Origin of the sequence: Streptomyces sp. NPDC056738 (assembly GCF_042790435.1) — a bacterium.
GTDB lineage: Bacteria > Actinomycetota > Actinomycetes > Streptomycetales > Streptomycetaceae > Streptomyces.
Genome location: NZ_JBHTZF010000003.1, coordinates 1 through 46,429 on the forward strand (window position 1 = coordinate 1; position 46,429 = coordinate 46,429).

43 protein-coding genes and 1 riboswitch are annotated in these 46,429 nt (G+C 71.8%); of the genes, 16 read left to right on the top strand and 27 right to left on the bottom strand.

The window, feature by feature from the left end; all coding sequences use genetic code 11:
* Nucleotides 1–227 precede the first annotated feature (227 nt).
* The 16 genes from ACFRIC_RS07410 to rsmH all read right to left on the bottom strand — a co-directional run bounded on the left by ACFRIC_RS07410 (nt 228) and on the right by rsmH (nt 18,274).
* On the bottom strand, nt 228–1,514 hold the full coding sequence (locus ACFRIC_RS07410; RefSeq protein ID WP_382780887.1) for a DivIVA domain-containing protein: 1,287 nt from the start codon (nt 1,512–1,514) through the stop codon (nt 228–230).
* Nucleotides 1,515–1,569: 55 nt separating this feature from the next.
* Nucleotides 1,570–1,857, bottom strand: a complete 288-nt coding sequence (locus ACFRIC_RS07415) for a YggT family protein (protein WP_339128866.1) — start codon at nt 1,855–1,857, stop codon at nt 1,570–1,572.
* Between the two features lie 52 nt (nt 1,858–1,909).
* Entirely contained in the window at nt 1,910–2,551 is a 642-nt protein-coding gene (locus tag ACFRIC_RS07420) for a cell division protein SepF (protein WP_382780890.1), read from the bottom strand.
* 129 nt (nt 2,552–2,680) lie between these two features.
* Nucleotides 2,681–3,400, bottom strand: a complete 720-nt coding sequence (locus ACFRIC_RS07425) for a YggS family pyridoxal phosphate-dependent enzyme (protein ID WP_382780894.1) — start codon at nt 3,398–3,400, stop codon at nt 2,681–2,683.
* Nucleotides 3,401–3,406: 6 nt separating this feature from the next.
* A complete protein-coding gene (gene pgeF / locus ACFRIC_RS07430) occupies nt 3,407–4,144 on the bottom strand; it encodes a peptidoglycan editing factor PgeF (protein WP_382780897.1) in 738 nt (245 codons plus the stop codon).
* A complete protein-coding gene (gene ftsZ / locus ACFRIC_RS07435; RefSeq protein WP_382780899.1) occupies nt 4,141–5,334 on the bottom strand; it encodes a cell division protein FtsZ in 1,194 nt (397 codons plus the stop codon). Before ftsZ ends, pgeF begins: the two co-directional genes overlap by 4 nt.
* A 275-nt stretch (nt 5,335–5,609) precedes the next feature.
* Nucleotides 5,610–6,395 carry a cell division protein FtsQ/DivIB gene (locus ACFRIC_RS07440; protein WP_382780902.1) on the bottom strand — a complete coding sequence of 262 codons (786 nt, stop codon included), beginning with the start codon at nt 6,393–6,395 and terminating at the stop codon, nt 5,610–5,612.
* A 25-nt stretch (nt 6,396–6,420) separates the two neighbouring features.
* Nucleotides 6,421–7,512 (bottom strand): undecaprenyldiphospho-muramoylpentapeptide beta-N-acetylglucosaminyltransferase, encoded by a 1,092-nt coding sequence (gene murG, locus ACFRIC_RS07445; protein ID WP_382780904.1) that lies wholly within the window; start codon nt 7,510–7,512, stop codon nt 6,421–6,423.
* Nucleotides 7,513–7,518: 6 nt separating this feature from the next.
* Entirely contained in the window at nt 7,519–8,880 is a 1,362-nt protein-coding gene (gene ftsW, locus ACFRIC_RS07450; protein WP_382780907.1) for a putative lipid II flippase FtsW, read from the bottom strand.
* Between the two features lie 68 nt (nt 8,881–8,948).
* Nucleotides 8,949–10,376 (bottom strand): UDP-N-acetylmuramoyl-L-alanine--D-glutamate ligase, encoded by a 1,428-nt coding sequence (murD, locus tag ACFRIC_RS07455; protein WP_382780910.1) that lies wholly within the window; start codon nt 10,374–10,376, stop codon nt 8,949–8,951.
* A complete protein-coding gene (gene mraY / locus ACFRIC_RS07460; protein ID WP_361686155.1) occupies nt 10,358–11,431 on the bottom strand; it encodes a phospho-N-acetylmuramoyl-pentapeptide-transferase in 1,074 nt (357 codons plus the stop codon). Before mraY ends, murD begins: the two co-directional genes overlap by 19 nt.
* The gene (gene murF / locus ACFRIC_RS07465; protein WP_382780914.1) at nt 11,428–12,834 is read right to left on the bottom strand and encodes a UDP-N-acetylmuramoyl-tripeptide--D-alanyl-D-alanine ligase; all 1,407 of its coding nucleotides are present in this window, start codon (nt 12,832–12,834) and stop codon (nt 11,428–11,430) included. Before murF ends, mraY begins: the two co-directional genes overlap by 4 nt.
* 4 nt (nt 12,835–12,838) lie before the next feature.
* Nucleotides 12,839–14,506: a UDP-N-acetylmuramoyl-L-alanyl-D-glutamate--2,6-diaminopimelate ligase gene (locus ACFRIC_RS07470; protein ID WP_382780917.1), complete on the bottom strand. Its 1,668-nt coding sequence runs from the start codon at nt 14,504–14,506 to the stop codon at nt 12,839–12,841.
* 57 nt (nt 14,507–14,563) lie between these two features.
* Nucleotides 14,564–16,528, bottom strand: coding sequence for a peptidoglycan D,D-transpeptidase FtsI family protein (locus ACFRIC_RS07475; protein ID WP_382780920.1), 1,965 nt, complete (start codon nt 16,526–16,528; stop codon nt 14,564–14,566).
* A gap of 5 nt (nt 16,529–16,533) precedes the next feature.
* Entirely contained in the window at nt 16,534–17,052 is a 519-nt protein-coding gene (locus tag ACFRIC_RS07480; protein WP_382780923.1) for a septum formation initiator family protein, read from the bottom strand.
* Nucleotides 17,053–17,266: 214 nt separating this feature from the next.
* Nucleotides 17,267–18,274, bottom strand: coding sequence for a 16S rRNA (cytosine(1402)-N(4))-methyltransferase RsmH (gene rsmH / locus ACFRIC_RS07485; protein WP_382780926.1), 1,008 nt, complete (start codon nt 18,272–18,274; stop codon nt 17,267–17,269).
* 425 nt (nt 18,275–18,699) lie between these two features.
* Between rsmH and ACFRIC_RS07490 the strand changes: the two genes are divergently transcribed.
* The 4 genes from ACFRIC_RS07490 (at nt 18,700) to ACFRIC_RS07505 (ending at nt 24,266) form a co-directional block, all read left to right on the top strand.
* Nucleotides 18,700–19,248 (top strand): beta-class carbonic anhydrase, encoded by a 549-nt coding sequence (locus tag ACFRIC_RS07490; RefSeq protein WP_382780929.1) that lies wholly within the window; start codon nt 18,700–18,702, stop codon nt 19,246–19,248.
* 262 nt (nt 19,249–19,510) lie between these two features.
* Nucleotides 19,511–20,545 carry an AAA family ATPase gene (locus ACFRIC_RS07495; protein ID WP_382780931.1) on the top strand — a complete coding sequence of 345 codons (1,035 nt, stop codon included), beginning with the start codon at nt 19,511–19,513 and terminating at the stop codon, nt 20,543–20,545.
* The gene (locus ACFRIC_RS07500; RefSeq protein WP_382780934.1) at nt 20,545–21,906 is read left to right on the top strand and encodes a DUF58 domain-containing protein; all 1,362 of its coding nucleotides are present in this window, start codon (nt 20,545–20,547) and stop codon (nt 21,904–21,906) included. Before ACFRIC_RS07495 ends, ACFRIC_RS07500 begins: the two co-directional genes overlap by 1 nt.
* Entirely contained in the window at nt 21,903–24,266 is a 2,364-nt protein-coding gene (locus tag ACFRIC_RS07505; RefSeq protein ID WP_382780937.1) for a DUF3488 and DUF4129 domain-containing transglutaminase family protein, read from the top strand. The genes ACFRIC_RS07500 and ACFRIC_RS07505 overlap by 4 nt, the downstream gene beginning before the upstream one ends.
* 278 nt (nt 24,267–24,544) lie before the next feature.
* Here the strand turns inward: ACFRIC_RS07505 and ACFRIC_RS07510 are convergent, their stop codons facing one another.
* The 3 genes from ACFRIC_RS07510 to ACFRIC_RS07520 all read right to left on the bottom strand — a co-directional run bounded on the left by ACFRIC_RS07510 (nt 24,545) and on the right by ACFRIC_RS07520 (nt 26,829).
* A complete protein-coding gene (locus ACFRIC_RS07510; protein WP_355775083.1) occupies nt 24,545–24,943 on the bottom strand; it encodes a DUF3040 domain-containing protein in 399 nt (132 codons plus the stop codon).
* 273 nt (nt 24,944–25,216) lie between these two features.
* Nucleotides 25,217–25,987 carry a methyltransferase gene (locus tag ACFRIC_RS07515; RefSeq protein ID WP_382780941.1) on the bottom strand — a complete coding sequence of 257 codons (771 nt, stop codon included), beginning with the start codon at nt 25,985–25,987 and terminating at the stop codon, nt 25,217–25,219.
* A gap of 230 nt (nt 25,988–26,217) precedes the next feature.
* The gene (locus ACFRIC_RS07520) at nt 26,218–26,829 is read right to left on the bottom strand and encodes an SAV_6107 family HEPN domain-containing protein (protein ID WP_382780944.1); all 612 of its coding nucleotides are present in this window, start codon (nt 26,827–26,829) and stop codon (nt 26,218–26,220) included.
* A gap of 176 nt (nt 26,830–27,005) precedes the next feature.
* On the opposite strand from ACFRIC_RS07520, the gene ACFRIC_RS07525 reads away from it, so the two are divergent.
* The 5 genes from ACFRIC_RS07525 (at nt 27,006) to ACFRIC_RS07545 (ending at nt 33,351) form a co-directional block, all read left to right on the top strand.
* Entirely contained in the window at nt 27,006–27,914 is a 909-nt protein-coding gene (locus ACFRIC_RS07525; protein WP_382780947.1) for an ATP-binding cassette domain-containing protein, read from the top strand.
* Complete coding sequence (locus ACFRIC_RS07530) at nt 27,901–29,985, top strand: YhgE/Pip family protein (RefSeq protein ID WP_382780949.1); 2,085 nt, start codon at nt 27,901–27,903, stop codon at nt 29,983–29,985. Before ACFRIC_RS07525 ends, ACFRIC_RS07530 begins: the two co-directional genes overlap by 14 nt.
* A 35-nt stretch (nt 29,986–30,020) precedes the next feature.
* Complete coding sequence (locus ACFRIC_RS07535; RefSeq protein WP_382780952.1) at nt 30,021–30,650, top strand: TetR/AcrR family transcriptional regulator; 630 nt, start codon at nt 30,021–30,023, stop codon at nt 30,648–30,650.
* A gap of 425 nt (nt 30,651–31,075) precedes the next feature.
* Entirely contained in the window at nt 31,076–31,714 is a 639-nt protein-coding gene (locus ACFRIC_RS07540; RefSeq protein WP_382780955.1) for a DUF4126 domain-containing protein, read from the top strand.
* A gap of 35 nt (nt 31,715–31,749) precedes the next feature.
* The gene (locus ACFRIC_RS07545; RefSeq protein WP_382780958.1) at nt 31,750–33,351 is read left to right on the top strand and encodes a phytoene desaturase family protein; all 1,602 of its coding nucleotides are present in this window, start codon (nt 31,750–31,752) and stop codon (nt 33,349–33,351) included.
* Nucleotides 33,352–33,403: 52 nt separating this feature from the next.
* Here the strand turns inward: ACFRIC_RS07545 and ACFRIC_RS07550 are convergent, their stop codons facing one another.
* The 6 genes from ACFRIC_RS07550 to ACFRIC_RS07575 form a co-directional block, all read right to left on the bottom strand.
* Nucleotides 33,404–34,414 (bottom strand): hypothetical protein, encoded by a 1,011-nt coding sequence (locus tag ACFRIC_RS07550; protein ID WP_382780960.1) that lies wholly within the window; start codon nt 34,412–34,414, stop codon nt 33,404–33,406.
* A gap of 56 nt (nt 34,415–34,470) precedes the next feature.
* Nucleotides 34,471–35,394: a methylenetetrahydrofolate reductase [NAD(P)H] gene (gene metF / locus ACFRIC_RS07555; protein ID WP_382780963.1), complete on the bottom strand. Its 924-nt coding sequence runs from the start codon at nt 35,392–35,394 to the stop codon at nt 34,471–34,473.
* A gap of 214 nt (nt 35,395–35,608) precedes the next feature.
* A complete protein-coding gene (gene thiE, locus ACFRIC_RS07560; protein ID WP_382780966.1) occupies nt 35,609–36,268 on the bottom strand; it encodes a thiamine phosphate synthase in 660 nt (219 codons plus the stop codon).
* Nucleotides 36,269–36,357: 89 nt separating this feature from the next.
* Complete coding sequence (locus ACFRIC_RS07565; protein ID WP_361686113.1) at nt 36,358–36,729, bottom strand: Rv2175c family DNA-binding protein; 372 nt, start codon at nt 36,727–36,729, stop codon at nt 36,358–36,360.
* Nucleotides 36,730–36,806: 77 nt separating this feature from the next.
* Nucleotides 36,807–38,051 carry an NAD(P)/FAD-dependent oxidoreductase gene (locus ACFRIC_RS07570; protein ID WP_382780970.1) on the bottom strand — a complete coding sequence of 415 codons (1,245 nt, stop codon included), beginning with the start codon at nt 38,049–38,051 and terminating at the stop codon, nt 36,807–36,809.
* Between the two features lie 32 nt (nt 38,052–38,083).
* Nucleotides 38,084–38,461 (bottom strand): hypothetical protein, encoded by a 378-nt coding sequence (locus ACFRIC_RS07575; RefSeq protein ID WP_382780972.1) that lies wholly within the window; start codon nt 38,459–38,461, stop codon nt 38,084–38,086.
* Between the two features lie 52 nt (nt 38,462–38,513).
* Nucleotides 38,514–38,626, top strand: a riboswitch (TPP riboswitch).
* Between ACFRIC_RS07575 and thiO the strand changes: the two genes are divergently transcribed.
* The 6 genes from thiO (at nt 38,624) to ACFRIC_RS07605 (ending at nt 44,638) form a co-directional block, all read left to right on the top strand.
* On the top strand, nt 38,624–39,790 hold the full coding sequence (gene thiO / locus ACFRIC_RS07580) for a glycine oxidase ThiO (protein ID WP_382780975.1): 1,167 nt from the start codon (nt 38,624–38,626) through the stop codon (nt 39,788–39,790). Its footprint overlaps the riboswitch before it by 3 nt.
* Nucleotides 39,787–39,987 carry a sulfur carrier protein ThiS gene (thiS, locus tag ACFRIC_RS07585; RefSeq protein ID WP_382780978.1) on the top strand — a complete coding sequence of 67 codons (201 nt, stop codon included), beginning with the start codon at nt 39,787–39,789 and terminating at the stop codon, nt 39,985–39,987. The genes thiO and thiS overlap by 4 nt, the downstream gene beginning before the upstream one ends.
* Nucleotides 39,988–39,990: 3 nt before the next feature.
* Nucleotides 39,991–40,785: a thiazole synthase gene (locus ACFRIC_RS07590; RefSeq protein WP_382780981.1), complete on the top strand. Its 795-nt coding sequence runs from the start codon at nt 39,991–39,993 to the stop codon at nt 40,783–40,785.
* 294 nt (nt 40,786–41,079) lie between these two features.
* Nucleotides 41,080–43,038, top strand: coding sequence for a Stk1 family PASTA domain-containing Ser/Thr kinase (pknB, locus tag ACFRIC_RS07595; RefSeq protein ID WP_382780984.1), 1,959 nt, complete (start codon nt 41,080–41,082; stop codon nt 43,036–43,038).
* A gap of 82 nt (nt 43,039–43,120) precedes the next feature.
* Nucleotides 43,121–43,990, top strand: a complete 870-nt coding sequence (locus tag ACFRIC_RS07600; RefSeq protein ID WP_382780986.1) for a deoxyribonuclease IV — start codon at nt 43,121–43,123, stop codon at nt 43,988–43,990.
* A gap of 102 nt (nt 43,991–44,092) precedes the next feature.
* Nucleotides 44,093–44,638, top strand: a complete 546-nt coding sequence (locus ACFRIC_RS07605) for a DUF4396 domain-containing protein (RefSeq protein ID WP_382780989.1) — start codon at nt 44,093–44,095, stop codon at nt 44,636–44,638.
* 52 nt (nt 44,639–44,690) lie between these two features.
* On the opposite strand, the gene ACFRIC_RS07610 is transcribed toward ACFRIC_RS07605, so the two are convergent.
* The gene (locus ACFRIC_RS07610; RefSeq protein WP_382780992.1) at nt 44,691–45,323 is read right to left on the bottom strand and encodes a sulfite oxidase-like oxidoreductase; all 633 of its coding nucleotides are present in this window, start codon (nt 45,321–45,323) and stop codon (nt 44,691–44,693) included.
* Between the two features lie 155 nt (nt 45,324–45,478).
* Here ACFRIC_RS07610 and bfr point away from each other — a divergent pair, with 155 nt between their 5' ends.
* Nucleotides 45,479–45,958, top strand: a complete 480-nt coding sequence (gene bfr, locus ACFRIC_RS07615) for a bacterioferritin (protein WP_382780994.1) — start codon at nt 45,479–45,481, stop codon at nt 45,956–45,958.
* A gap of 63 nt (nt 45,959–46,021) precedes the next feature.
* Here the strand turns inward: bfr and ACFRIC_RS07620 are convergent, their stop codons facing one another.
* Entirely contained in the window at nt 46,022–46,309 is a 288-nt protein-coding gene (locus ACFRIC_RS07620) for a bacterioferritin-associated ferredoxin (protein ID WP_382780998.1), read from the bottom strand.
* Between the last annotated feature and the right edge of the window lie 120 nt (nt 46,310–46,429).

The window sequence follows — 46,429 nt, forward strand, 5'->3', positions numbered from 1 at the left end:
GTTCCCGTCCCTGGGGCCGAGGGGGGGGAGGATTCCGCTGGTGGCGTCACCGGGGGTTCGTACGGGGCGTTCGGGGACCGCGGGGCACGAGAAGGTCCACTCGGCCCCGCCGGTGGCTCCTGGGCCCCGTACAGCCCGTTCGCGGGTACGCAAAAGGGCGGGGCCCCCGGATCTCTCCGGGGGCCCCGCCCTGAATGCTGCCGACGCCTATGGCGTGCGAGCCGCCGTCAGTTGTCGTCCTCGTCGATGAGGAACCCGCGCATCGGCGAGGGCGCCTGCTGCATCGGCGACGGGCCCTGGGGCCGCACCGGAGCCATCGGCTGGGTCATCGCGGGCGACATCTGCTGCTGCCCGCCGTAGGACGGTCCGCCCTGCGACGGTCCACCCATGCCCTGGTTGCCGCCGTAGGACGGCGCACCGGCACCCGCGGGAGCCATCGACGGCGCGGAGGACGCCGGCAGGGACGCGGCGGCCGGCGTGCGCGGCGGGGCGAGCGAGTCGTCCGCCTGCGTCTCGAGCTGGCGGAGCTGCGACTCCAGGTAGGACTTCAGACGCGTGCGGTACTCGCGCTCGAAGCCACGCAGGTCCTCGACCTTGCGCTCCAGCGTGGCGCGGGCGGACTCCAGGGAGCCCATCGCGACGCGGTGCTTCTCCTGCGCGTCCCGCTCCAGGGCGTCGGCCTTGGCACGGGCGTCCCGCTCCAGACCCTCGGCGCGGCTGCGGGCCTCACCGACGATCTTGTTGGCCTCGGAGCGCGCCTCGGCGATCGCCTGGTCGGCGGTCTGCTGAGCGAGCGAGAGGACACGCGCGGCGCTGTCGCCACCGGGGCCCTGCTGCTGCATCTGCTGACCGGGGCCGCCCATGGGGCCACCCATCGGACCGCCCATGGGACCGCCCATCGGGCCACCCATGGGACCGCCCATGGGGCCACCCATCTGCTGCATCTGACCGGGACCCTGACCCATGGGGCCCTGGCCCATCGGACCCTGACCCATGGGGCCCTGGCCCATGGGGCCGCCCATCTGCTGCATCTGACCGGGACCCTGGCCCATCGGGCCCTGGCCCATCGGACCCTGACCCATGGGGCCCTGGCCCATCGGACCCTGACCCATGGGGCCCTGGCTCTGCGGGCCGCCCTGGCCGCTGGGGCCGGCGGGCAGCGCGGGAGCACCGCTCGGGAGCTGAGGCGGACCGCCCATGGGGCCGCCCATTCCCTGCGGCGGACCCGATATCCCGGCGGGCACAGGAGCGCCGGGCCCACGCATACCCTGCGGCGGGCCCTGCTGGTCCTGCTGCTCCGGCGGTTTGCGCATACCCTGCTGCTGCTGGTTCTGCGCGGCCGCGCGCGTGGCGGCGGCCAGCTTGGCGCGCAGGTCCTCGTTCTCGCGGAGCAGGCGAGTCAGTTCGGCTTCGACCTCGTCGAGGAAGGCATCGACCTCGTCCTCGTCATAGCCTTCTCGGAGGCGGACGGTCGTGAACTGCTTGTTCCGCACGTCCTCGGGGGTCAACGGCATCTCTTCACCTCAACGTAGTCGTCGGCATTCGGCAAGACCGTATCGTTCACATCGCTCACATCAAGTTCTGCGTAAGTCTGATCAAGATGAAGACGATGATCATCAGCACGAAGAAGGACAGGTCAAGCGCCACGCCCCCGAGACGCAGCGGCGGAATGAACCGCCGCAGAAGCTTGAGCGGTGGATCGGTGACAGTGTAGGTGGCCTCCAGAACGACCACCATCGCCTTGCCGGGTTGCCATGAGCGGGCGAACTGGAAGACGTAGTCCATGACCAACCGGAAAATCAGCACGATGAGGAAGCACATCAGCGCGATGTAGAAGACCTGCCCGACCACGCTCATGATCCGTGCTTCCCTCTCCCCTGTTTTCCCTACGGTGTTCCGGTCCTGCGTCTCAGCTCTGGTTGAAGAACCCGCCCTCTGCGATGCGGGCCTTGTCCTCCGCCGTGACATCGACGTTAGCAGGCGACAACAGGAACACCTTCTGCGTCACCCGCTCGATGCTGCCGTGGAGACCGAACACCAAACCGGCCGCGAAGTCGACAAGTCGCTTCGCGTCGGTGTCGTCCATCTCGGTCAGGTTCATGATCACCGGGGTGCCCTCACGGAAGTGTTCCCCGATGGTACGGGCCTCGTTGTACGTCCGGGGGTGCAGCGTGGTGATCCGGTACGGCTCTCGTTCCGACACGACCTTGGGCATGATCACCGGGGCGTTCTTCTCCAAGCTCTGACGTTCTTGTGTGATGGACGCCACGGGGGCGATGCGCGCCGGACGCCCGGACTCCGCGGCGAGCGACGCGGAATGCGGCACCGGGTCGCGGGGCGCCGAGGGCTGTACCACTCGTACCGATTCGTCCCTTTGGGACGCGTGCACCTGGTGTGACTGGTGCGGCGGTTCGTGCCGCCGCCGGTCACGCTCGGGCTCAGGGTCGAGCTCGGGCTCGAAGTCGTCGTCGGGGTCGAATCCTCTGCCGTCGTACCCATCGTCCTCCACGAGGCCGAGGTAGACCGCCATCTTGCGCATCGCGCCGGCCATGCTCTGAGTCCTCCGCTCTGTGGTGGATCGGCTGACGAACTGCCAAGTGCCCGCGATCCACGAGGTCGTTATGCCCGCATTTGGCGGTAATGACCATATTTTCTGCTGTGGTCCGACTTCTTGGCGACGTTACCGGAGGCCGGGTCGGACTCCGAGTACCGCAGTACCGACGCGTACATGTGTCGCTCCGGCCGCCACAGCCTGTTCGAGATCCGAGCTCATCCCTGCCGAGACCATGTTCGCAGCCGGATGGTCCCGGCGCACGGCAGTCGACAAATCCATCAGCCGCTCGAACGCCTGTTGTTGGCGCCCCGCGTACGCGCCGGTGAGCGGAGCCACTGTCATCAGTCCGTCGAGCCGCAGTCCCGGGGAGTCCGCGACGAGTCCGGCCAACTCCTCGACCCCGCCGACCCCCACGCCGCCGCGCTCGCCCCGTCCGCTCTCCTGCGCGTCCAGGGCGACCTGGATGAGGCACCCCAGTTCGCGTTCCGCCCGTACCGCTTCCTTCGAGAGAGCGGTGACGAGCCGGGACCGGTCGACGGACTGCACGAAATCCGCGTAACCGACCACAGAACGCACCTTGTTGGTCTGCAATTGACCGACAAAATGCCACGACAGCGGCAGATCCGAGCACTCCGCGCTTTTGGGCGCGGCGTCCTGGTCCCGGTTCTCGGCCACGTGACGCACACCGAGTTCGGACAGGATCCGCACATCGCTCGCGGGATAGGTCTTGGTGACCACGATCAGGGTCACCTCTTCACGCTTGCGCCCGGCGGCCGTGCACGCCTCCGTGATGCGCTCTTCCACTTTCGCCAGATTCGCGGCGAGTTGAGCCTTACGGTCCGTCATGCCCCATCAGTCCAACCAGACGTAACCGGCGAGCCGCCCGGTCGTTCGGTCCCGTCGGTACGAGAAGTGGTCCCCCGATTCGATCGTGCACACCGGCGACTGCTCCCGGTCGCGCACTCCGAGCCGTTCGAGCTGCGCGTGCACCCCGGCGGTCACGTCGACCGCGGGCGTTCCCCAGCTCGTCTCGGCGTACGCCGCGGGTTCCACGGCGGCGACCTCGGCGCGCATCGCCTCCGGCACCTCGTAGCACCGCCCGCAGACGGCGGGTCCGGTGCGGGCGACGATCCTGGCCGGGTCGGCGCCCAGTTCCACCATGGCCCGTACGGCCGCGGGAACCACGCCGGCGACCATGCCGGGCCGTCCCGCGTGCGCCGCGGCGGCCACCCCGGCGACGGGGTCGGCCAGCAGGACGGGCGTGCAGTCGGCGGTGAGGACGGCGAGCGCCAGCCCCCGCCGCGCCGTGACGAGCGCGTCGACGGCGGGGATCTCCGAGGCGCCCCAGGGCTCCTCGACGACCGCCACGTCGGGCCCGTGCACCTGGTTCATCCAGACGACCCGGGCCGGGTCGAGCCCGAGCGCCTTCGCGGCCAGTTCCCGGTTGGCGCGTACGGCGCCGGGGTCGTCGCCGACCGCCCCGCCGAGGTTGAGCTCCTCGTACGGAACGGCGCTCACCCCGCCCCACCTGTCGGTGAAGGCGAAGTGGGCGCCGCTCACGGTGCTCGCGGCGGAGCGCTGTCCTATCACTTCAGGAAGTCCGGCACGTCCAGTTCCTCGGCCGCGCTGTCCGAGTAGGAGCGGGACGGCGGGACCGGCGGGGACACCGGCAGCTCGCTGACCGGCTCCGGGGCGGGCTCGGGAGCCGGCTCCTTGGGCGTGACGCTGCCGAGCGTCCCGAAGGACGGGCGGCTCTCGGCCGGACGCGACGGGGCGGGGTCCTCGCGCCGGGCCGAAGCCGAGCCGAGGACGTTCTCGCGCTTGGCCGGGGGCTGACCGCCGTCGAAGCCGGCGGCGATGACGGTGACCCGCACCTCGTCGCCGAGGGCGTCGTCGATCACCGCGCCGAAGATGATGTTGGCCTCGGGGTGCGCCGCCTCGCTGACGAGCCGGGCCGCCTCGTTGATCTCGAACAGGCCGAGGTCGGAGCCGCCGGAGATGGACAGCAGGACGCCGCGGGCGCCGTCGATGGAGGCTTCCAGCAGGGGCGAGGAGATGGCCATCTCGGCCGCCGCCACCGCACGGTCGTCGCCGCGGGCGGAGCCGATGCCCATGAGCGCCGAACCGGCCTCGGACATGACGGACTTGACGTCGGCGAAGTCGAGGTTGATCAGACCGGGCGTGGTGATGAGGTCGGTGATGCCCTGGACGCCGGAGAGCAGGACCTGGTCCGCCGACTTGAAGGCGTCGAGGACCGAGACCTGGCGGTCCGAGATGGACAGCAGCCGGTCGTTCGGGATGACGATGAGGGTGTCGACCTCTTCGCGGAGTTCCGCGATGCCGTCCTCGGCCTGGTTGGCGCGGCGCCGGCCCTCGAAGGTGAACGGGCGGGTGACCACGCCGATGGTGAGGGCGCCCAGCGAGCGGGCGATGTTGGCCACGACGGGCGCGCCGCCGGTGCCGGTGCCGCCGCCCTCGCCGGCCGTCACGAAGACCATGTCGGCCCCCTTGAGGACCTCCTCGATCTCCTCGCGGTGATCCTCGGCGGCCTTGCGGCCGACTGCCGGGTTGGCTCCGGCCCCGAGGCCGCGGGTGAGTTCCCGGCCGACGTCGAGCTTGACGTCGGCGTCGCTCATCAACAGCGCCTGCGCGTCGGTGTTGATGGCGATGAACTCGACGCCCTTGAGACCGACCTCGATCATCCGGTTGATGGCATTGACACCACCGCCGCCGACACCGATGACTTTGATGACTGCGAGGTAGTTCTGCGGTGCTGCCACGTCGAAGGCCTCTCGCCTCGAGTTACGTGTCGTCGCCTCGCGTGCTCGCGATCCGACGACTGATGCCGAATGGGACGGTCCGAACGCCGACCCGAACCCTAACGCTGAAGTTTAGGGTTACCAGTGTGTCTGTTCCTTGGACTCTTCCGAACAGGACACTAAGTCGACAAGTGGCGCGCGTTCAACGAACACGCCGAACCTCCCGTTTTTCTTTTCACCCTATGTGATCAGGCCTGGCACTGCCCAACCAGGGTGCTGGCCTGCACCGATGCGGGTCAACTGCTCGACGATGCGGGGGCGGTGGGGGCACTTACGTCGAAGTGCCGGGCCCCGGAATCGGCTTTCATGAGAGCAAGGAGCGTCCTGGCCTTCGCCCGGCCCTTCTCCGCGCTGCCCCACGCGACGGTCCTGCCGCCCGTCAACTCCAGCGAGACGGCGTCGTAGGAACGGACCTTGACGGTACGGGTGTCACGGGCGACCCGGTCCGGGATGTCCCCGGCGATCCGCACCGCCTCGCGCACGAGCCGGCCGGCGGGGAAGCGCCGCGCCGCGGCGCCGTTCGAGACCGCCAGCTCCAGGACGGGCACGCCCTTCGGGGCCTGTGAAACGGTGGCGAACCGGACACCCTTGGCGTCCACTTCGACGAACTTCGCGCCTTTTCGGACGATGAGGACGGGAGTTCGTTCGGTCACCGTCAGACCGATTCCGTGCGGCCAGGACCGGTCGACCTCGACCGAGTCGATCCGGGGCAGTTCCCTGAGCAGCCGCGCCTCGATGGCGTCCGTGTCGACGGAGACCAGCGGCGATCCGACCGGCACGCCGGCCGCTTCGCGCACCTGGGCGGGGGTCAGCACCCGCGTCCCGGAGACGGTCACGCGTTCCGTGCGCAGCCAGGAGGAGCCGTAGAGGATCCACACCGCGGCGGCTCCGGCCAACACCACGGCGAGCAAAAGGATGATGAGCCTACGAAGGCGGCGGAGCCGCCCGACGAGGGGCGGCCGGGGCGGGCCGGACTCCAGCTTCTGCCGTTCACCGCGCTCGGCGGTACTCGGTCCGGCCACGCTCCCTGCCTTCCCTCATGCGGTCCTAGCGGTGACGCGAGGCGATCGCCTCGTACACCATGCCGACGAGCAGGTCGTCGGCGTCACGGCGGCCGAACTCACTGGCGGCGACCGACATCTCGTACAGCCGGTGCGGGTCGGCGAGCACGGGCAGCACGTTCTGCTGCACCCACTGCGGGGTCAGCTCCGCGTCGTCGACCAGCAGTCCGCCACCGGCCTTGACCACCGGCTGGGCGTTCAGCCGCTGTTCGCCGTTGCCGATGGGCAGCGGGACGTAGGCGGCGGGCAGTCCGACGGCGGAGAGTTCGGCGACGGTCATCGCGCCCGCGCGGCAGAGCATCATGTCGGCCGCGGCGTACGCGAGATCCATCCGGTCCACGTACGGTACCGGGATGTACGGGGGCATCCCCGGCATCTGGTGCACCTGCGGCAGTTCGTTCTTCGGGCCGACCGCGTGCAGGATCTGGATTCCGGCCTGCTGGAGGTACGGAGCCGCCTGCTGGACCACCTCGTTGAGGCGGCGGGCGCCCTGCGAGCCGCCCGACACGAGCAGCGTCGGCAGGTTCGGGTCGAGCCCGAACGCGGCGCGCGCCTCGGGCCGCACGGCGGCGCGGTCGAGGGTGGCGATGGTGCGGCGCAGCGGGATGCCGATGTAGCGGGATCCGCGGAGCTTGCTGTCGGGCGTGGAGACGGCGACCTGGGCCGCGTACCGCGATCCGATCTTGTTGGCGAGTCCGGGCCTGGCGTTGGCCTCGTGGATGACGATCGGCACGCCGAGGCGCTTGGCCGCCAGGTAGCCGGGCAGGGCCACGTAGCCGCCGAAGCCGACGACCGCGTCCGCCTTGGTCCGCTCCAGGATCTGCTCGACGGCCTTGATCGTGCCGCGCAGCCGCCCGGGGACGGTGATCAGCTCGGGGGTGGGCTTGCGCGGCAGCGGTACGGCCGGGATCAGCGCCAGTTCGTAGCCGCGCTCGGGTACGAGCCGGGTCTCCAGGCCCCGTTCCGTGCCCAGGGCCGTGATTCCCACGGTGGGGTCCTGCCTGCGCAGGGCGTCCGCGAGGGCGAGCGCGGGCTCGATGTGGCCGGCGGTCCCCCCGCCGGCGAGTACGACATGCACCGAAATTCACCGCTCTCCGGACGAACGCGCCGCAGAGGCACGCCGTCGCATCGTGTTCCATCTCCGGGGCCCCGCGGCCCTTGCGGACTCTCTCACCGCACCCCGCTTTCTGCCAAAGCGGGGTTGCCGCATGGCGAGAGCCGCCCGCGCAGCGGGGTCGTCACGCGCGAACGCGATCAAGAGCCCGATGGCGAACATGGTCGGCAGCAGGGCGGAACCCCCGTAGGAGAACAGCGGGAGCGGGACACCGGCGATCGGCAGCAGACCGAGCACCGCACCGATGTTGATCACGGCCTGGGCCGTGATCCAGGTGGTCACGCCTCCCGCGGCATACCTCACGAAGGGGTCCTCCGTGCGTCCGGCCACGCGGATACCCGCATAGCCTAGAGCCGCGAAGAGGGCGAGCACCGACAGCGTCCCCGCGAGGCCCAGTTCCTCCCCAGTGATGGCGAAGATGAAGTCGGTGTGCGCTTCGGGCAGTTGGCCCCATTTCTCCACGCTGGCACCGAGGCCGGAACCGAAGAGCCCGCCGGAGGCGAGGGCGTAGATGCCGTGCACGGCCTGCCAGCAGGTGTCGTGCGGCCCCGGCTCGGTCGCGCCGATGCACGCCAGCCTGGACATGCGGTTGGGGCTCGTCTTGATGAGCAGGAAGCCGATCGCCAGGGCGACGGAGAGCACGCCCACGAACAGCCGGGTGGGCGCTCCGGCCAGCCACAGCAGCCCGAACAGGATGGCCGTGAGGATGATCGCGGTTCCCATGTCCCCGCCGAGCATGATCAGGCCGAGCAGCATGAAGGCGGCGGGCACGAGCGGCACCAGCATGTGCTTCCACTGGGTCAGCAGCCGCTTGTCCTGCTTGCGGGCGAGCAGATCGGCTCCCCAGAGCACGAGCGCGAGCTTGCCGAACTCGCTGGGCTGGATCTGGAACGAGCCGCCCAGCGAGATCCAGTTCTGGTTGCCGTTGACCGAGAGCCCTATCCCGGGCACTTGCACGAGGACCATCATGAAGACGGCGCCCGCCAGGATCGGGTAGGCCAGCGCCCGGTGCAGCTTCACCGGCATCCGGGAGGCGGCGAACAGGAGCACACCGCCGATCAGGGCGGCCAGGAACTGCTTGCGGAAGAAGAACGACCCGGGCAGCGAGAGCTGAAGCGCCGTGATCTGCGAGGCCGAGTAGACCATCACGAGTCCCAGCACGGTGATCAGCAGGCTGCCGCCGAGGATCAGGTAGTACGCGGTCAGCGGCCGGTCCCAGGCCTTGCGGGCCCGCAGGTACAGACGGCGCACGGGATTGTCGCGGGACGCCCCGGCGGCGGCGGGCCGGCCGGCCCGCCGCACGGGAGGGCGGCCGGTGCGGCTAACCGGCATCGGAGTCTTCGGTCCACAGCGATGTCACGCGTCCGTCCCTCCCAGCTTCGCCCGGCCAGGCAGCCGGGTCAGGCGCCGAGTTCGCGGACCGCCTCCGCGAACGCGTCACCGCGCTTGTTGTAGTTGGCGAACATGTCCATGGACGCGCAGGCCGGGGCCAGCAGGACCGTGTCCCCGGGCTCGGCGAGCCTCCTGGCCTCCTGGACAGCCGCGAGCATCGCCCCAGTGTCGGTCCGGTCGAGGTCGACGACCGGTACCTCGGGGGCGTGTCGCGCCAGGGCTTCGCGGATCAGCGCGCGGTCCGCGCCGATCAGGACGACGCCCCTCAGCCGCTTCGCCGACCGGGCGACCAGTTCGTCGAAGGTCGCGCCCTTGGCGAGCCCTCCGGCGATCCACACGATCGACTCGTAGGCCGCCAAGGAGGCTTCCGCGGCATGCGTGTTGGTGGCCTTGGAGTCGTCGACGTAGGCGACCTCGTCCACGTCGGCCACGTGCGCGATGCGGTGGGCGTCCGGGGTGAAGGCCCGCAGTCCGTCCCGTACGGCCTTGGGAGGCACCCCGAAGGCACGCGCGAGGGCCGCCGCGGCAAGGGCGTTGGCGACGTTGTGCGGGGCGGGCGGAGTGACGTCGGAGACCTCCGCCAGCTCCTGGGCGTTGCGCTGCCGGTCCTCGACGAACGCGCGGTCGACCAGGATGCCGTCCACGACGCCGAGTTGGGAGGGTCCCGGGGCGCCGAGGGTGAAGCCGACGGCGCGGCAGCCCTCCTCGACGTCCGCGGCGCGCACCAGGTCCTCGGTGGCCTTGTCGGCCACGTTGTAGACGCAGGCGATGCGATTGCCCTCGTAGATACGGCCCTTGTCGGCGGCGTACGCCTCCATGGAGCCGTGCCAGTCGAGATGGTCGGGCGCGAGGTTCAGCACGGCCCCGGAGTGGGCGCGCAGCGAGGGCGCCCAGTGGAGCTGGTAGCTGGAGAGTTCGACCGCGAGGACGTCGTACTCCTCCTCGCCGAGGACGGCGTCGAGGAGCGAGACGCCGATGTTGCCGACGGCCGCGGTGCGCAGTCCGGCCGCCTTCAGGATGGAGGCGAGCATCTGGACGGTCGTGGTCTTGCCGTTGGTGCCGGTGACCGCGAGCCAGGGAGCCGGCTTCCTGCCGTCCAGTTCCCGCAGCCGCCAGGCGAGTTCGACGTCGCCCCAGACCGGGACGCCCGCCGCGGCGGCCGCGGTGAACAGCGGCTTGTCCGGCTGCCAGCCGGGCGCGGTCACGATGAGCTCGGTGCCCTCGGGCAGGGTCGCGCCGTCACCGAGGCGCACGGTGACGCCGAGTGCCTCGAGGTCCGCGGCCTGTGCACGGGCCCGTTCGTCGTCGCCGTCGTTGACGACGGTGACGAGGGCGCCGAGGCCGTGCAGGACCTTGGCCGCCGGGATGCCCGAGACGCCGAGGCCGGCGACGGTGACGTGCTTTCCCTGCCAGTTGGTCACTTCTTGGCTGCCCATCCTGCGTAGAAGAGGCCGAGTCCGACGATCACGCAGATGCCCTGGATGATCCAGAATCGGACCACCACAAGGACTTCGGACCAGCCCTTGAGTTCGAAGTGGTGCTGGAGCGGAGCCATCCGGAAGACACGCTTCCCGGTCAGCTTGAAGGAGCCGACCTGGATGACCACCGACATGGTGATGAGGACGAACAGGCCGCCCATGATGGCCACCAGCAGCTCGGTGCGGGAGAGGATGGCCAGGCCGGTGAGGACACCACCGAGGGCGAGCGAACCCGTGTCACCCATGAAGATCTTGGCGGGCGACGTGTTCCACCACAGGAAGCCCAGGCAGGCACCCATCAGGGCGGAGGCCACCACGGCCAGGTCGAGTGGATCGCGCACCTCGTAGCAGGCGCCCGGGTTGGTCAGGGTCGTCGCGTTGGCGCACGACTCCTGGAACTGCCAGACGCCGATGAACGTGTAGGCGCCGAAGACGAGGACGGAGGCGCCGGTGGCCAGACCGTCCAGACCGTCGGTCAGGTTCACGCCGTTCGACATCGCGAGGATCATGAACAGCGCCCAGATCACGAACAGCACCGGGCCGATCTTCCAGCCGAAGTCGGTGATGAACGACAGCTTGGTGGAAGCCGGGGTGTTGCCTCGGTTGTCGGGGAACATCAGGGCCAGCACCGCGAAGGAGATGCCGACGATCAGCTGTCCCGCCATCTTCGCCTTGGCCCGCAGACCGAGCGAACGACGCTTGACGATCTTGATGTAGTCGTCCAGGAAGCCGACCATGCCCATGCCGAACATCAGGCCGAGGACCAGCAGACCCGAATAGGTGGGCGGGTAACCGGTGATGAGCTTGCTCAGGAAGTACGCGGCGATCGTCGCCAGGATGAAGGCGATACCACCCATCGTCGGCGTACCGCGCTTGCTGGCGTGCTCGCGCGGGCCGTCGTCGCGGATGTACTGGCCGTAGCCCTTGCGGGCCAGCAGCTTGATCAGCAGCGGAGTGCCGGCCAGGGTCAGGAACAGACCGAGGACTCCCGCGAACAGGATCTGCTTCATCATCGGGCGGAAACCTCACCCTCGGTACCGTCGGCGAGCAGCGCGAGCGCCACCCGTTCCAGCCCGACGGACCTGGACGCCTTCACGAGCACGACGTCCCCTGGGCGCAGCTCGCTGCGCAACAGGTCGACAGCCGCCTGTGCGTCGGACACGTGCACCGACTCCTCACCCCACGAACCCTCGTTATATGCGCCCAGTTGCAGCCAGGACGCTTCCCTGCCCCCGACCGCGACGAGCTTGCCGACATTGAGCCGGACGGCAAGCCGTCCGACCGCGTCGTGCTCGGCGAGCGCCTCGTCCCCGAGCTCGGCCATCTGACCGAGCACCGCCCACGTACGACGCCCCTTGCCCATCGCCGCGAGCGCGCGCAGGGCGGCCCGCATGGACTCGGGGTTCGCGTTGTAGGCGTCGTTGACGACCGTCACGCCGTCCGGACGCTCGGTGACCTCCATCCGCCAGCGGGAGAGGGAGCCCGCCTCGGAGAGCGCGCGGGCGATCTCGTCTGCGGACATGCCCAGCTCATGGGCGACGGCGGCCGCGGCGAGCGCGTTCGACACGTGGTGCTCACCGTACAGGCGCATGGTCACATCACTGCACCCGGAGGGTGTGCGAAGGCTGAAGGAAGGCTGTCCGCTCTCCGTGAGCCGGACGTTCTCGGCCCGTACGTCCGCTTCGCCGGACTCTCCGAAGAGGAGCACGCGCGCCTTCGTGCGCGATGCCATGGCGCGTACGAGGGGATCGTCGGCGTTGAGGATCGCGGCGCCGTCCTCGGGGAGGCTCTCGACGAGCTCGCCCTTTGCTTGCGCGATCTGTTCGCGGCCGCCGAACTCGCCGATGTGGGCGGTGCCGACGTTGAGGACGAGGCCGACCTTCGGCGGGGTGAGCTCCGTCAGGTAGCGGATGTGGCCGATGCCGCGGGCGCCCATCTCCAGCACGAGGAACTTCGTCTCCTCGGTGGCGCTGAGCGCGGTGAGCGGCAGTCCGATCTCGTTGTTGAGGGAGCCGGGGGTGAAGACGGTCGGCGCCTTGCTCCGCAGCACCTGGGCGATCAGGTCCTTGGTGCTGGTCTTGCCCGCGGAGCCGGTGAGGGCCACGAGGGTCGCGCCGAGCCGTTCGACGACGTGCCGGGCGAGGGCGCCGAGGGCCCTCTGCACGTCGTCGACGACGATGGCGGGCACGCCGACGGGGCGGGACGCCAGGACGGCGGCCGCTCCGGCCTCGATCACCGCCCGGGCGTAGTCGTGGCCGTCCACGCGTTCGCCGACGAAGGCGACGAAGAGGCTGCCGGACTCCACTTCACGGGAGTCTCTGACGACCGGTCCGGTGACCTGTAGCTCCGGATCCGGTATGTCGTACGTCTGCCCGCCGACGACTGCTGCGATCTCGGCGAGAGAGAGGGCGATCACAAGTTCATCCCTGGGTCTGCTGGATAGCTTCGCGAAGCACCTGGCGGTCGTCGAAGGGACGCACCACCCCGGCGATGTCCTGGCCCTGCTCGTGGCCCTTGCCCGCGACCAGCACGGTGTCGCCCGGCTTTGCGCGCGCGACGGCCGCGGCGATGGCGGCGGCCCGGTCCTCGAAGACCTGGACCTCGCCCCGCTCGTGGGCCGGCACCTCGGCGGCGCCCGCGAGCATCGTGGCGAGGATCGCGAGCGGGTCCTCGGAGCGGGGGTTGTCGGAGGTGAGGACGGCGGTGTCGGCGAGCCGGGCCGCGGCCGCGCCCATCGGCATCCGCTTGGTCTTGTCACGGTCGCCGCCGCAGCCGAGCACCACGTGCAGCCGGCCCTCGGTGACCTTGCGCAGGGCGCGCAGGACGGATTCGACGGCGTCCGTCTTGTGGGCGTAGTCGACGACGGCGAGGTACGGCTGGCCCTCGTCGACCCGCTCCAGCCGGCCCGGGACCCCGGGGACGGCGGCGATTCCGTCGGCCGCGGTCTGCGGGTCGATCCCGGCGGCCGCGAGGGCGACGATCGCGGCGAGCGTGTTCGCCACGTTGAAGGGGCCGGCGAGCGGCGAGCGGGCGGTGATCCGCTCGCCCTTGGGGCCGACCGCGGTGAACGTCGAGTCCATCGGGCCGACTTCGACCTCCTCGGCGCGCCAGTCGGCGTCCGGGTGGCCCTCGGCGGAGAAGGTGACGACGGGGACGGTGGCCTCCCCCGCGAGCCTGCGGCCGTACTCGTCGTCGAGGTTCACGACGCCGAGCCGGCTGCGCCTGGCCGTGAAGAGCTGGGCCTTGGCCTGGAAGTAGTCCTCCATGCCCGTGTGGAACTCCATGTGTTCCGGGCTGAGGTTGTTGAAGACGGCGACGTCGAAGACGCAGCCGTCGACGCGGCCGAGGACCAGCGCGTGGCTGGAGACCTCCATCGCGACCGAGTCGACCCCGCGCTCGCGCATGACCGCGAACAGGGCCTGGAGGTCGGTGGCCTCGGGTGTGGTGCGCTCGGACTTGATGCGCTCGTCGCCGATGCGCATCTCGACCGTGCCGATCAGGCCGGTGGAGCGCACGGTCCGCAGGCCGCCCTCGACGAGGTAGGCCGTCGTGGTCTTGCCCGAGGTGCCCGTGATGCCGATCTGGAGGAGATCGCGTCCCGGGTGGCCGTAGATGGTGGCCGCGAGTTCGCCCATCGATCCGCGGGGGTCCTCGACGACGAGGACCGGCAGGCCGGTGGCCGCGGCGCGGTCGGCGCCGGTCGGGTCGGTGAGCACGGCGACCGCGCCGAGGCCGGCGGCCTGGGTCACGAAGTCGGCGCCGTGCAGACGGGCGCCCGGCAGCGCCGCGTACACGTCGCCGGGTCGCACCGCCCGGGAGTCATGGGTGATGCCCGTGACCCCGGCGCCGCTCTCCGGCTTCTCGGCACCCAGCTGATCGGCGAGCTCCGCGACGGGGGTGGCGGAGACGTGAACCGGACGCGGCGGCCCCGGATATGTCACAGGGACGCCCTTCTGGGTGGTTTGGGACTGATCAGCTTGTGGCACGGCGGTGAGCGTACCGGGCTCACCCCCGCCGGGGCGAAGCGAGGGCGCGGACGGGGTGTGCGGGGAGCGCTGGTTCCCGGGGTCCGGGGTGATCGTTGTCACGAGTGGTTCCTGGTCCGTTGTGCGGGGTCGCCGGTCACGGCGTGCGGTCGGGGGCGGTCACGGTGTGTATTCGACGGGCAGCCGGGCCGCGTGGGTGCCGGTGGGCGGGACCTGAAGGGTCTTCAGGGCGAACTCCATCACCTGCTTGAAGACGGGTCCGCAGATCTGGCCTCCGTAGTAGAGGCCCTTCGTGGCGTTCTGGATGGCGCAGTAGACGGTGATCCGGGGCTTGTCTGCGGGGGCGAATCCGGCGAAGGAGGAGGTGTAGCCGTGGTACTTGCCGGTGGCCGGATCCACGCGGTTGGCCGTACCCGTCTTGCCCGCGACCCGGTACCCGGGGATGCGTGCCTTGATGCCGGTGCCCTGCTCGTCGTCCACGACCGACTCCAGCATCTGGGCGAGGGTCTTCGCCGTCTTCTCGCTCACGACCCGGGTCTTCTTCGGCTCGGCGGCGGGGGTGAAGCGGCCGTCGGGCCCCTTCGTGCCGCGCACCAGGGTCGGCTCGACGCGGACGCCGCCGTTGGCGATCGTCGAGTAGACGGAGGCCGCCTGCATCGCGTTGATCGACACGCCCTGGCCGAAAGGGATCGTGTACTGCTGCGAGGTGGACCACTTGTCGGCGGGCGCGAGGATGCCCGCCGTCTCGCCGGGGAAGCCGAGCCCGGTGTGGCTGCCGATGCCGAACTTGCGCAGGTACGAGTAGAGGACCTGGTTGGCCTGTTTCTGGGTCTTGCCGAGCTGACCGGTCGCCAGGATGGTGCCGATGTTGCTGGACTTGGCGAGCACGCCGTTGAGCGTGAGGTGCCAGGTCTTGTGGTCGACGTCGTCCTGGAAGAGCCGGTCGCCGCGGTGCAGCCGGTTGGGTACGACGACATGGGTCGCGGGGGTCGCCGCGTTCTCCTGGAGGACGGCGGCCATCGACATCAGCTTGGCGGTGGAGCCGGGCTCGTACGCGTCCTGGAGGGCCGCGTTGCCCATGGCCGCCGCGTTGGCCTGGGTGAGGTCGTTCGGGTCGAAGCCGGGCGCGTTGGCCATGGCGAGGATCTGGCCGGTCCTCGTGTCCTGCACTATCACGTAGCCGCGGTCCGCCTTGGACTTCTTCACCTGCTCGGTGATGGCGTCCTGCGCGGCCCACTGGATGTCCCGGTCGATGGTGAGCTCGACGTCGGAGCCGGCCACGGCGGGGGTCTCGGTGGAGCCCACGGTCGGCACCTGACGGCCCCCGGACTGGGCGTAGCGGATCTTGCCGTCCTTGCCGGTGAGCTCCTTGTTCAACTGCTGCTCGACACCGCCGCCGCCCTTGCCGTCGGCGTTGACCCAGCCCAGTATCCCGGCGGCCAGGTCGCCGTTCGGGTACACGCGCTTGCTGGCCGGTACCGCGAGGACGCCCGCGAGGACGTTGACCGTGTTGCGGTCCGTCTCGGCCTTGGTCCCGAGCGTGCTCTTGAGGTCCTTGATCTGCTGCCAGACCTGGGGGGTGCGGCGGTGCGCGAGGAGGACGTAGCGGGTGTTCTTCGTCCGCAGCTTCCTGGCGACGGTGTCGACGTCCTGGCCGATGATCGGACCGAGGAGGGCCGCGGCCTGTTCGGGGGCGTCCCCCGTCTTGGTGGCCTCGCGCGTGAACATCGTCGGGTCCGCGGTGATGTCGTACGCGTCCACGCTCGTCGCCAGTTCGACGCCGTCGCGGTCGGTGATCCCGCCGCGCTCGGCGGCCAGGGTGCGCCCGACGTAGCGGTTCTGCTCGGCCTTGGCGGCGTAGGTGCCCGCGTCCACGGCCTGCACCTGCAGCAGCCGCACCACGAACGCGATCATCACCAGCGTCAGCGCGAGGCTGACCATGCGCAGACGGGGGCGCGGGCTGCCGAGCCGGATGAGGCGGGGGCCGTCGGCGCGGCCGTCGGAGCGGTTGGCGGCCGGGCGGCGCCCCGGGCGGGCACCCGGCCCCGGGCGGTTCCGGCCCGCCGGACGTGCGGGCCTGGCGGGGCCGGGCACGCGGCGGCGCGGCGGTTCCCTGTCGGACACTTCCGTCACCTGCCAGGGGTCGTGGAGGGCTGTGGGGAGGCTGCCGCGGAGGGCTGCCGCGCGCCGGGGGACGGTGTCGCGCTCCGCGCCGGGGCCCGGCTCGGGGTGCGGGCCGGGGCGAGGACCTCGGGCGGGGGGACCATCGGGGCCCGCGCGGCGGAACCGGCGGCCCCGGGAACGCCCTTGACGGTGCCGTCGGGGCCGAGGAAGGCCGGGTCGCCGCCGGGGACCATGCCGAGTTCGCGGGCGCGGCGCTGGAGGGCGTCGGGGGCCGAGTAGGCGTCCACGTCCCGCTGGAGGGCCTGTTCCTCGTCGGTGAGGCTCTTCGTCTCCTTCTGGAGGTCGTCGAGGCGGAACGCGCCTTCGCTGAGCGCCGAGTTCAGCACCAGGAGCCCGATGAGGCCGCCGCCGAGGAGCAGGACCACCAGGAGGACGAAGGGGGTGCGGGCGGCCTGTCCGGCCCCGGTCGGCAGGAGCCGCGCGAGCCGGGCGGCCCGCCCCCTGAGTTCGGGTCTGCCGCTCACGCGCCCTCCCTGTGGCTCTGGTCTGCCGCCTTCACGGCCGCTCCATGGGTCCGGTTCCCCTACTCACGAATCCACCGCCGGTTCGGTTCCCGGCCCCGGCCGGCCGCCGCGGGTCCAGCCGCCCGGTGCCCGCCCTCCGGCGGGTCCGGGAAACGGGCCCGGGGCGTCGCGCGAGTCCGGGTGTCCGCCTCACGGCCTCTCCTTCTCCCCGCGCCTACTCGGCGGATTCCTCGCGGATGCGCTCTGCTCCCCGCAGCCGGGCGGGAGCGGCCCGCCGGTTCTCGGCCACCTCCTCCTCGGTGGGAAGTTCGGCACCGCGGGTGAGGAGCTTGAGCCGGGGCTGGTAGCGCTCGGGGACGACGGGCAGTCCGGGCGGCGCGGTGTTGGCGGCTCCGGCCGCGAACACCTGCTTGACCAGCCGGTCCTCCAGCGAGTGGTACGACAGGACGGCGATCCGGCCGCCGACGGCGAGCGCCTTCACGGCCGCGGGAATCGCCCGCTCCAGGACGCTCAGTTCGCCGTTGACCTCGATGCGCAGCGCCTGGAAGGTGCGCTTGGCGGGGTTGCCGCCGGTGCGCTTGGCGGCCTGGGGCAGCGCGTCCCGGATCAGCTCGACGAGCCGCGCGCTGTTGGTGAAGGGCTCCTTCTCGCGCTCGCGCACGATCGCGGAGACGATCCTCTTGGCCTGCTTCTCCTCGCCGTACGCCCGCAGGATCCGCACCAGTTCGCCCGGCGGGTAGGTGTTGAGGACCTCGGCGGCGCTCATGCCGGTCGTCTGGTCCATGCGCATGTCGAGCGGGGCGTCCTGGGCGTAGGCGAACCCGCGGTCGGCCTCGTCGAGCTGCATGGAGGAGACGCCGAGGTCGAACAGGATGCCCTGGACGCGCGGGGTGCCGAGGCGGTCGAGCACGTCGGGGAGTTCGTCGTAGACGGCGTGCACCAGGTCGGCGCGGGTGCCGTAGGGGGCGAGGCGCTCTCCGGAGAGGCGCAGCGCCTCCTTGTCACGGTCCAGGGCGACGAGCCGCACTCCGGGGAACCGGGTCAGCAGCGCCTCGCTGTGACCGCCGAGTCCGAGGGTGCAGTCGACGACCACGGCTCCCGGCTCGGTGAGGGCCGGGGCCAGCATGTCCAGGCACCGGTCGAGCATGACCGGGACGTGTCGGCCGCGCCCCTCCGGTCGCCCGCTGTCACCCTCGTCGGGAAGCGCTTCGCGCCCTTTCATTCCGGGCCCTCTCAGGTCCGGCGCGGCCCTACGCACCGCCGGGTCCCCACCCGCTCGGGAAGGGGAGGCCGCCGGCGCCGGATGAAGGGCGTCGGCCGACCGGGAGCGGGAGGAGGCCGAGCCGTACGTACGCGCCGCGCACGCGGGGAGACTCCGGAAGGTCGCCGGGTCTCCTGGGGAAAACAGTGCAGCGGGGAGAGCCTCGCCTCCCGCTTCGCGTCACTTTAGTCCACGGTGTCTCGCGGTCAACCAACCGGCATGCGCGTCGCGGACGGCGCTCGGACCGAAGCCGCGGATCAGGAAGAATCACCCGAACGGGCAGGCCGTCACCGCCCGTGTGGATTACCTCACAACAAGCCGCGATGACATTCTTTGTCCCCTCTCACAACAGGCCTCGCCCGGGCGTGACCAGTAACGTCGCAGTCATGACGACTTCCGCATCCGTTCCCACCGAACCCGAAGACGCCATAGACGCGGAGCGCTCGGTGACCGACCGCCTCGTGGACGCGAACGGGAAATACGCCGCGGCCTTCACCGACCCGGGCATGGACGCCCGCCCCGTGCAGCGGGTCGCCGTGGTCGCGTGCATGGACGCCCGCCTCGACCTGCACGCCGCGCTCGGCCTGAAGCTGGGCGACTGCCACACCATCCGCAACGCGGGCGGCGTGGTCACCGACGACGTGATCCGCTCGCTCACGATCAGCCAGCGCGCCCTCGGAACCCGCAGCGTGGCCCTCATCCACCACACCGGCTGCGGCCTGGAGTCCCTCACGGAGGAGTTCCGGCACGACCTGGAGATGGAGGTCGGCCAGCGCCCCGCGTGGGCGGTCGAGGCCTTCCGGGACGTCGACCAGGACGTACGGCAGTCGATGCAGCGGGTGCGTACCTCCCCTTTCCTGGTGCACACCGACGACGTGCGCGGCTTCGTCTTCGACGTCACGACCGGTCTGCTGCGGGAGATCGACCCCGCCTGATCCGCCCCGGCGGGAGCCCCGGTCGCCGGCCCTCCGCAGCTCGTGGGACCCTCTCCCCACAAAAACCCCGGCCGTCCGGTGCCCAAAGAGCCGTAAGAACTGACATATCGCGGCCACTTGTCCACAGGCGGATGACACGAACCGGTAACGGCAACAAGAATGCGGGTGTGGCGTCACGCGGAACCTTTCGCGCGTGGTGCCCGTGTTTCGGGGTGGGCCGGTCCGCACAGGGCGTCGGCCCGAACGGGCCTAGGAGGGCCGGGTGACGACCTATGACGATCGTGCGAGCCTGACGGATCTGACCGCCACTGCGGAGCGTGTCCGCGGTTCGGTGGAAGGAGTGATCGAAGGCAAGCCTGAGGTCGTACGGCTTTCGCTGACCGTGCTGCTGGCCGAGGGCCATCTTCTGATCGAGGATGTCCCCGGCGTCGGCAAGACCATGCTCGCCAAGGCGCTGGCGCGTTCCATCGACTGTTCGGTGCGGCGCATCCAGTTCACGCCCGACCTGCTGCCCTCGGACATCACGGGTGTGTCCATCTGGGACCAGCAGCGCCGGGACTTCGAGTTCAAACCGGGGGCGATCTTCGCGCAGATCGTGATCGGCGACGAGATCAACCGCGCCTCGCCCAAGACGCAGTCCGCGCTCCTGGAGTCGATGGAGGAGCGCCAGGTCACCATCGACGGGCAGACCTACGAACTGCCCAGCCCGTTCATGGTGGTGGCCACCCAGAACCCGGTCGAGATGGAGGGCACCTACCCGCTGCCGGAGGCCCAGCGCGACCGCTTCATGGCCCGTGTCTCCATCGGCTACCCGAGCGCGGAGGCCGAACTGCAGATGCTGGACGTCCACGGCGGCGTGAGCCCGCTGGACGACCTCCAGCCGGTCGCCCACGCGCACGACATCGTGAAGCTGATCGACGCGGTCCGCACGGTCCACGTCGCCGACCCGGTGCGCCGCTACGCGGTGGACCTGGTGGCGGCCACGCGCACCCACCCCGACCTCAGACTCGGCGCCTCACCACGCGCCACGCTGCACCTGCTGCGCGCGGCGAAGGCGTCCGCGGCTCTCAGCGGGCGGGAGTACGCGCTGCCGGACGACGTGCAGGCCCTGGCCGTCGCGGTTCTGGCCCACCGCCTGCTGCCCACGGCACAGGCGCAGTTGAACCGCCGCACGTCCGAGCAGGTCGTCCAGGAGATCCTCCAGCGCACCCCGGTGCCCGCGGCTCCCCAGCAGCCCGGCCTCTCGATGGGCCGGGGGGCGCCCACGTACGGTCAGCAGCCGCCCCGGAGGCTGTGATGACGCAGGCGAGCGCGGGCCACACCGCCGAGGACAAGGGCGGGCTGCGCACCGCGCTCGCCGGTCTCACCACGCGCGGCCGCTCGTTCCTGGCCGCGGGAGTGGCCGCCACGATCTGCGCGTACGTCCTCGGGCAGGGCGATCTGCTGCGGGTCGGGCTGCTCCTGGCGGTGCTGCCGCTGGTCTGCGCGGCCGTTCTGTACCGCACCCGCTACCGGGTCGCGGGCAGCCGCAGGCTCTCCCCCGGGCGGGTGCCCGCGGGCTCCGAGGCCCGCGTGCATCTGCGCATGGACAACGTCTCGCGGCTGCCCACGGGGCTGCTGATGCTCCAGGACAAGGTGCCCTACGTCCTCGGTCCGCGGCCCCGCTTCGTGCTGGACCGGGTCGAGGCGGGCGGCCGCCGCGAGGTGTCCTACCGCGTGCGCTCGGACCTGCGCGGCCGCTATCCGCTCGGTCCGCTGCAACTGCGGCTGACCGACCCGTTCGGGATGTGCGAGCTGACCCGCTCCTTCTCGGCGTACGACACCCTGACCGTCATACCCCGCGTGGAGGCGCTGCCTCCGGTGCGGCTGACCGGTGAGGCCAAGGGGTACGGCGACGGGCGGCAGCGCTCCCTCGCCCTGGCCGGCGAGGACGACATCATCCCGCGCGGGTACCGCTACGGCGACGACCTGCGCCGCGTGCACTGGCGGCTGACCGCCCGCTACGGCGAGCTGATGGTCCGCCGCGAGGAGCAGCCCCAGCGTTCGCGCTGCACCGTGCTGCTGGACACCCGGGGCGTCGCCTTCCAGGGCTCGGGCCCCGACTCGGCCTTCGAGTGGGCCGTCTCGGGAGCGGCCTCCACACTGCTGCACATGCTCGAACGGGGCTTCTCCGTGCGTCTTCTGACGGACACCGGCAGCTCGGTGCCGGGCGAGGGCGCCGACGGGTTCGCGGGCGCGAGCCAGGAGTCGGCGGACGCGGCCGGGATGATGATGGACACGCTCGCCGTCGTCGACCACTCGGACGGCACGGGTCTCTCCCGCGCCTACGAGGTGCTGCGCGGCGGCAACGAGGGACTGCTGATCGCCTTCCTCGGCGATCTCGACGAGGAGCAGGCGACCGTGCTCGGCAAGATGCGCCAGCGCAGCGGCGGGGCCGTCGCGTTCCTGCTCGACAGCGAGTCCTGGGTCAGGGAACCGACCGAGGTGCCCGGCCCGTCGGACGAGGGAACGGACCCGCTGCGCATGCTGCGCGAGGCGGGCTGGACCGCCGTGACGGTGCCGCGGGGGGCGTCCGTCGCCGACCTGTGGCGCGAGGCGGACCGCCTGCGCACCCACGTGGCGGCGACGGGGACTACTGCGGGGGGTGGTGGCGCGTGAGCGGGCGGGCCAGGCTGGCGCTGTACGCGGCGGCGGCCACACTGATGACGTCGTGCGCGCTGCTGCCGCTGGTGAGCCCGGCGACGTGGATCTTCCAGGCGGCGTTCCTGCTGGCCGTGCAGACCGGTGTCGGCGCGCTGACCCGGCGGGTCCCGCTGGCCCGGCCGCTGACGGTGGCGGCGCAGGCGCTGGTGACGCTGATGCTGCTGACCCTGGTCTTCGCCCGGGGGCAGGCCCTCGCCGGGATCGTCCCCGGACCCGAGGCCTTCCAGCACTTCTCGGCACTGCTCCAGGCGGGCGCCGACGACGTCGGCAGATACTCGATCCCCGCTCCGCTGTCGGACGGGATCCGGCTGATGGTGGTCGGCGGCGTCCTGGTGATCGGGCTCGCGGTGGACACCCTCGCGGTGACCTACCGCAGCGCCGCGCCCGCCGGTCTGCCGCTGCTCGCCCTGTACTCGGTCGCCGCGGGCCTGTCCGGCGGCGGCGCGGCCTGGCTGTGGTTCCTGCTCGCGGCCGCCGGCTATCTGATGCTGCTGCTGGCCGAGAGCCGGGACCGGCTCTCGCAGTGGGGCCGGGTCTTCGGCGGGGCGGCCCGCGGTCCGGGTCCGGAGTCCGCGAGCGGTGCCGTCGCACCCGTCCGCACCGGCCGGCGGATCGGCGCGGTCGTGCTGGGCGTCGCCCTGTTCGTGCCGCTCGCGCTGCCCTCGCTCGACGGCGGTCTGCTGGACGGCGCGGGCCGGGGCATCGGCAACGGCACCGGGGGCGGCGGCACGATCGCCGCGGTGAACCCGCTGGTCTCGCTCCGCGACAGCCTGAACGTGGACGAGGACCGCACGGTCATGACGTACCGCACGAACACCGGGGACACCCAGAACCTGTATCTGCGGATCGTCTCGCTGGACGACTTCGACGGCACCGCCTGGAAGCCGGCGCAGCGGCACATCGTGGACGTGCCGAAGACGTTCCCGGCGCCGATCGGTCTGTCCGGCGAGGTGAAGCGGGCGACGATCCGGACCCAGATCGCGGCGGCCGACTGGTACGCGCAGGACTGGCTGCCGATGCCCTATCCGGCCAGCAAGGTGGACATCAAGGGGAGCTGGCGGTACGAACCCGTCGGGCGCACCCTCGTCGGCGACCACGGACAGAACACCCGTGGCGCGCGGTACGAGGTCACCAGCCTGATGGTGGAGCCGACCGCGCAGCAGCTCGCGAGCGCCCCGGAGGCCTCGCCGGCGATGAAGCGCGAGTACACCAAGGTCCCGGAGTCGCTCCCCTCGATCGTGGCGAAGACGGCCCGCAAGGTCACCGCGGGCTCGGCCAACCACTACGAGCAGGCGGTCAAGCTCCAGGACTACTTCGCGGTCAGCGGCGACTTCCGCTACAACACCCAGGTGCAGGCCGGCAGCGGCTCCACCGCGATCGCGAACTTCCTGAAGGAGAAGGAGGGCTTCTGCGTCCACTTCTCCTTCGCGATGGCCTCGATGGCGCGCACCCTCGGGATTCCGGCCCGTGTCGCGGTCGGCTTCACGTCGGGGACCCCGCAGGCGGACGGTTCGATGGCGGTCGGGCTGCGGGACGCGCACGCCTGGCCCGAGCTGTACTTCGAGGGCGTGGGCTGGACCCGCTTCGAGCCGACCCCGAGCCGGGGTTCGGTGCCGTCGTACACCCAGACGAACACCCCGGGCGAGATCGAGCCCGCGGCCCCGAAGCCGACGTTCTCGACGTCCGCCGCGCCCTCGGCGGAGCCGTCGGCGACCGAGAGCTGCTCACCGCAGCTCCGGAAGCTGGCGGCCTGCCCGGACCAGTCCCCCGCGGCCGCCGTCGGCGGCGAGGACGACATCTGGCCCACGATGAAGAGCGTCGGGCTGGCGCTGGCCGGGCTGCTGGTGCTGGGTCTGCCGCTGCTGCCCATGCTGTGGCGGATACGGATGCGGGAGGTCCGTCTGGGCGGCCACGGCCGCTCCGAGGCGGAGGTGGCGGCGCACACGCTGGGCGCCTGGTCGGAGGTGACCGACACGGCGTGGGACTACGGGATCGCGCCGCAGGAGTCGCAGACGCCGAGAAAGGCGGCCGAGCGGATCGTCGAGCTCGGGGGCCTGGATCCGAAGGCCGAGGCGTCGGTGCACCGGCTGGCCGCGGCCGTGGAGCAGGTTCTCTACGCTCCGCATCCCCGGCCGGTGGCGGGCCTCGCGGACGACGCGCGCCGGGTCGGGAAGTCCTTCCGGACGACCGCGAGCCGTGCCGCGCGGCTGCGCGCTCTCCTCGCACCCCGTTCGGCCGTCCGGGTGATCTGGACGGTCTCGGCCGCCTGGACGACCCTGAAATCCCGCCGCCACCCCACCAGCCAGAACACCTGACCGCGCGGCTGTGGGCGCTCGTCCCGCAGGGCGGGACGGGTGGGCACAGCCACCGGCGCCGGGTGCCAGGGACCGTGGTGCCCGGTGACGGGTGCGGGTCCCACGGAACGTGGTTCCCGGTGACCGGGCCGGCAGGACGCCTCCGGGTCAGCAGGGAGGCAGAACGCCGGGGCCAGGCGGCAGCCCCGCAGGGGCCGATCGCGTACGCGTGAGGGGGCGTCCACCCGGTCCGGGTGGACGCCCCCTCACGTGTTGAGTCTGCGGACGAGGCCGAGGGCTCAGTGGCCGCCCTGCTCGTCGCGACGACGCTGCCAGCGCTGTTCGATCCGGTCCATCATGGAGCGGCGTTGTCGCCCTTGCCGACGAGCGGCGGACGAACCCGGAACGGTCGGCTGCTCACCCGGCTTGGGAGCTTTGCGCCAACCGGTGACGGCGAGCACCGCACAGCCCAGCATGACGAGGAAGCCCACCACGCTCAGCCAGATCTGAACCGCGACCATTCCAGCCATGAGGAGCGCGATACCCACCAGGAAGCCCGCGACCGCCTGGTAGACCCGTCGCCGGGTGTACGTACGCAGCCCGCTTCCCTCAAGCGCTGTCGCGAACTTGGGATCTTCGGCGTACAGCGCTCGCTCCATCTGCTCGAGCATTCGCTGCTCGTGCTCCGAGAGCGGCACGGAGTCCTCCTCATCGTGCAGTCGCCGGGGCGACCGGGGGTCCCCTTCAGGATAGGCAGGGAATCGGCCCCGTGAAACCCGCCCTCTACGCCAATTCGCCGACCGGAACCCTTCATGGCGCCCCGATGCGCTGAGGCGTGCATTCCCCAGCGAACGGTCCGTCATGCCGGACGGTCTCCCCCGATCATACGGCGCCGAGCACTCGATCGGGTGGTCTGTGGCGTACTCCATCTGCCGCCAAGCCCCTGATCAGCGGCGCGCCGCCGGGGGCCCTCAGCCCTCCGTGGTCTCTCGGGCCTCACCCAGCACATGGAGCTGTGTGGCCACGGAGTGGAACGCGGTGAGCTCGGCCGCCGCCGCCTCCAGCTTGAGCAGAGCCTCCAGGGCGCCCGGCTCGGTGTCCACCAGGACCCCGGGCACCAGGTCCGCGAAGACCCGGACGCCGTGCACGGCGGCGACGTGCAGACCGGCGCCCGCGACGAGGGAGGTGAGCTGCTCGGCGGTGAAGCGGTGCGGAACGGGATCACTCTCGCCCCAGCGTCCGTCCGGGTCGTCGAGCGCGTGCCGGGCCTCCTTGAAGTGCCCGGCGAGGGCACGGGCCAGCACGGCACCGCCCAGGCCCGCGGCGAGGAGGCTGAGCACGCCCTCGGGGCGCAGCGCGTCCACGACGTTGCGGACGCCCTCGGCCGGGTCGTCCACGTACTCCAAGACGCCGTGGCACAGCACGGCGTCGTAGCCGCCGCGCTCGACCACGTCGAAGAGGCCGTGGGCATCGCCCTGGACGCCCTGCACGCGGTCGGCGACACCGGCCTCGGCGGCACGGCGCTCCAGCGCGAACAGCGCGTTCGGGCTGGGGTCGACGACGGTGACCCGGTGACCGAGGCGGGCCACGGGCACGGCGAAGTTGCCACTGCCGCCGCCCGTGTCGAGCACGTCGAGCGACTCCCGCCCGGCGGCCTTGACCTGACGGTCCAGGGCGTCCTTGAGGACCTCCCAGACGACGGCGGTACGGAGAGAAGCGCGGGGGCGCATCGGGTCCGACACGGCAGTTGACTCCTCGGCGCGGCACCGCCTGATGAACGGCGGAGCGAAGTTCGGGCCTCCCGGCGGGGAGGCAGCAGGCGTCTCCACCCTATTGCCTCCGCCACCGTGACCGGTCCCCCGTCTCACGCGCGCCGGATCGCACGCGGAGCGCGCGGAGGACCGCCCCGTGGCCCGCCCGAAGTCCGAAGTCCCCGCCGGTCGAGCCGTGGTCCGCCCGAAGTGCCCTCCGGTCAGCCCGCGTCCGGCACCTCCCGGTCCACGCCGCCCAACCGGTCCACGCCGCCCAACCGGTTCGCCCCGCCCGGCCGGTCCGGGCCCCGGTCCTGTTCTGCGTCCTGGCGGGGCTGGGGCAGCACGGGCTGCAGCGCCAGCATCCGCTCGACGAGGCGCAGGAACATGTGGACGTCGCGTATCAGGTCGTCGGCGTCGCGGGTGCTGGCCGCGCCCTGGATGCCGGCCTCCGCGCGGGCGCGGCGGGTGGCGCCGGAGGCGAACAGCGCGCTCCACTCGGTCAGTTCGGGAGCGATCTCCGGGAGGACCTCCCAGGCGCTGCGGATGCGGGCCCTGCGCCGGGACGAGGGCTCCGGGTGGACCCGGGCGGCGAGGACGGCGGCGGCGGTGCGCAGCGCGGCCAAGTGGGCCGTCGCGTAACGCTCGTTGGGCGTCTCCAGGGCCGTCGCCTCGTCAAGTCCGGCGCGGGCCTGGGAGAGCAGGTCGAGGGCGGCGGGCGGGGCCGTGGCCCGGCGGAGCACGGGGTGGACGTCGCCCGCCGGTCCGGTCAGTGAGGGGGCAGGGCCGGTGGCGCGGCGCCGACGGGCGGCGGCTGCGGAAGAGCTGGCCATGACGAACCTCCTGTCGTCGTGTGACGGCACTGTGGCCGTATGTGCCCATCGTGCGGTATGCCACTGACAATCCGTTCTGACCTGCGACTTTGCTTCGATCGACAGTTCGGGTTAGTTTTTGCACTGACCAGTCAGTTCAAAAGTGGTTCGAATCCGTTCCACAGGATGGGGGAGCTGTGGACGGTCCGCACGGACTGCGTGTCACGGCCGAGGACTTCGGACTCGAAGGACCCCGCGGATGGGTTTTCCGCGGGGTCCGTCTCGAAGCGGAGCCCGGATCGCTCGTCGCGATCGAGGGGCCGTCGGGCTCCGGCCGCACCTGCCTGCTGCTGGCCCTCACGGGCCGGATGAAGGCCACCGAGGGGACGGCGGCCGTGGGTTCGTCGAGGCTGCCGAAGCAGATGGCCGCGGTGCGCCGGACCAGCGCACTCGCCCACGTGCCCGGCGTCACGGACCTCGACCCCGCGCTGACCGTCGGGGAACATCTGCGGGAACGGGCGCTGCTGCAGCGGCGGTTCGGGGGTTCGCTGCGCGCCCTGCTGCGGCCCCGCGGCGAGCGGGTGGGTGAGACCGAGGCGCGGATCGGTGCCGCGCTCGACGCCGCCGGGCTCGACCCGGACACGCTGCCCAAGGGCACGCGGACGGCCGTACGCGATCTGGAGCGGCTCGAGACCCTGCGGCTGTCGCTGGCGCTGGCCCTCATCGGCCGGCCCCGGCTGCTGGGCGTCGACGACACCGACCTCAAGCTCTCGGACGCCGAACGGTCCGAGGCCTGGGATCTGTTGACGTCCCTCGCCCGGTCCGGCACGACGGTCGTCGCGGTGTGCAGCGAGGCTCCCGAGGGCGCCGTCGTCGTGTCCACCGCACCGGCCGCCACGGCGAACACCGCCGCCGCCGACGACGCAGACGACGAGAACCCGGACACCGGCAGCGGCACCGGCGCGGACGCCGACACCGTCTCCGAGACCGCCACCCCAGCGGACGCGGACTCGGCCACCGCCACCGCCACCGCCGATGACAGCGACAGCGACAGCGACAGCGACAGCGGGAACCTCGACAAGGAGACGGCCGATGCGATCGCCTGAACTGGCCCTTCTCGAACTCCGCCGCTTCGGCCGGGGCAAGCTCCCGCGTGCCGCCCTGGTCGCGCTCCTGCTGCTGCCCCTGCTGTACGGCGCCCTGTACCTGTGGTCGTTCTGGGACCCGTACGGCCGGCTCGACCGCATCCCCGTGGCGCTGGTGAACGCCGACGAGGGAGCGACGGCCGGCGGCCGCAAGGTCACCGTCGGGGACACCATCACCGAAGGGCTGCGCGAGAGCGACACCTTCGAGTGGCACGAGGTGAGCCCGGCCGAGGCGCGCCGGGGTGTGGAGGACGGCACGTACTACCTGTCGCTGACCATGCCGGGCGACTTCAGCCGCAGGATCGCGTCCAGTTCGGGGACCTCGCCCGAGACGAGCGCGCTCCAGGTGCGGACCAACGACGCCAACAACTACATCGTCGGGCAGATCTCCCGCACGGTGTTCAGCGAGGTCCGGACGGCCGCCTCCACGAAGGCCTCGCGTTCGTTCCTCGACAAGATCTTCATCTCGTTCTCGGACATCCACGGCAAGACCGTGCAGGCGGCCGACGGCGCCGACCGGCTCAGCGGCGGCATCGGCAAGGCGAAGAAGGGCTCGAAGGATCTCGCGGACGGCCTGAAGGAGGCCAAGACGGGCAGCGGGAAGCTCTCCGGAGGCCTCAGGAAGCTCACGACGGGCGCGGGCGACCTGGAGGACGGTTCGCAGCAGGTCGCGGACGGCACCCGGGCGCTGGCCGACAAGGTCGACGGGGTCGCGGACAAGGTGGGCCCCTTCCTGGAGGACAACGAGAAGTCGATCGGCGACACGGCCGAGCTGGTCGCCGACTCCGCGGCGGGGATCCGGCACAACCTCGCCACCCTGGTGAAGACGGCCCCGGCCGCCGCCAAGGGCGCGCGCGCCGCCTCCGAGGCCCTGAACACCGTCCACCACGCGCGGTGCGAGGTCCTGCCGGTCCCCGACCCGGCGTGCCCCGAGCTGACGAAGGCCAAGGAGGCCGCCGCGGACGTCGTCGCGGTCACCGAGGACGTCAACACGCTGATCGGCGACCAGGACGGCGACCTCACCGAGCTGGACAAGAACCTGGCCACCCTGGAGAAGCAGGCCCGCGCCCTCGCCGGCCGTGCCCCGCACCTCTCCGAGGACCTCGACGACGCCGTCTCCAAGATCGACAAGCTGAACGAGGGCGCCACCGCGGTCGCCCGGGGCGCGAAGCGGCTGCACTCCGGTCTCGGCACCGCGAAGACGGGTGCGGCGACCCTGGACAAGGGGGTCGGCCGGCTGAAGACCGGCGCGAGCGACCTCGACGGCGGCCTGTACAAGCTCGTCGGCGGCTCCGGGAAGCTGGCGGGCGGTCTGCACGACGGCGCCGAGCGGATCCCCGACTACGACAAGCCCGACCGTGACCTGCGCACCGAGGTCATGGCCGACCCGGTGCGCATGGCCTCCCGGGACCTGCACAAGGCGCCCAACTACGGCACCGGTTTCGCCCCCTACTTCATCCCGCTGTCCCTGTGGGTCGGCGCGATGGTGGCGTACATGCTGATCCAGCCGCTGAACCGGCGCGCGCTCGCGGCGGGCGCCTCGGCGTGGCGCATCGCGCTGGCGGGCTGGCTGCCGGTCGCCGTCGTCGGCGTCCTGCAGACGGCCGCCCTGATGGCGGTGCTGCACTGGGCGATCGGCCTCCAGATGGCGCGGGCGGCGGGAACGGTCGGCTTCCTGTTCCTGGTGACGGCCTGCTTCGCGGCGATCGTGCAGTGGCTGAACGCCCGCTTCGGAGCCGCCGGCCGGATCCTCGTCCTGGCCTTCCTGATGCTCCAGCTCACCTCGGCGGGCGGCACGTACCCCGTCCAGACCAGTCCGGCCTTCTTCAACGCGATCCACCCCTTCCTGCCGATGAGTTACGTCGTCGAGGCGCTCCGCAGGCTCATCACGGGCGGCGGCCTGGAGCCCGTACGGACCGCGTGCCTGGTGCTGACGGCCTTCACGGTGGGCGCGCTCGCCCTGACCGCCCTGACGGCACGCCGCAAGCAGGTGTGGACCCTCGACCGGCTGCATCCGGAGCTGAGCCTGTGACCACGCGCGCGGGTGCTCCTGTGACAATCGGTGCCATGGAAAGCAGCAGCACCACGGCGGGCGGTGGCAGCCGCCGCGAGGCGACCCGGCAGAAGCTCTACGAGGCGGCCGTCACCCTGATCGCCGAACAGGGCTTCTCCGCCACCACGGTGGACGAGATCGCCGAGCGGGCCGGGGTCGCGAAGGGCACGGTCTACTACAACTTCGCCAGCAAGTCGGTGCTCTTCGAGGAGCTGCTGCGGCACGGCGTCGGACTCCTCACCGCGTCGCTGCGGGAGGCGGCGGAGAAGACCGACCGGGACGGCGGCAGCAAGGTCGACGCGCTGGACGCGATGATCCGGGCCGGTCTCGTCTTCATCAACCGCTATCCGGCGTTCACCCAGCTCTACGTGGCGGAGCTCTGGCGCACCAACCGCGCCTGGCAGTCCACCCTGATGGTGGTGCGGCAGCAGGCGGTGGCGGTCGTCGAGGGCGTCCTGCGCGACGGGGTGGCGGGCGGGGAGCTCAGCGACGAGATCGACATCCCGCTGACGGCGGCGGCGCTGGTCGGGATGGTCCTGGTGGCCGCCCTGGACTGGCAGGCCTTCCAGCCGGAGCGCTCCCTGGACGACGTCCACGCGGCCCTGTCCCGGCTCCTCCAGGGGCGCGTGAGCGGCCACGGCTGAGCCGCGGCGACGCGCGGGACCCGCACCGGAGGACCGGTCGCCGGTCCCGTGGCCCGAGGGCCGGGCGCCGTACGTACGAGAGCGCCGGTCCGGTCGGCCGCGTCCCCCGCGGGCCGTCCGTACCGGCGCCTCGTCGTGCTCCCCCCGTGCCCCCGTCGGGCCCCCGTTCGGTCGTCCCCCCGGGTCCCCCGTGTCTCGCTCCCGCCGAGCGGGCCGGCGGAAGGAGCGGCCAAGGGCGCGCGTTCCGTTCCGCCGCCCCGTGTCGGCGGTGCCGGAACCGCGCCCCTTTCCGTGCCTCCACTCTGTCGTTCGCGCAGGTCGGACCCATCCGTGCGCCTACTCATCTCACCCTGTAGGTACGGATACTCAGGCATACGTGCTCAGACCCAGGACGCCCCGGCCGCGCACTGGTTACGATCCCCTCCGTGTCGGTACTCCCCCTCGTCTTCACCAGCGGCTGGGCCAGCGGCATCAACGCGTACGCGGTGGTGCTGCTCCTCGGCGTGTTCGGCGCCACCGGGCTGAGCGACGAGGTCCCGGAGTCCCTGCAACGCCCTGAGATCCTGGTCACAGTCGCCGTCCTGTTCCTCTTCGAGGCGGTCGCCGACAAGATCCCGTACGTCGACTCGGTGTGGGACTCCGTGCACACCGTGATCCGGCCCGCGGCGGGTGCCTGGGTCGGGGCGCTGCTCGCCGGGCAGAGCGGCTCGGTCTCGGATCTGGCGGCGGCGGTGCTCGGCGGTTCGACGGCGCTGGCGAGCCACACGGTCAAGGCCGGGACGCGGATGGCGGTCAACACCTCGCCGGAGCCCTTCAGCAACATCGTGATGAGCCTCGCCGAGGATCTCGGGGTCGCCGGCGTCATCACCCTGGCGATCTTCCATCCCTGGGCGGCGGCGATCATCGCCGGTGCCCTGCTCCTCACCGGGCTCACGGTGCTCTCCTTCCTCGTCTCGCGCATCCGGCGCTTCCTGCGCCGCCGGGCACAGCGCCGGGAGGAGCGGCGGACGGCCGCGGCGACGGGGCGGCCCCCGGACGGTGTGCCCTGGGCGGACCGCGACTGACAAGGCTGTCGGCGGGGGCGGATAAAGTCGCCGCCATGGGACGGATTGCGGTGATCGGCGCCGGGATGGGCGCGATGGCGGCCGCCGCCCGGCTGGCCGTCGCGGGCCACCGGGTGGTGGTGTACGAGCGGACGGACACGTACGGCGGGGCGGTACGCCGCTTCGAGCGTGACGGCTTCGCCTTCGACACGGGCCCGGGTCTGCTTCCGGTGCCCGCGGTCTACCGCGACCTGTTCGTCAAGACCGGGAAACGGCCCCTGGAGGAGTGCGTCGAGCTGGTGCAGGTCGATCCGTCGGCCGGCCACGTCTTCGCCGACGGCACCCGGGTGAGCCTGCCGAACGCCTCGCGCGCGGGCGTGCTCGCCGCGCTGGACGAAGCGCTGGGCGACGGCGCGGGCACCCGGTGGGGGGAGTTCCTGGTGCGGGCCCGGGAGGCGTGGGACCGCGCGCGCCGGCCGCTCCTGGAGGAGCCGCTGTGGCCCAACTGGACGGTGCTGGCCGAACGCGAGCCGTACCCCTCGGTGGCGCACAAGAAGCTGCTGCGCACCCGCAGGGCCACGACCCTCGCCGAGATCGCCGCCTGGGAGCTGCGCGACACGCGTCTGACGGCCCTCCTGGAGAGCCACGCCCTGGCGTACGGGCTCGACCCGCGCACGGCACCGGCGAGCGCCGCCGTACTGCCGTACATGGACCACGCCTTCGGCACCTGGTACGTGCGCGGCGGCATCCGGGAGCTGGCGCGCGCCATGTACGAGCGGTGCCTTGAGCGCAGGGTCGAGTTCAGGTTCGCCACCGCCGTCGAACGGATCGTCGAGAAGGACGGCCGGGTCGTCGGGGTGGAGCTGTCACGGGAGCGCTCGGCTGCCGCCGGAGCGGAGAGCGGCCCGGGGGCGCCCGGGTCCGGCTCTGGTTCTGGCTCTGGTTCTGGCTCCGACTCCGGCTCCGACTCCGACTCCGGGGAACTCTTCGAGCAGGCGGACTTCGTGGTCGCGGGCGTGGCGCCGGACGCCCTGGACGGTCTCGTCGGCGGGGCGGCGCTCCGGGGCGCCGACGAGGTGCCGGCGCGGCGGGGCGGGGCCAGCAGGCTGACGGTGCTGCTCGCGCTGCGCGGCGCGCGGCCCGCCGGGACGGCGCACCGCACGGTGGTCCACTCGGCCGACCGCGACGGCGAGCTGGCCCGGCTCTTCGGGGAGCACCCCGGGGTGCCCGCCGCGCCGACCGTCGTGGTGCACCGTCCGGACGATCCGGCGCTCGTCCCGGACGCGGAGCACGAGGCGGTCACGCTGACCGTCACGGTCCCGTCCGGCGCCGAGGTGTCGGAGGAGGACGTGGAGCGGGTTCTCGACGCCGCCGAGCGGGCCCTGCCGGATCTGCGCGACCGGCTCCTGTGGCACGAGGTCCGCACCCCGGCCGACATCGCGGAGGCGACCGGCGCGGCGGGCGGCGCGGTTCCCGCACCGGCGCTCGCGGCGGCGGACGGCCGGCTGCTGCGCCCGTCGAACTCGACCCGGATCGGGGGACTCTTCGCGGCCGGAGGCTGGGCGCATCCCGGTGGTGGTCTGCCGCACGCCGGGATGTCGGGCGCTCTGGTGACCGGTCTGATCGTCGAGGGGCCGGAGTTCCAGGGCTCGCAGTGAACGGCTCGGCGGGCCGCGGCGCGGGGAGGACCCTCGGCCGCCGTCCCGCCGGTCAGTAGCGGTACTGCTCGTCGTACCCGGCGTTGCCGTTGCCGTTGGTGTTGCCCTGGTACGGGTACTGCTGCTGCTCGGGCGGGAGTTCGCCGCCGTACTCGTCGGTGCGCTGCTGCGGCACCCAGACGCCGCCGGCCGGGGTCTCGCCGCCGTAGGTGCCGGTGGCGTACTGGTCCTGGCCGTAGTTCTGCTGCTGCGCGTACCCCTGGTCGCCGCCGTTGTAGGCGCTCTGGTCGTACGTGCCGTTCTGGTAGGTCTGCTGGCCCGTGTACGGGTCGGTGTAGCCGGCGTACTGCTGCTGGCCGTAGCCGTACTGCTGTTGCTGCTGGTCGTAGCCGGTGTAGCCGTCGTACGCGTAGGCCTGCTGGTTCTGACCCGTCGCGTAGGCCTGCTGGTTCTGACCGGTGGAGTAGGCCTGCTGGTCCTGGGACGGGGACGCGCCGGCGTAGGACTGGTCGGTGGCCGCGGCGTACGCGCCGGAGTCGTAGACCCCGTAGGAGCCGGTGTCCTCGGGCAGCGGCTGCGGCTCGTACACCGACGTCGTCTCGGCGGCCGTGGGCTCGGCCGGCTCGGGGGGCGAGAACCGGTCGGACGGGGCGGGCGTGAAGACGTCGTCCTCGTCGGCGTACTGGTCCTCGCGCCGGTAGGCGGCCACCTCGACCTCGTCGAGCTCGGGGGTCTCCTCCGCCTCGTCCGCGTCCTCGGGCTCACCGCGGCGGCGCTTGCTGAGCTTGCCGGGCCTGTCCTCCGCACCGGGGCCGTTGATGGCCCAGCCCTGCGCGAAGCCCTGGCGGAACGACAGCGTCACATAGGTCTGACCGACGGTGAAGGCGGCCGCGCCCAGGCCGATGACGACGACCGAGTGCATGAGGACGCCGAGGACCACGCCGAGGAAGCCCACGAAGGCGAGCAGCCGGAAGCGCAGCCGCGCCTTGTACTGCAGCAGCACTTCGCCGAGCAGCCACAGCGCGACAATGCCGAATGCCAGATAGAGGACCGTCAAGCCCATGTACGCCCCTCTCCCAGTGGCCGCTACGCAGTGTGTCGTACGCGGGTGCGACCGGTCTAGGCCTGCTGCGGGTGATGCAGGCCCAGATTCTCGTAGATTTCCAGCGTCGCGGTGGAGTTGTTGAGCGTGATGAAGTGCAGCCCGGGGACACCCTCGGTCAGCAGCCTCGCACAGAACTCCGTCGCGAACTCGATCCCAATGGAGCGTACAGCCGCCGGATCGTCTTTGACTGTGAGGATCCGCTCTTTCAGGACGTCCGGGAATGAAGCATTCGAGAGTTTGGGCAGCCGTTCCAACATCTTCACACTTGTCACGGGCATGACTTCCGGGATGACCGGGGTCGCGCAGCCCGCCGCGTCGACGCGGTCCCGCAGCCGGAGGTAGGACTCCGGCTGGAAGAACATCTGGGTGATCGCGTAGTCGGCGCCCGCGCGGCACTTGTCGACGAAGTGCGAGACGTCCAGATCCCACTCCGTGGACCGGGGGTGCATCTCCGGGAAGGCCGCGACCCCGACGCAGAAGTCTCCGGATTCCTTGATGAGGCGCACCAGTTCGGCCGCGTAGGTCAGGCCCTGGGGGTGCGGGACCCACTCGGCCATGGGGTCCCCGGGCGGGTCGCCGCGCACGGCGAGCATGTTGCGGATCCCCGCGTCCGCGTACTGCCCGATGATGTTGCGCAGCTCCGCGACGGAGTGGTTGACCGCGGTGAGGTGCGCGACCGGGGTGAGGGTCGTGTCGAGGACGATCTGCTCGGTCTCCTTGACCGTGCCGGCCCGCGTGGAGCCGCCGGCCCCGTAGGTCACGGAGACGAAGTCCGGGGCCACGGCCTCGACCCGCCGCAGGGCGTTCCACAGGTTCCGCTCGCCCTTGGGGGTCTTCGGCGCCGAGAACTCGAAGGAAAAGGTCTGTTTGCCGGTCGCGAGCATGTCGCGCACGGTGCGTGCGCGATCAGTCCTGGTGGATGCAGATCCGAGGGCCATACCCGCAGGTTAGCCAGAGGGCGTCGGTCACCCAACCGAACCGCTGACTTTTGTCCGATCTGTCGATTTCTTGTCCACCCCTCGGACAGCGGCCGGCCGGACCCCCGGACGGCCGCCGCGCCGATCGTGCGCACAGCCACCCCGCGGACAACCACCGCACCGGACGCCTCCGCGCGCGGGCGCCGGGCCTCCGGCCTGCCGCGACCGCCGGACCTCAGACGTCCCGCAGCCGCTTCGCGAACTCCGCCGCCGCGGCGCCCGGGTCGTCCGCCTCGGTGATCGCCCGGACGACGACGACACGGCGGGCGCCCGCTTCGAGCACCTCGTCGAGCCGGCCGAGATCGATGCCGCCGATCGCGAACCACGGACGCTCGGTGCCGAGGGCGGCCGTGGCGCGGACCAGGCCGAGCCCGGGTGCGTGGCGGCCGGGCTTGGTGGGGGTGGGCCAGCAGGGGCCGGTGCAGAAGTAGTCCACGCCCTCCTGTACGGCGGCGGCCCGGGCCTCGGCCTCGGAGTGCGTGGAGCGGCCGACGACCACCTCGTCGCCGAGGATCGCGCGGGCCGCGGGAACGGGGAGGTCGCCCTGGCCCAGGTGCAGGACGCCGGCGCGGGCCGCGTGCGCCACGTCCGCCCGGTCGTTGACCGCGAGGAGCTTGCCGTGCCGGGCACAGGTGTCCGCGAACACCTTCAGGTGCTCCAGCTCCTCGCCCGCCTCCATGCCCTTGTCACGGAGCTGCACGATGTCCACGCCGCCCGCCAGGACGGCGTCGAGGAACGCGGCGAGGTCGCCCTGGCGCCTGCGGGCGTCGGTGCACAGATAGACGCGGGCGTCGGCGAGGCGGCCCCGGGCGGTCGTGGCGGCGTTCTCGGGCATGCGTGGTCCCCCGTTGTCGGTGCGCGGGGAGCGCGGCGGCCGGGAGGGTCCCGCCGCCGTGCTCCCCGTGCCGGACGGTCTCGATCAGGTCAGACGGCGAGCGCCTGGGCGCGACGCTTCACCTCCGTGCCGCGATTCTCGCTCAGGGCCTGCGCGGGGGTGCCGGGCAGGGTCGGGTCGGGGGTGAAGAGCCACTCGAGGGCCTCTTCGTCGGAGAAACCGTCGTCCCTCAGGAGCGTCAGGGTGCCGACCAGGCCCTTGACGACCTTCTGCTCGTCCACGTCGATGAAGTCGGCGGGGACGTGCAGTGCGCGGTTCTCACCACGGCGTACGGCGATGAGCTGGCCTTCCTTGACCAGCTGCCGGACGCGTGTCACCTCGACGCCGAGCTGTTCGGCGATGTCGGGGAGGGTGAGCCAGGCGGGGACGAGAGCATCGGTCTTTGCGTCAATCTCGGTCACGGGACAAGCCTGCCATCCCGGACCGACAGCCGGAAAGCCGAGGGCGTCCGACCCGGGGTGACGGGACCGGGACGTGATCAGGCGGTGGCTCCCTTCAGCGGCCTCGACGGGTCCGCGAGCAGCACCGGATCCATCGCGGCACCCGCCTCGATGAGCCGGCGCCCCTGGGCGAGATCCCTCGGGCGGCCCACCGCCAGCAGGGCGACGAGCCGTGTCTCGCGGAGCCAGCACACCGACCAGGAGGCGCCCGAGGGGTCACCGCGCCACACCAGGGTGTCGGCGGGCGTGTGGTGGCCGACGTACTGCACGAAACGGCCGAACTGCTCGGACCAGAAGTACGGCACGGGGTCGTAGGCGGCGGGCGTCTCGCCGACGATGTTCAGGGCGACCGTGCGCGGGCCCTGGAGGGCGTTGTCCCAGTGGTGGACGAGAAGGCGTTCCTCGTAGCGGCCGGACGGGAAGGAGGCGCAGTCGCCGACCGCGTAGACGTCGGGCAGCGAGGTGCGCAAATGGTCGTCGGCGACGATCTCGCGGTGGGCTCCGAGTTCGATGCCGGAGCCGGCGATCCAGGCGGTGGCGGGCCGCGCGCCGATCCCGACCACGACGGCGCCCGCGGGCACCCGGGAGCCGTCGTCCAGGATCACCGCGCCGGGTTCGACGCGCTCCACGCGCGCGCCGGTGCGCAGCGAGGCCCCGCTGTCCGCGTACCAGGCGGCCATCGGGGCGGCCACCTCGGGCGGCAGCGCCCCGGCGAGCGGCCGGTCGGCGGCCTCGACGACGGTGACCGCGCAGCCCGCCTCGCGCGCGGCCGTGGCGAACTCGGCGCCGATCCAGCCCGCTCCGACCACCACGATGTCGTGCTGCCGTGCGAGTACGGGACGCAGCCGGTCGGCGTCGTCGAGCGTGCGCAGCAGATGCACGCCGGGCACCCCTTCGGCGCCGGGGAGCCGGATCGGTTCGGCGCCGGTGGCGACGACCAGGACGTCGTACGGGACGGCCCCCGCGTCCGTGTCGAGTTCGTGGTCGCCGGGGCGCACGCCGAGCGCCTCGCTGCCCAGCCGGAGGTCGATGTCCAGGGCCTCGAAGTCGATGTCGAAGGCGGAGCCCTCGGCCTTGCCGAGCAGGACGGCCTTGGACAGCGGCGGCCGGTCGTAGGGCTGATGCGGCTCCGCGCCGATCAGCGTGACGGTGCCCGTGAAGCCCTGTTCGCGCAGGGCGACCGCGGTCTGCACCCCGGCCATGCCGGCGCCCACCACGACGACCCGTCGTGCCGTGTGCCGCCGCGGCCGGGACGGGGACTGTGCCTGCGTCTGATCGCTCACCTGATCACCATAGACACGTGACGATCCGTCAGTCAGCGGACGTGCTCGGTGACCTCTTGCACACGGCCGGTCCCGACCGGTTCCTCCACCACGCTCGTCCCGGCGCCCGGCTGCGACTCCCACGTCCAGGTCTCCTCCAGCCGCACCCGGCCGTCGGGCAGTTCGACGACCAGGGACACGCAGTGGCCGGACGCGGTGGTGCCGTCCCGCTTGAGCTGCACGTACCGGAAGTCGAGGCGGTCGCCCTCACGGGTGCCCACGAGATGTCCGCGGACGACGTCGCCGCCGGCGTAGTCGGCCCAGACCACTCCGTCCTCCTCGTGGTAGGTGAACCGGGTGCGGGTGCCCACCTGGCCCGGCGCCTGGTCGGCGACGGGGGCGAGCACGAGGCCGTCGAGCGGTCGCGCCATGGGCGGAGGCTCCCTTACTGAGACGGACGGGGGCGGGCTAGGGTGGCCAACGTAAAGCACTCGCGGGAGCCCGGACGCACCGGGCTGAGAGGGAGGCTGGGCGGCCTCCGACCGTACGAACCTGATCCGGGTCATGCCGGCGAAGGGAGGGGCTGGACGCCCATGCCGTCTGCACGTTCGTCGGACGTCCTCGTCGTCGGGGGCGGAATCATCGGTCTGGTGACGGCCTGGCGGGCCGCGCAGCGCGGGTTCACCACCGCGCTCGTGGACCCCGAGCCGGGCGGCGGCGCCGCGCAGGTCGCGGCCGGGATGCTGGCCGCCGTCACCGAGCTGCACTTCGGCGAGGAGACCCTGCTGGGCCTCAACCTCGCCTCCGCGCGCCGCTATCCGGACTTCGCCGCCGAGCTCACCGAGGCGGCCGGACAGGACCTCGGTTACCGCCGGAGCGGCACGCTGGCCGTCGCGCTGGACGCCGACGACCGGGCCCATCTGCGCGAACTGCACGCGCTCCAGGTCCGCTCGGGGCTGGAGTCGGAGTGGCTCAGCGGCCGTGAGTGCCGCCGTCTGGAGCCGATGCTCGCGCCCGGCGTGCGCGGGGGCCTGCGGGTGGACGGCGACCACCAGATCGACCCGCGGCGCCTCGCGGCGGCCCTCGTCACGGCCTGTGAGCGGGCCGGGGTGGTCATGCACCGGACCTGGGCGGAGCGGCTGAGCGTCGTACGGGAGCGGGCGGCCGGCGTCGTCACCGCGGACGGCACCGCCCTCGCCGCGGACCGGGTGGTGCTGGCCGGGGGCAGCCTCAGCGGACGCCTCGCGGGCGTCCCCGAGGACGCCGTGCCACCGGTGCGCCCGGTCAAGGGTCAGGTGCTGCGGCTGACCGTGCCGCGGCGGTACGCGCCCTTCCTGAACCGGACCGTGCGGGCCGTGGTGCGCGGCAGCCACGTCTACCTGGTGCCGCGCGAGAACGGCGAGCTCGTGGTGGGCGCGACCAGCGAGGAGCTGGGCTGGGACACCACCGTGACGGCGGGCGGCGTGTACGAGCTGCTGCGCGACGCCCACGAGCTGGTCCCCGGGATCACCGAGCTGCCGCTCACCGAGACCCGCGCGGGGCTGCGCCCCGGCTCGCCCGACAACGCGCCGCTGCTCGGCCCGAGCGCCCTGGACGGGCTGCTGCTGGCCACCGGGCACCACCGCAACGGCGTACTCCTGACGCCCGTGACCGGTGACGTGATGGCCCACGTGCTGACCACCGGCGAACTCCCCGCCGAAGCCCGCCCCTTCACGCCCCTGCGCTTCGGCGCCACCGCCCTCACGGAGCTGCCCGTATGAACATCGTCGTCAACGGGGAGCGGCGGCGGATCGACGCCGGGACCGCTCTCGACGCGCTCGTCGCGACCCTCACCGCCTCGTCGTCCGGGGTGGCCGCCGCCCTGAACGAGACCGTCGTCCCGCGCGCGCAGTGGCCGTCCACCGCGCTCGCCGAGGGCGACCGCGTCGAGGTCCTCACCGCCGTCCAAGGAGGCTGACCCATGGCAGACGACTCCTTCGTCCTCGGCGGTACGGTCTACGGCTCCCGGCTGATCATGGGGACGGGCGGCGCGCCCAGCCTCGACGTGCTGGAGCGCTCCCTGGTGGCGTCGGGCACGGAGCTGACGACGGTCGCGATGCGGCGCGTGGACGCGTCCGTGCACGGCTCGGTCCTGTCGGTGCTGGCCAGGCTGGACATCCGCGTCCTGCCGAACACGGCCGGCTGCTACACCGCGGGCGAGGCCGTGCTGACGGCCCGTCTGGCGCGCGAGGCGCTGGGCACCGATCTGGTCAAGCTGGAGGTCATCGCCGACGAGCGCACCCTGCTGCCCGATCCGATCGAGCTGCTCGACGCGGCGGAGACGCTGGTCGACGACGGCTTCACCGTGCTGCCGTACACGAACGACGACCCGGTGCTGGCGCGGAAGCTGGAGGACGTCGGCTGCGCGGCGATCATGCCGCTCGGCTCGCCGATCGGGTCCGGGCTCGGGATCCGCAACCCGCACAACTTCGAGCTGATCGTCGAGCACGCGGGCGTGCCGGTGATCCTGGACGCGGGAGCGGGCACGGCGTCGGACGCCGCGCTCGCGATGGAGCTGGGGTGCGCGGGGGTGATGCTGGCCTCGGCGGTGACGCGGGCGCAGGAGCCGGTGCTGATGGCGGAGGCCATGCGGCACGCGGTGGAGGCGGGCCGGCTGGCGCGGCGGGCGGGGCGCATCCCCCGGCGGCACTTCGCGACGGCGTCCTCCCCCACGGAGGGCGTGGCGGCGCTGGACCCGGAGCGCCCGGCGTTCTGAGCGCACCGGACACCCCGCGACGCTTCGGCCGCCCGGGGAACCCGCCGCGCTCCGGCTCCCCGGAACACCCGGCAGCGATCGCGCCGTCCGGACGTGCGCCGTCGCTTTCCGGCCGGGCGGGTCAGCCGCAGGTTGTCGTGTTGTGGCCTTGCGGTGACAGACGGGGCCTGATCGGACATCTGTGCGACGAACGGATCTTCGTACGGGCCGCGCTCGTCACAGCTCGGATGCAGTCGGGCCCCCGAATCGCCCGAACGGGGCGCCGTGACAGTGGCGGCTCGTAGACTCACCTGCGTGGATACGACCCTTCAGGACCCGCTTGTCGGACACGTGCTCGACGGCCGCTATCGCGTCGACGCACGGATCGCGGTCGGCGGGATGGCCACGGTCTACAGGGCCTTGGACACCCGTCTGGACCGCGTGCTCGCGCTCAAGGTGATGCACCCGACGCTGGCCGCGGACGTCTCGTTCGTCGAGCGCTTCATCCGCGAGGCCAAGTCGGTGGCCCGGCTGGCGCACCCGAACGTGGTGCAGGTGTTCGACCAGGGGGCGGACGGGTCGTACGTCTATCTGGCCATGGAGTACATCGCCGGGTGCACCCTGCGCGACGTGCTGCGCGAGCGCGGCGCCCTGCAGCCGCGGGCCGCGCTCGACATCCTGGAGCCGGTGCTCGCCGCGCTGGGCGCGGCCCACCGCGCCGGGTTCGTGCACCGCGACATGAAGCCGGAGAACGTCCTGATAGGGGACGACGGCCGGGTCAAGGTCGCGGACTTCGGGCTCGTCCGCGCCGTGGACACGGTCACGAGCACGACGGGCGCCGTCCTCGGCACCGTGTCGTACCTCGCCCCCGAGCAGATCGAGCACGGCACCGCCGACACCCGGGTCGACGTCTACGCCTGCGGTGTCGTCCTGTACGAGATGCTCACCGGCGCCAAGCCGCACACCGCGGACTCCCCCGCCCAGGTGCTCTACCAGCACCTCCACGAGGACGTACCGCCCCCGTCGGCCGTCGTGCCGGGCCTCGCCCACCCGCTGGACGACCTCGTCACCGCGGCCACGGCCCGCAATCCCGAGCTCCGCCCGGCCGACGCGGTGTCCCTGCTCGGCCAGGTCCTCGAAGCGCGCGCCGGCCTCACCGCCGACCAGCTCGACGCGATCCCGCCGGGCGCCCTGTCCGTGGGCCACGACAACGCCGACGACCGTACGAGCGTGATCCCGCGCTCGCTGTCCGTCCCCCGTCTGCTGCCCGTGAACGACGACGACTCACTCCATCGGACCAGCCGGTTCGAACAGAGCAGCCCGTTCACCACCCAGGACGGCCCGTTCACCACCGCGCCGGTCCCGCCGCAGCCCGGGGCCGCACGGCCGCCTCGGCGCGGGATGCTGCTGGTCGTCGCCGCGATCGTGCTGGTGCTCGGCCTCGGCGCCGGTGTCTGGTACATCAACTCGGGCCAGTTCACCAAGGTCCCGCCCGTACTGGCGAAGACGGAGGCGCAGGCCAGGACCCAGCTCCGGGGCGCCGGGCTCGACGTCAAGCAGGTCAAGCACGCCTACAGCGACACCGTGAAGCGGGGCACGGTCATCAGCACCGACCCCAATGTCGGCGAGCGCATCCGCGACAACGACTCCGTGACCCTGACCGTCTCCGACGGTCCCCAGACGGTGAAGGTTCCGGATCTCAAGGGCTTCGCGCTGTTCAAGGCCAAGGAAGTGCTCAAGGGCGACGGGCTCGTCGCGGGCATGGTCACGCGCGCGTTCAGCCAGGACGTGGCCAGGGGCTTCGTGATCGGTACGGATCCGGCGGCGGGCACCACGCGGCACTCGGGTTCGGCGATCGCGATCGTGGTGAGCAAGGGCAGCCCGGTGGAGCTGCCCGACGTGACCGGCTCGTCGGTCGAGGACGCCGCCGCGGAGCTGGAGGGCGCCGGCCTGAAGGTGAAGATCGCCGCGGAGCGGGTCAACTCGGAGTTCGACAAGGGTCAGGTCGCCCGGCAGACGCCGGACGCGGGCCGCGAGGCCGCCACGGGCGACACGGTGACGCTGACGCTCTCCAAGGGCCCCGAGATGGTCGAGGTCCCGGACGTCGTGGGTGACAGCGTGGACGACGCGAAGCAGGCCCTGGAGGACGCCGGGTTCAAGGTCGACGAGGACCGCGGGCTCCTCGGACTCTTCGGCGACACGGTCAAGAAGCAGTCGGTGGACGGCGGCGACACGGCGCCCAAGGGCTCGACGATCACGATCCAGATCCGCTGAGTCGACCCGCCGCCGGGCGTCCCGCGGGCCCCTCCCGGGTCCGCCCGCGGGGTGCCCCGCGGCGCGTGACACCCTGACGGGTGTGACCAGCAAGCAGCTCCGCAACCCCGTCGGCGGCCACGTCCCCGTGGCCGGCGGCCTCAACTCCGTCGGCCTGGCCTACGCCCGTGACCTCGCGGCCGAGACCGTCCAGGTCTTCGTCGCCAACCCGCGCGGCTGGGCGACACCCGCCGGGAACCCGAAGCAGGACGAGGACTTCCGCGCCGCGTGCGCCGCCGGGTCGATCCCCGCGTACGTCCATGCCCCGTACCTGATCAACTTCGGCTCGCACACCGAGGCGACGGTCGAGAAGTCGGTGGAGTCGCTGCGGCACTCGCTGCGGCGCGGACGGGAGATCGGCGCCCTGGGGGTGGTCGTGCACACCGGGAGCGCCACCGGCGGCCGGGAGCGCTCCGTCGCCCTCGGGCAGGTGCGCGACCGTCTGCTGCCGCTGCTGGACGAACTGACCCACGACGACGACCCGTTCCTGCTGCTGGAGTCGACGGCCGGCCAGGGCTCCTCCCTCTGCTCCCGCACCTGGGACTTCGGGCCCTACTTCGAGGCCCTGGACGCGCATCCCAAGCTGGGCGTCTGCCTCGACACCTGCCACATCTTCGCGGCGGGCCACGATCTGACCGGGCCGAGCGGCATGCACCAGACCCTCGACCTGCTGGTCGACACGGTCGGCGAGGGGCGGCTGAAGCTGATCCACGCCAACGACTCCAAGGATGTGGTCGGCGCGCACAAGGACCGCCACGAGAACATCGGCTCCGGCCACATAGGCGAGGACCCTTTCCGCGCCCTGATGACCCACCCCGCCACCGAGGGCGTACCGCTGATCATCGAGACGCCCGGCGGCAAGGAAGGGCACGCGGCGGACGTGGAGCGGCTGAAGAAGCTCCGCGACGGTTAGTCCCACCTGTTGGTCCCACCCGTCAGTCCCACCGCGGGAATACCCCAGGGGGGTATACGGTTCCTTCTGATGCAGGAGCCGTGACTCGACCCTGGGGGAATCATGCAGCACGAGGCACACGCCCATCCGGACAAGCACACGCACGCCGACAGGCGCACCCACGCGGACGCGCACGCACCAGCTCACGCGCACGACCACCAGGGGCCTGCCGCGGCCGGCTGGGCCATGGCCGCCGCGGCCACCCTGCACTGCCTCACCGGCTGCGCCATCGGCGAGGTGCTCGGCATGGTGGTGGGCACGGCGCTCGGCTGGGGCAACCTTCCGACGACGGTCCTGGCGATCGCGCTGGCCTTCTTCTTCGGCTACGCGCTCACCCTGCGCGGGGTGGTGCGGGCGGGCGTCGGTTTCCGCACCGCCCTGCGCGTCGCCCTGGCCGCGGACACGCTCTCCATCGCGGTGATGGAGCTGATCGACAACGGCGTCATCGTGCTGTGGCCGGAGGCGATGGACGCGCAGCTCGTCGACCCGCTGTTCTGGGGGTCCCTGCTGATCTCGCTCGCGGTGGCCTTCGTGGTCACGACGCCGGTCAACAAGTGGACGATCGGCCGGGGCAAGGGCCACGCCGTGGTGCACCGGTACCACCACTGAGCCGCCGGGTCACCGGCGCCGGGGGGACACGTCCCGGGCTCGGGCCGCGGGCTCAGAGTTCGGGGCCGTCCCCGGGTTCCTCCTGGTAGGAGTAGCGCTGTTCACGCCAGGGGTCGCCGACGTTGTGGTAGCCGCGCTCCTCCCAGAAGCCCCGGCGGTCGGCGGTCATGTACTCGACGCCGCGCACCCATTTGGGCCCCTTCCACGCGTACAGATGCGGGACGACCAGGCGCAGCGGGAAGCCGTGTTCCGCCGTCAGCAGCTCGCCGTCCTTGTGGGTGGCGAAGATGGTGCGCTCGGAGGCGAAGTCCGCGAGCCGCAGGTTCGAGCTGAACCCGTACTCGGCCCAGACCATCACGTGGGTGACGGCGGGCGCCGGCGGGGCTATCTCCAGGATCGTACGGGCGGGGACGCCACCCCATTCGGCCCCGAGCATGCTGAACTTCGTGACGCAGTGCAGATCGGCGACGACGGAGGCGTACGGGAGGGCGGTGAACTCGCCGTGGTTCCAGCACTGCTTCCCGCCGTCGGCGGTGGCCCCGAAGACCCGGAACTCCCAGCGCTCGGGGCGGAACTTCGGGACCGGGCCGTAGTGCGTGACCGGCCAGCCGCGCTGGAGTCGCTGTCCCGGCGGAAGCTCCGACTGTGCCGTTTCTCCAGATTCGCGCTCCACCGGCTGACCCATGACTCCATCCTGACAGACCGGGAACAGTGCCCATGACCAGCACGGGCAGGATCGGGGCAACTCGGAGTAAGCATGCACTTACTGGACGCTCCCGGACACCGGTGCAAAGATGCGGCGCAATCTGCCCATCACTCCGCCTGGAAGGAGCCTCTGCGATGCAGGGCGACCCCGAGGTCATCGAATTCCTCAACGAGCAGCTCACCGCCGAGCTGACCGCGATCAACCAGTACTTCCTGCACGCGAAGATGCAGGAGAACTTCGGCTGGACGAAGCTCGCGAAGTACACGCGGCACGAGTCGTTCGACGAGATGAAGCACGCGGAGGTGCTCACCGACCGCATTCTCTTCCTGGACGGCCTGCCGAACTACCAGCGGCTCTTCCACGTCCGGGTGGGGCAGACCGTCACCGAGATGTTCCAGGCCGACCGGCAGGTGGAGGTCGAGGCGATCGACCGCCTCAAGCGCGGGATCGAGGTGATGCGCACGAAGGGCGACATCACGTCCGCGAACATCTTCGAGTCGATCCTCGAGGACGAGGAACACCACATCGACTACCTGGACACCCAGCTCGAACTGGTCGAGAAACTCGGCGAGGCGCTCTACATCGCGCAGCTCATCGAGCAGCCGGAAAGCTAGACGGCCGGAGAGCAGGACGGCCGGGGATCCGGACGGCTCACGGGCCGGCGGAGGGCCGGAGGGTCAGGCGGCCTCGCGCCCGGCGGTCCCGTGTCCGACGGTCTCACGCTGCTCGGCCTCGGCCCGCGCGAGGACCTCGGAGAGCACCGGCATGCCCTTGTCGGCCAGTTCACGGCGCGGACACGAGCCCCTGCCCAGCAGCGCCTGGATCCGGCGTACGCACGAACCGCAGTCCGTGCCCGCCTTGGAGGCCGAGGCTATCTGCCGAGGAGTACAGGCGCCGTCCTCCGCGTGCTTCTTCACCTGCTGTTCGGTGATCCCGAAGCAACTGCAGACGTACACGCGGTTCACCTCCCGCCGGAATCGTTGGGTCGTGCCGTCCCGATGATCGGTGAGGCTAACCTAACCTTACCCGGCACATCGGAACCAGAAAAGTGGAGTGGGGCGCGGATCGTATGTGATCCGCGCCCC

What these genes read in the sequence shown, in the direction of transcription:
- ACFRIC_RS07410 (WP_382780887.1), bottom strand. Translation starts at nt 1,514, where the DNA reads ATGCCGTTGACCCCCGAGGACGTGCGGAACAAGCAGTTCACGACCGTC.
- ACFRIC_RS07415 (WP_339128866.1), bottom strand. Translation starts at nt 1,857, where the DNA reads ATGAGCGTGGTCGGGCAGGTCTTCTACATCGCGCTGATGTGCTTCCTC.
- ACFRIC_RS07420 (WP_382780890.1), bottom strand. Translation starts at nt 2,551, where the DNA reads ATGGCCGGCGCGATGCGCAAGATGGCGGTCTACCTCGGCCTCGTGGAG.
- ACFRIC_RS07425 (WP_382780894.1), bottom strand. Translation starts at nt 3,400, where the DNA reads ATGACGGACCGTAAGGCTCAACTCGCCGCGAATCTGGCGAAAGTGGAA.
- ftsW (WP_382780907.1), bottom strand. Translation starts at nt 8,880, where the DNA reads ATGCCGGTTAGCCGCACCGGCCGCCCTCCCGTGCGGCGGGCCGGCCGG.
- murD (WP_382780910.1), bottom strand. Translation starts at nt 10,376, where the DNA reads ATGGGCAGCCAAGAAGTGACCAACTGGCAGGGAAAGCACGTCACCGTC.
- mraY (WP_361686155.1), bottom strand. Translation starts at nt 11,431, where the DNA reads ATGATGAAGCAGATCCTGTTCGCGGGAGTCCTCGGTCTGTTCCTGACC.
- rsmH (WP_382780926.1), bottom strand. Translation starts at nt 18,274, where the DNA reads ATGAAAGGGCGCGAAGCGCTTCCCGACGAGGGTGACAGCGGGCGACCG.
- ACFRIC_RS07490 (WP_382780929.1), top strand. Translation starts at nt 18,700, where the DNA reads ATGACGACTTCCGCATCCGTTCCCACCGAACCCGAAGACGCCATAGAC.
- ACFRIC_RS07500 (WP_382780934.1), top strand. Translation starts at nt 20,545, where the DNA reads ATGACGCAGGCGAGCGCGGGCCACACCGCCGAGGACAAGGGCGGGCTG.
- ACFRIC_RS07520 (WP_382780944.1), bottom strand. Translation starts at nt 26,829, where the DNA reads ATGGCCAGCTCTTCCGCAGCCGCCGCCCGTCGGCGCCGCGCCACCGGC.
- ACFRIC_RS07530 (WP_382780949.1), top strand. Translation starts at nt 27,901, where the DNA reads ATGCGATCGCCTGAACTGGCCCTTCTCGAACTCCGCCGCTTCGGCCGG.
- ACFRIC_RS07535 (WP_382780952.1), top strand. Translation starts at nt 30,021, where the DNA reads ATGGAAAGCAGCAGCACCACGGCGGGCGGTGGCAGCCGCCGCGAGGCG.
- ACFRIC_RS07545 (WP_382780958.1), top strand. Translation starts at nt 31,750, where the DNA reads ATGGGACGGATTGCGGTGATCGGCGCCGGGATGGGCGCGATGGCGGCC.
- ACFRIC_RS07550 (WP_382780960.1), bottom strand. Translation starts at nt 34,414, where the DNA reads ATGGGCTTGACGGTCCTCTATCTGGCATTCGGCATTGTCGCGCTGTGG.
- metF (WP_382780963.1), bottom strand. Translation starts at nt 35,394, where the DNA reads ATGGCCCTCGGATCTGCATCCACCAGGACTGATCGCGCACGCACCGTG.
- thiE (WP_382780966.1), bottom strand. Translation starts at nt 36,268, where the DNA reads ATGCCCGAGAACGCCGCCACGACCGCCCGGGGCCGCCTCGCCGACGCC.
- ACFRIC_RS07575 (WP_382780972.1), bottom strand. Translation starts at nt 38,461, where the DNA reads ATGGCGCGACCGCTCGACGGCCTCGTGCTCGCCCCCGTCGCCGACCAG.
- thiO (WP_382780975.1), top strand. Translation starts at nt 38,624, where the DNA reads ATGCCGTCTGCACGTTCGTCGGACGTCCTCGTCGTCGGGGGCGGAATC.
- thiS (WP_382780978.1), top strand. Translation starts at nt 39,787, where the DNA reads ATGAACATCGTCGTCAACGGGGAGCGGCGGCGGATCGACGCCGGGACC.
- ACFRIC_RS07590 (WP_382780981.1), top strand. Translation starts at nt 39,991, where the DNA reads ATGGCAGACGACTCCTTCGTCCTCGGCGGTACGGTCTACGGCTCCCGG.
- ACFRIC_RS07605 (WP_382780989.1), top strand. Translation starts at nt 44,093, where the DNA reads ATGCAGCACGAGGCACACGCCCATCCGGACAAGCACACGCACGCCGAC.
- ACFRIC_RS07610 (WP_382780992.1), bottom strand. Translation starts at nt 45,323, where the DNA reads ATGGGTCAGCCGGTGGAGCGCGAATCTGGAGAAACGGCACAGTCGGAG.
- bfr (WP_382780994.1), top strand. Translation starts at nt 45,479, where the DNA reads ATGCAGGGCGACCCCGAGGTCATCGAATTCCTCAACGAGCAGCTCACC.